Here is a 57476-nt window from a genome sequence, read left to right on the forward strand (position 1 = left end):
GCTGCGCCAGATCGCGGTCCGTCAGCAGCGGCAGATGATGGTCGTTCACATATCCCGCGCGGATATAGCTTCTTGTCATGCCCCGCACTCCTCCCACAGCCGCCGCATGTTGTCCATCGCGATGCGCGATGCCGCCCGGCATTCCTCCATGCCCTCGAACTCCACCGTAATGTAGCCGTCGTAGCCGGAAGCGCGGATGAGGCGGATCAGCTTGCGGATCGGCAGGTCGCCGTGGCCGACGATCGCGCCGCGCAGATACTTGCCGTGCGAGCTGCGGAACCAGACGCCGCCGCCGGGGTTCTCGTCCTCGGGACGGACGTAGAAGTCCTTGAAGTGCACGAAGGAGGCATAGGGCAGGTTGTTCATGACGCCGACGACCGGGTCCTCGTCGACGCACAGGAAGTTGCCGACATCGAGCGTCGTGCGGAAGTTCGGCCGGCCGACGGCTCGCAGGATGCGCTGCACCCGGTCGCTCGCCTGGGCGCTGAAGCCGTGGTTCTCGATCGTCGTCGTGATGCCGAGCGGAGCGGCATAGTCGGCGATGCGCCGGGAGCCCTCGACCATCTCCTCGAAGCGGTCGTCGAACCAGCCGATGCCCATCTGCTCCGCCGGAATCGTGAACGCGGTCACGTCATGCCGCATGTGGCGCACGCCGAGTCGGGCGCACAGGTCGACATGCCGCTGCACGCGCCGCACCTCCTCCTCGAACGCCTCCGGCGTCTCCTGCGCGAAGTTGGCCGGCAGGCAGTAGTTGGACAGCTCGATGCCGCGCGCCGCGGCCTTCTCCCGCACGGCGTCCGCCAGCTTTGGATCGTCCACGAGCGTGTACCCGTACGGCACCATTTCCATATGCTCGCCTCCGTTGTCCGCGATCCAGTCGATCGCGTCCAGCACGGTCATTTCTCCCGCCTTGATCGCGTTCAGCAGGCTGTACGTGCTCAGTCCCAGCTTCATCTCATTGGCCTCCTTCTTGGGCTCCGGTCAGTCGAAAAACGAGCGCGAGCGGATTCGGCTCCGAGCGCAGGCGCTCGGGCACCGTCAGCGTCCAGCCCGCGCCGCTGCGCTCCAGCGGCGCGGGAAGCGGATCGCCGGCAGGGCCGGCGAGAGCCTCGGCCGAGACGAAGCCGCTCGGCCCCAAGGCGTCGGCGGCCGGCCCAAAGCCGTCCCGCGCCGAGGCGTGCGCCCCGACCGGCGCTCGGTCCGTCGCGGACGAGCGGCCCGCAGCCGGGCCGCAGCCGATGCCGCCCGGCAGCTCCGGCAGCTCCAGTCGCTCCCCGACCGCCTCTCCCTCGGCATAAAGGCGGATCGCATAAACGAAGCCCTGCTTCGCGGTGAAGAACCAGCTGCCGTCCCCGTAAGGCGCGATCGGACGCGTGCCGTAGATCGCCTCGCCGTTCGAGCGAAGCCACGCGCCGAGCCCGTTCATGCGCTCGATCGCCGTGCGCGGCAGCCTGCCGTCGGGCTGCGGGGCGACGTTGAGCGCCAGGTTGCCGCCTTTGGCGACGATCTCGACGAGCAGATGCACGAGCTCGCGCACGCTTTTGTACTCGTCCTCGTAACGGAAGCTGAACGCCGTGCCCATCGTGATGCAGCTTTCCCAAGGAATGAACATCGGGCGCTCCGGCAGCGTCTGCTCCGGCGTCACGACGTTCTCGTACGGTCCGCCGATCGTGCGGTCCGCCGACAGCAGCCAAGGCTGCCGCAGCCGCGCCCGCTCGACGGCCTCGCCGAGCCGGATGTCCTGGCCGCTGCGCGGGCCGACCCAGCCGGCGTCCAGCCACAGCATGTCGATCCGGCCGTAATGCGTGAGCAGCTCGTCGAGCTGCTCATGCGTGTAGGAGACGAACTTTTCCCACAGCGAGGGATGCTCGGCCGGATCGTAGGACGGCCCGCGGCTCGTGCGCTCGCGCGGCATGTCGGGCGACCAGTAGTACGGCGTATGCCAGTCCGCCTTGGAGAAGTAGGCGCTGATCGCCAGCCCGCGGGCGCGGAAGGCGTCGAACAGCGCGCGGCAGACATCGGCGTAGGGATGCGTATGGAAGGGCGTGTCGCGGCCGGTGACGGAGTAGCCGGTCGTCTTGGTGTCCCACATGCAGAAGCCGTCGTGATGCTTGGTCGTGAAGTTCAAGTAGCGGAAGCCGTTGTCGGCGGCAAGCTCCGCCCACCGCTCCGGCTGGAAGCGGAGCGGGTTGAACGTGCGGTTCAGCCCCGCGACCTCGCGCTTGATGCGCGCCGGATCGTCGGTCCAATCGACGCTTTCGCGGGACCATTCGGCGTCGACGTCGTCCAGCGCCCACGACTCGACGATGCCGAGCTGGGAGTAGGGCCCCCAGTGCATCATCAGGCCGAGCTTCTGGTCGCGGAACCATTCCAGCCGCTCGCGCAGCAGCGGTTCGTCCGGCCAGACATAGTCCTCCTCGCGGCTGTAGTTGTGGACGCCCTCCTGGACGTCTCCGTCCTCCAGGGCCTCAAGCGGGAGGCCGGCTGGAAGCGGCTCCGAGGGCTCGGATGCCGCGCCCGAGCGGGCGCTCGGATCGATTCCGAGGGTCAGGCTCGCTTCGGAAGGTCGGTCGTTCATAGGAATTCCTCCTTCGGTTCATTCGGATCGGCAGGACGGAAAGAGCGTTCAAATCGGCTTGCGGCTCTGTTATGATGAAACGGCAACCCTAGTTTGGTTCAGTTAGGCTGTTAGGTCAATTCAGGGCGAAAAGGGAGAGGCCGGCGAAAAAGGCAACCTGCATCCGGGAGGGCGGACCGTACTCATGAGCTACCTGAAATCGCGTTTGTTTCTGAACTATGCTTTGTCCTATCTGCTCATCCTGCTCGTGCCGCTGCTGCTGTTCGCGGGAGCCATCTCGCAGAGCGCGACGGGCAACCTGCAGCGCGAGGTGGAGCGGGCCCACTACAATCAGCTCGTGCAGGCTCGCCATACTGTGGACTCGAGGATGCGCGAGCTCTCGATGATCGCCACCCGCATCGCCTACGATACCCGGCTGACCAACTACCGGACCCATGACCCCTATTACGGCAGCGAGGCGATCCAGGCGCTGGACCAGTACATGGCGACGAGCGCCATGATCGGCGAGCTGTTCTTGTATTTCCATGGCGACGACCGGATCTTCTCGTCGAAAGGCATGTCCGGAATGGACGTCTTCCACGAGCGCTACGCCTTTCACAACTGGCCGTCCCGCACGGTGGAGACGGATCTCGACGAGGCGAAGTTCCCGGCCATGCGGCCGGCGGATCTCGTTCAGCGCACCGCCGGCCTCCAGCAGTCGATGCTCGCCTATATGGTGCCGATCACGCCCGGCAGCCCTAATCCGCATGCCACCGTGCTGTACCTCATCGAGGAGTCTCAGCTCGGCGGCCTGATCGCCTCGATCCTCGGCAGCTACCAAGGCTCGACCTTCGTATTCGACGACAAGGGCCAGGTGCTGACGGCGACGCGGCGGGGAGAGTCGCTCGGCCCGGACGACATCCGCCGCCTGTTCCGCCAGCCCGAAGGGACGCACAGCCTCGAGCTGAACGGCACGAAGCACTCCGTCGTCTCGGTCAAGTCGGAGCAGAACGGCTGGACCTATGTGACGGCGGTGCCGAGCAGCCAGTTCTTCTCGAGCGTCGTCGAGCTGCGCAACATTCTCGTGCTGCTGCTCGGCGCGGTCGCGGCGGGCGGGGCGGGCCTCGCGCTGATCATGGCGCGGCGCCACTACGGCCCGATCTCCGATCTGGCCGCCTATGCCAGCTCCAGCGCCCGGCAGCCCGGCGCGGCCAAGGCGGCGGACGAGCTGGGCCGGATCCGCAGCGTGCTGCAGTATTCGACCCGCATGGCGGATCTGCAGGAGCCGTATGCGCGCAATCATTTTCTCCTCATGCTGCTCAAACACGGCGGCTCCGGCAGCGTCGCGCCCGAGCTGCTGCAAGCGCTTCAGCTCGGATTCGACCGGGAGCGCTATGCGGTGCTCGTCGCCGGCTGGGAGGAGGAGCAGCCGGAGGCGGGCTCCGTCTACGGAAGGCTGCGCAGCCTCTCCATCCCGGAAGCGGATGCGGCCGTCTACGGCGTGGAGCTGCCGGAGCCGCGGCGCATGGCGTTCATCGTCGGCATGAAGGGGCCGGACGGAGAGCGGTCCGATCCGCTCGGCATTGTGCTGGGGAAGCTGCGGCCGCTGCTCGAGGACGCAGGCGCGATCCGGCCGACGATCGGCGCGGGCCGGCTGTACGAGGGGCCGGGGCCGCTCAGCCAGTCGTACATCGAGGCGCTGTCCGCGTTCGAGTCGGCCCAGGCCGCCGGAGCGGGGACGGCGCAGCGATTTGATCTCATTCCCGAGCTGCGGGAGGAGGCGAGCTGGCTGCCGGCCGGCCCGCTGCTCAAGCTGGCGCAGGCGCTCAAGCAAGGCAGCTACGAGGTGGCCGCGGCGACGATTGCCGAATGCGTGGCCGCCATCCGCGCCAGCGTCGCCTCCGCTCCGCTGCTGCGGGCGATGGGCTACGAGGTGCAGGGCACGATGCTGCGCTCTGCGCCCGAGCTCGGCCCGCTGGCTCGCCAGCTGCCTCCGCCGTCGGCTTTCCGCTCGCCGGACGCGCTGGAGCAGGCGCTGCTCGGCCTCGCCGCGCAGATCTGCTCGCAGGCGGAATCCCGCTCGCTCACGGAGGAGCGCTCGCTGATGGACCGCGCCGTGCAGCACATCCATGAGCGCTATGCCGACCATTCGCTCAGCCTCGAGTCGGTCGCCGACGAGCACGGCATCTCGCCGTCGCACTTCAGCCGCTCCTTCAAGGAGAAGACGGGCCTCAACTTCACCGCCTACGTCTGGCAGCTGCGGATCGACGAGGTCAAGCGCCAGCTCGACGCTACGGCCGATCCGCTCAAGGACATCATCCAGCGGGTCGGGTACCTCGATACGCCGAACTTCATCCGCAAGTTCAAGAAGGAGACCGGCATGACGCCGGGCCAATACCGCAAGCGCGGCGAGCCGGGAGGCGGCGCCGGCGCGGAGTAGCCCGCTCGGGCGAGCGCGTCGGCGGGCTGGCGGAACAAGGGAAGAAGTTCCCTTGTCGGAGCGCCTTGCGAGTGGGCGGCCATGGAGCCCGGCAAAAACAAGCAAGCCCGGACGAACGAAGCAGGAGCAGCCGCTGCTTGGTCCCTCCGGGCTTGTTTGCGTCCCGAGTCGCTTTTCTAACGAAACAGAGCGGCGCTATTTTGCTGAAAATCGCCGTTCGGATTTTTTAACGAAACCCACAAACGTTATTCCGTTGATAAAGCGGGTTTTTCAGCGACTTATCGCCCCATAACGCGGGTCAGTTTCGTTAGCTTTTGCATTCGCCCGATTCGGAGCGAATAGCGTCTTGTCGCCGCGCCCGCGCCTAGCGGAACGCCGCGCCCGCGCCTCGCGCCTTACTTCGAGCCGTTCCAGCGGTCGTAAGCCGCCTGGTAGATCTCGACGATGCGGTCGCTGCCCATCTTCTTCAGCTGGGCGGCGTACTTGTCCCAGCCGGAGAGCGGCTCCTGGCCGGTGATGAACTTCGCTTCCATCTGCTCGACGTACGGGTTCATGTCGGACAGCATCGCCGTCACCTCGGACTGCTCCTCTGGCGTCAGGAACACGTTCGGGAACGGAATCTTGCCGATCGGCACGAGCTTCTTCTCGTTCTCCTCGGCGATGAAGGCGTCGAAGTCCGACTGCAGCCCCTTGTTGTTCTCCGGCAGGTTGACGCCCGGAGGCAGGATGCCGTAGTTCGGCGTCAGCGTGCCCTTGTAATCGTCGCGGCTGCCGCCGCCCGGCACTTCCAGCGGCTCCTTCGTGAGCGTCGCCTTGTCGCTGTATTTCCACAGCACGTTCTCCGGGCCCTGGCTGAACAGCAGCGAGCCCTCGTAGCCGTACTGGTAGTCGGCCCAGCGCATCGTCGCCTCGGGGTTCGGGTTGGTCTTGGAAATCGCGAACACGCCGTTGGCCGACTGGCCCGGATGCTTGCCGTACACCGGCGTGCCGGCGATCTCGCTCTGCAGCGGCTGCATCATCGGATGCTCGCGGCTCGGCTCGCCGCCCATCGTGAAGTACGGATAGTAGTCGTTGAATACGGCGACCTGGTTGTTCTTGCCCTTGGCCTTCTTCTGCTCGTCGGTCTGCGAGAACGTCTCGTGGTCGAGCAGCTCCTCGCTCCACAGCTTGTTCATGAACGTCAGGTAGCCTTTGTAGCCTTCCTCCTGCGGAGAGTAGTGGACCTTGCCGTCCTTGTCGGCGTAGATGACTTCGTTGTACATGCCCCAGAAGCCGAAGAAGAACATGCGCAGGTCGTCGAGCTTCGTGCTCGTCAGCGGGATCTCGTCCGCCTTGCCGTTGCCGTTCGCGTCCTCCGCCTTCACGCGCTTGAGGTAGGCGTAGAATTCGTCGGTCGTCTTCGGCAGCTCCGAGACGCCGAGCTTCTTCAGGAAGGAGCCGTTGTACCACATCGGGCTCCGGTACCAGACGGCCGTCAGATCGACGTTCGGCAGCGCGTAGATGTGGCCGTCCGGGGTCGTGATGTTTTTGCGGATCTGAGGGTTCTCATCGAGGATCTTTTTCAGATTGGGCGCGTAGCCGCCGTCGATCAGTCCTTCGAGCGGGATGAGCACGCCCTGCGAGCCGTACGTCACCTGCTCCGCCGGCTTGAGGTCGGCCGCGTAGAAGATGTCCGGGTAGCTGCCGCTCGCGAAGACGAGGTTCTTCTTCGTCTCGAAGCTGTCCTGCGGCGCGTTCTGGAACGTCAGCTTGATGTTCGTCAGCTTCTCCATTTCCTTCAGCACCGCCATGTCCTCCCACTTGGCGTGGCCGACGTCCGGCGCCATCAGCGACAGCGTGATCGGCTCCTGCACGATCGGCATGCCTTCCTTGGCGACGGCCGAATCGGCCGCGCCGGCGTTGCCGGCGGAGCCGCCTTGGCCGGCCGAGCCGTTGTCCGCGCCGGAGTTCGTGCCGGAGCAGGCGGCCAGGGAGCCCGCCAGCAGGCTCATGCCGATGGCGGTCGTCAGCAGCTTGCTGAGGTTGGTGCGAGGTTTGGTCCACATCGTCGTATTCCCCCTTGAATGTAGTATAACGCTTTCTTGCGGCTCAGCCTTTGACCGAGCCGATCATGACCCCTTGCACGAAATAGCGCTGCAGGAACGGATAGATGACGATGATCGGCAGCGTGGCGACGATGATGACCGCATACTTGACGAGCGCGGCGATCTCGGCCTTGTTGTTGAGCGCCGAGGCGGTAGAGGCGTCGATCATGCCTCCGCCCGTCTGGGCGGACATCTCCTGCAGCACGAGGATCTGGCGCAGGATGATCTGCAGCGGGTACTTCGTCTCATCGTTGAGGTAGATGAGCGCCGAGAAGTAGCTGTTCCACTGGCCGACGCCGTAGAACAGCGCCATGACGGCGACGATCGGCATCGACAGCGGCAGCACGACGGTGAGGAACAGGCGGGTCGTCGAGGCGCCGTCGATCTGGGCCGCCTCCTCGAGCTCCCTCGGGATGGTGGACATGAAGAACGTGCGGGTGACGATGATGTTGTAGATCGAGGCGGCGCCGGGCAGGATGATCGCCCAGATCGTGTCGATCATGCCCAGATCCTTCACGAGCAGGTAGGAGGGGACGAGGCCGCCTCCGAAAAACATCGTGACCATGAACATCGCCATGAAGAAGTTCCGGCCGACGAAGTCGCGGCGCGCCAGGGCGTAGGCCGCCGGCAGCGTCACCGCGAGGCTGACGAGCGTGCCCGTGACGGTATAGAGGATCGTGTTGGCATAGCCGCTCCAGATCCGGTTGTCCTGGAACACGCGCTCGTAGCCCTCGAAGGTGATGCCCTTCGGGAAAAGCCACATCTCGCCCGAGCCGACCGCCTGCGGACTGCTGATCGAGGCGCTCAGCATGTAGAGGACCGGATAGGCGACGATGACGAGCGCGATCAGCAGGTACAGGTAGTTGGCGACGAGGAAGACGCGGTCTCCGCGCGATTCCTTGATCGCTTGGCTGGTCATGGACGGCAGGCCTCCTTTCGGCGGAATCGGATTCGCGTCACCACAGGCTGTTCTCGCTCGTGCGGCGGACGATCTGGTTGATGGCGACGAGCAGGATGCAGTTGATGACGGAGTTGAACAGGCCGACGGCGGTCGAGAAGCTGTACTGGGCATCGACGAGGCCCGCCTTGTACACGAACGTCGCGATGATGTTCGACGCTTCCATGTTGAGCGGATTCTGCAGCAGCAGAATCTTCTCGAAGCCGACGCTGAGCAGGCTGCCGATGTTCAGGATGAGCAGGATCGTCATCGTCGGCACGAGCGTCGGGATGTTGATGTGCCGCAGCCGCTGGAAGCGGCTCGCGCCGTCGATAATCGCGGCCTCGTGCAGGCCGGGATCGACTCCCGACAGGGCGGCGAGGTAGATGATCGTGCCCCAGCCCGCTCCTTGCCAGACGCCGGAGAGGACGTACATCGTCTTGAACCAGCGCGGATCGGTCAGGAAGTCGGGCGGATCGAGCCCGATCCACTCGAGCATGTGGGTGATGATGCCGGTCGACGGCGACAGGAAGGTGATGATCATGCCGGCCATGACGACGACGGAGATGAAGTGCGGCGCGTAGGTGACGGTCTGCACGGTCTTTTTGAACCAGCCGTTCTTCACCTCGTTGAACGCGAGCGCCAGGATGATCGGAATCGGGAAGCCGACGGCCAGCTCGTACAGGCTGATGCTCAGCGTGTTCCAGATCAGGTCCCAGAAATAATAGGAGTTGAAGAAGCGGGTGAAGTGGTCGAATCCGACCCACGGACTGCCGGCGAAGCCAAGCGTCGGCACGTAGTTCTTGAACGCGATCTGGATGCCGTACATCGGCCCGTAGGCGAAGATCAGGAAATAGAAGAAAGCCGGGGCGATGAACGCGTACAGCTCCCAGTTGCGCAAAATCCGCCTCCAGCCCCGGCGCTTTTGCGGCTGGGCCTGCGTCTGCAGGCCGGCGGCGGCGTTCGTCGTTCCCATCGTTGAACCTCCCTTCGAGTCTAGTTTAAGTGAGGAAAGATGACGCCACATCCCTCGTCAGGCCCGATCGGAAAGAGTGGCAGCGGTCGATCCGACAGCGGCGCATCGGGGATGAAGCGTTTGCATCAGCATAGCGGGATGCGGCCGGAAGCGTAAATATGTCGTTTCGGGAGCGGCGCCAGCCGGTCTCCGATTGGCCGAATCTGCTCGGGAAAAAGCCGGGAATGCCGCGCCTGGAGCGGTTCCCGCCTGCAAGATGTCATTTCCGCCCTGCGCCTGTCCGAGGCGGCGAAGCAGAAATGACTATCGTCGAAGCGCCAAAACGGATAAGCGCTTACAGGCATGTCAGATATGAGTCATCTTTCCGAGGGCTTGTGGGAAAAAGGATGACGCTTGTTACGAATGACATATTTACGAGGCGCGACGGCCGCCCCTAGAATGAAAGCGGTAAACCGAACCGAAAGGCGGGAAGGGCATGCAGAAGTGGTTTGAGGAAGCGAAGCTCGGCATCTTCATTCATTATGGCATCTATGCCGTGGACGGCGTGGCGGAGTCGTGGTCGTTCTACAACGGGCGGCTGTCGTACGAGGACTATATGAAGCAGCTGGACGGCTTTACGGCGTCGAGGTTCGACGCGGAGCGCTGGGCGGAGCTGATCGAGCGCTCCGGCGCGAGGTATGCCGTGCTGACGACGAAGCATCATGACGGCGTCGCGCTGTGGGACACGCGGCAGAGCGAGCTGAACGTCGTCAAAAGGACGCCGGCGGGACGGGACCTCGTCCGCGAGTATGCGGACGCGATCCGCGCGCGGGGCATCCGCTGCGGCCTGTACTATTCGCTGATCGACTGGTCGCATCCGGATTACCCGAGCGTCTTCGAGGGCGGGCGCGCGCCGGACGACCTGTCCGCCGTCAACCGCTTCTCCGCCCCGGCGGACGGCGTGCAGCGGCCGGAAGCCTGGGAGCGGTTCCTCGCGTTCAACGACGCCCAGCTGCGGGAGCTGCTGACGGACTACGGGCCGGTCGACCTGCTCTGGTTCGACGGAGACTGGGAGCGCAGCGCGGAGCAGTGGGGGCTGCCGGCGTTCAAGCAGCGGCTGCTGGAGCTGCGGCCGGAGCTTATCGTCAACTCCCGGCTGCAGGGCTACGGCGACTACAAGACGCCGGAGCAGGGCTTGCCGATCACGAGGCCGGAGGGGCCATGGGAATTCTGCACGACGATCAACGCGTCGTGGGGGTATGTGCCGACGGACCATAAGTACAAGTCGGTCGGCCAGATCATCCGCATGTTCTGCGACTGCATCGCGATGGGCGGCAACATGCTGCTCGACATCGGGCCGCGCGAGGACGGCACGATCGACGAGCGGCAGGAGGCGGCGCTGCTCGGCCTCGGCGGCTGGATCCGCGACCACGAGGAGGCGGTGTTCGGCACCGGTGAGGGCGTCATGACGCGCTACTATCCGGGCGGCAGCACGCTGTCCGCGGACCGGCGGACGCTGTATTTGTTCGTGCGCGACGAGCCTAAGGAGAGCGTCTGCCTGAAAGGGCTGTGCAACCCGATCCGCCGGGCGAGCGTGCTGCACAGCGGCCAGGAGCTGGAGTGGGAAATCCACGGCGGCGTGCCGTGGTTCGACATTCCCGGCACGACATGGATCGGCCTGAAGCCGGAGCAGACGCATGAGCAGGTGACGGTCATCAAGCTGGAATTCGACGACGAGATCGATATATACGGCGGCTCGGGCGCCGTCGTCACCCATAATTGAACGGACAGGGAGAGTGGCGCGGATGAACCGGAGCGGAGTGCCGGAGCCGGCGATCGGGAAGTATGAGCCCAAGAGCTACCGCTGCGAGCGGGCGAGCGGCCCGCTGGAGCTGGACGGACGGCTCGACAAGCCGTTTTGGGCGGCGGCGGCGTGGACGGACGATTTCGTCGACATCGAGGGGGACCGGCGTCCCCGTCCGGCGAAGCGGACGCGGGCCAAGATGCTGTGGGACGACGAGTGCTTCTATGTCGGGGCGGAGCTTGAGGACGATGAGATCTGGGCGACGCTGACGGAGCGCGACTCGGTCATTTTCCAGGACAACGACTTCGAGATCTTCATCGATGCGAACGGCAGCACCCATGGCTACTACGAGTTCGAGATCAACGCGCTCGGCACGGTGTGGGACCTGCTGCTGCCGAGGCCGTACCGCGACGGCGGGCCGCCGGTGAACGGCTGGGACATCGCGGGGCTGCGCACTGCGGTGCATGTCGAGGGCGAGCTGAACCGTCCCGGAGCGGACAACCGGCGGTGGAGCGTCGAGGTCGCGATGCCGTGGGCGAGCCTGAAGGAGTGCGCGGCGGAAGGACGGCCGCCGGCTGCGGGCGACAGCTGGCGGGTCAACTTCTCGCGGGTGCAGTGGCAGGTCGACGTCGCGGACGGCCGCTACGTCAAGCGGCTCGACCCGGAGACGGGTCGGCCTTGTCCGGAGGACAACTGGGTGTGGTCGCCAATGGGCCTCGTCAACATGCACTATCCGGAGCTGTGGGGCTACGTGCAGTTCGCGGAGGCGGACACGCCGGCGTTCGAGCTGGCGGAGGACGAGCGGATCAAATGGCAGCTGCGGCGGCTGTACTACCGGCAGCGCAACTATTATGAAGCGCAGGGCCGATTCGCGGCCGACGCGGCCGAGCTCATGACCGGCGAGGGCTGGACGATCTCGCCGCAGGTCGAGACGACGAGCGGGCTGTTCCAGCTGTCGGCGCCGTCGGAGGACGGGCGGTCGCGGCTGTGCATTCGCGAGGACGGCCGTTTGTGGAAGGAGGAGTTGCGATGAGCGGCAGAGCAGGCGGTTCGCGCTCGCCTGAGGAATCGGGGGGAGCGGACGCCGGGCGGCAGCGGGAGAGGCGGCGGGAGCCGGCCCCCTGGTCGCCGGGAGAGCGGGAGAAGGAGGGCATCGCGCGCAGGCTGGAGGAGCGGAGGCGGCTGGCGGCGGCGCGGGAGCGGGAGCTGTTCGGCGCGCTCGCCGAGGCCCGGGACGAGGAAGAGGCGTGGGCGCTCCGGCTGCTGCTCGCCTCGATGCCGGTCGGCGATCTGGCCGACTATGACGGCGCGATGCTGCTGGAGCATGCCCGGCAGTCGCTGGCGATCCGCCGCGCGATGCCGTGGGGCGGGGAGGTGCCGGACGAGCTGTTCGCGCACTTCGTGCTGCCGTACCGGATCAACACCGAGGACATCGACGGCTCGCGCGGGCTGCTCCACGCCGAGCTCGCTCCGAGGGTGCAGGGGAGGAGCATGGAGGAGGCGATCCTCGAGACGAACTACTGGTGCCATGAAAAAGCGACGTACGCCGGCAGCGACCTGCGCACGGCGTCGCCGCTGACGACGATCCGCGCCGCCCGCGGCCGCTGCGGCGAGGAGTCGACGCTGGCGGTGGCGGCGCTGCGCAGCGTCGGCATCCCCGCCCGCCAGGTGTATACGCCGCGCTGGGCGCATTGCGACGACAACCACGCCTGGGTCGAGGCGTGGGCGGACGGCCGCTGGCGCTACTTCGGGGCCTGCGAGCCGGAGGCGCGGCTCGACCAGGGCTGGTTCACGCCGCCGGCGCGGCGGGCGATGCTCGTCGATACGCGGGTATTCGGCGGTTATGCCGGCTCGGAGGAAACGACGCTGGAGCGGGACGGCTATGCCGAGCTGAACCTGCTCGCGACCTATGCGCCGACGCGCGTCCTGGACGTGTCCGTGCGGGAGGAGGACGGCTCGGCCGCAGCCGGAGCGCAGGTGCGCTTCGAGCTGTACAACATGGCCGAGCTGCATCCGATCGCCGTGCTGACGGCGGATGCCGACGGACGGGCTTCGCTGCGCGCGGGGCTCGGCACGCTGCTCGTGCGGGCGGCCGGACGCGGCGGCCGCTGGGACGAGCGGCTCGTCCACGCGGACTCTCCGGACGCGCTGGAGCTGCGGCTCGCGCGGCGCGGACAGCCGCAGGCGCCGGCGGAGCTGGACTTCGTGCCGCCGCCCGAGCGGGACGGCGAGCCGCTGCCCGAGCTGCCGGAGGCGGCGCTGCGCCGCCATGAAGAGCGGCTTCGCGAGGGCTCGGCGTGCCGCGGCGAATTCGAGGCCGGCTTCCTCGGCGAGCCGGAGGCGGCGGAGCTGGCGCGCGCGAGCGGACTGCCGGCGGAGCGGCTGCTGCCGCTGCTGGCCGGCGCGCGCGGCAACGGCGCCGAGATCGCTGCGTTCCTCGGCGAGCAGGCGCGCGCCGGGCGCGGCGCTTGGGCGCTGCGCCTCGTCGAGACGCTGAGCGCCAAGGATCGGACCGACGCGCTGCGGCCGACGCTGGAGGATCATCTGCTCGGCGCGCTGGCGGCGCTCGGCGAGGCGCCGCCAGCGTCGTCGACGGATGCGGAGGACGAGCGGGAGCGGTTCGACTCCTATGTGCTTTGTCCGCGCGTGCTGCATGAGCGGCTGGCCCCTTATCGCGGCTTGCTGGCGGCGGCGTTCTCCCGCGAGGAGCGGGAGGCGCTGCGCCTCCGCCCGGCCGGGCTCGCGGCGCAGCTGGAGCGGCGGTTCGCTCTCGCCGATACGGTGCCGAACCTGCGCGGCAAGGGCACGCCGGCCGGCGCATGGAGGCTGGGCCGGGGCGATCGGGAGACGAGGGACATCCTGCTCGTCGCGCTGTACCGCAGCCTCGGCATTCCCGCCCGGCTGCAGCCGGGCTCGCATCGTCCCGCCTTCTGGCAGGACGGCTGGCGGGAAGCGCGCTTCGCGGACGAGCGCGAGCCGATGCCGGATGAGGCGGGGCGGACAGGCGACGGCGCCGGCAGCCGGCATGCGGAGCTTCGCCTCGCCGCCGTGCCGGGCGCGCCGGCAGCCGTCTACGGCGTCACGATGACGCTGGCGAGGCTGCAGGACGGCGTCTACCGGACGCTCGCCTATCCGCATGGCAGCACGGGCTACGAGGATCGACGGCTGCGGCTGGAGCCCGGCGAGTACCGGCTCACGACCGGAACGCGCCTCAAGGACGGCACGGCGCTGGCGCGCCTGAGCTACGCCGAGCTGCGCGCCGGGGAGCTGGCCGAGCTGGAGCTAACGCTCCGGTCGGCGGACGAGGCGGTGCCGGTGCTCGGCGAGCTGCGGACGGCCGGCGAGCTGTCGCCGCTGGACGGCGGCGCTCCGCTCGGCTGGACGCAGGCGCTCGGCGAAGGCGCGGCGCTCGTCGCCTGGCTGGAGCCGGAGCGCGAGCCGAGCCGCCATCTGCTGCGCGAGCTGGCCGAGCAGGCCGAGCCGCTGCAGGCGGCAGGCGCGGCGGTGCTTCTGCTGCTCGCGGAAGGAGCCGCAGACGGCGGTCCGCGCGCGGCGGCGACGGCTCGGCAGCCGGACGGCGGCGACAGCCTCGCCGCCAGCGCCGTGCCGGCGGGCGGGAGGCTCGCCCGCGAGCGCGGCGGCTCGTCGCTGCCGGCGCTGGCGCAGGCCGCTTCGGCGGCAGAGGCGGGCTGTCCGCATCTGTTCGTCGTCGACGCCGAGCGGCGCATCCGCTACGCCAGCTCCGGCTACCGGATCGGCGCGGCCAAGGAAGCGCTGGAGACGCTCGCGGCGCTGCGCCGATAGGAGCCTCTTCGCCAAAGCAGCCCCCGGCCCGAATGCGGGCGGGGGGCTGCTTTTTGTGCTAGGCCGAGCGGCAAGCGCCGACGAAGGCGGCGAACAGCGCGCGGCTCGACGGCTCGCTCTCGTAGCTGAATTCGGGATGCCACTGCACGGCGGCGACAAAGGCTTTGCCGGGCAGCTCGACCGCCTCGATCAGGCCGTCGTCCGCCTTGGCCGCCGCGGCGAGGGACGGAGCGAGCGCTTTGATCCCTTGATGATGATAGCTGTTGACATGCAGGCGGTCGGACCCGACCAGGAGGCGCAGCTGCGAGCCGGGCTCGACCTGCACCGGATGGGCCGGGTTGTCGTAAGGGGGGCGCTGCTTGTGGCCGATCGCCGAGTCGAAGCCGGCCGCGCTTGGAAGATCCTGATGCAGCGTGCCGCCCAGCAGGACGTTGAACAGCTGCAGGCCGCGGCAAATGCCGAAGGCGGGCTTGTCCAGCTCCAGCGCCAGCCGGAACAGCTGCGCTTCCATGCGGTCGCGTTCTCGGCACAGCTCGCCGCAGGCTTCCGCGATCTCCTCGCCGTAGAGCGCCGGATCGACGTCATGGCCGCCGGTGAACAGGAATCCGTCCAGGCTGCGGGCCAGCGCGGCCAGCGCCTGCTCCTCGCCCGTCAGAGGCAGCATGACGGGGATGCCTCCCGCCTGCTCCACGGCTTTCATATAGCCCGGCAGCATCCAATAGCTTTCTTTCTCCGAATCGTACAGCGGCAAGATGCCGATCAGCGGCATGCTCATGATGACCCCTCCATTCGGGCGGATGGCTTTCCGGCCCTCGTTGTTCCTCCATTGTATCCGATCGCCGCAGCAGGATGGAAGAAGCCCCGACATCCGGCTGTGCCGGAGTTCGGGGCTTCTTTCGGTTCAATATTTGTACCGCTTGGAGAGCAGCTGGCTGTCGACGCGGACGACGCCCGCGATCGGGTACAGCCTGTCCTGCAGGAAGACGTCCATTTCGTCCAGGTCGGCGAACAGCGCCCGCACATGCAGGGCGCTCGGTCCGGTCAGCCGGCACACCTCCGTCACCTGCGGCTCGGCGGCCAGCCGCTCCGCCGCTTCATGCAGTCGGGGCGGCTCCACCTCGACGAGGAAAAACGCGCTCGCGCCGAGGCCGATCTTGTCCGGGCGCAGCGTGAGCGTAAAGCGCTCGATGACGCCGGACTCGGACAGCGCGTTCACGCGGGCCTGGACGCCGACGCGCGAGATGCCGACTTCCTTGCTGATATCGGTATAGGACATGCGCGAGTTGGCGCGCAGCAGCTCCAAGATGCGGCGGTCGATCTCGTCGAGCCGCGTCGCCGGGATCGGGTAGCGAGGCCGCTCGGGCGGGGATGACATGGCGATCGTCTCCTTTGGGCAGGCGGTCATCATCGGCATGGAAGAGCCTGGCAGTATCCCCTAAATGATAGCTTGAATCCGGCATCGTTGCAATGCCCGATGCAGGCGCTACAGCGACGTCAGCCGGGCGAGCGCCTCGACGAGCGTCGGCCAGCGGCCGGAGGCGGCGATGGCGGCGCGCTGCGCCTCGAAATGCGCCCGCTCCGCGCTGCCGGGCGGGCAGCCCGCATGGGCAGCCAGATGGGCCGGCTGCTGGCCGTGGCGCAGCAGGTAGCCGGCCGCCTCCAGCATGGAGCGCATCGTGCCGAGCAGCGGCAGGTAGATGCCGGCGCTTTCGGCGTCGAGCCGGTAGACCTCGTCGAGCACGAGATGCGCCTGGTAGAAGCTCATCGGCGCCGGAAGATACAGGAGCAGCAGGACGAGCAGGCTGATGTCCCGGTATTTCTGCTGGAAGCGGAAGAAGTTCTCCTGCGCCTCCCGGCCGACGGAGGGCGCTACGGGATGCTCCTGGTGGTAGACGGCGGGCTCGCGGATATGCGCGAAGCGGTAGCCTTGGCGGAACAGACGGTAGCCCAGCTCCAGATCGTCCCAGCCGTAGCCCTCGTACTCCTCGAACAGCCCGCAGCGCTCGAACGCCGCTCGCCGCACGGACAGATTGCCGGTATGGCTGATCAGCCAGGGCAGATGGAAGCCCGTCAGACGGTCGCCGAAGCGCTGCAGGATCTCGGCCTCGAACACGGCCTCCATCGGCTTGGCGAACGACAGCTCCACGTACGCCTCGGCGTGGATGTCCTCCCGCCCGAGCAGCAGCTGCGGTCCGCCGCCGCCCATGAACGCCTCCCAGGCGGCATGATGGCGGGGGCGGGGAAAAATCAGGCTATACGCCTGCTGCACCTGCTCGGCCGAGAATCCGGGATGCAGATGCGTATAGGCGCCTTTCATTGTCAGCACGCCGGAGGCGAGCAGCTGTCCGTCCTGCTCGTGCAGGCGCAGATGGGACTCGACGAAGCCTGGTCCGACGAGCACCTCGGCGTCGAGAAAGATCAGCACCTCCCCCTCGGCGATGCGGATGCCCGCGTTGCGCGCGGCGGGCCGGCCGAGGCCGGCTTCCGAGCGGAGCAGGCGCAGCCGGTAAGGAAAGCTCCATGCGGCGGGGATGCCCGGCGTCGCATCCGACGAGGCGTCGTCCACGAGAATGACCTCGTAGCAGTCTGGCGGCACGGTCTGGCGCTCCAGCGCGAACAGCGTCAGCAGCACGAGCGGATGCTTGTCGCGGCAGGGCAGGATGATGCTCGCCCGCATGCCCATCGGCTCCGCCTCCTTTCCTGCTTCTAGTCCTACCAGTCTATGGGGCCGGCCGGGGACGGGGCTGGCCGCCTGCCCGGCGGCATGCGCCTGATTTGCCGCGAGCGGAGGCGTTTGCCGCATCGGGAGACTTTGCCCGGCATAGGATGGACTAGACGAGCCGGACCGGCCGAAGGAGGAGCCAACATGATTCAACGAACGGCAAGCAAGGACTTTCTCGGGTTTTTGAACGGCATGATCGCGGGCGCGGACACGCTGCTTGACGTCGGCTGCGGACCGGGCGTCCTGCTGGGCGCGATGGACGCGCGCAAAATCGTCGCGCTCGACGTGCATCGGCCCTACCTGGCGCATGTGGCCGCCCATTCGCCGCTCGTCATCCCGATCCATGCCGACGCGCTCGAGATCGGCCGCCTGTTCGTGCCCCGTTCGTTCACGGCGGTGACGATGGTCGACGTGCTGGAGCATCTGGACAAGAAGGACGGCTACGAGCTGATCCGGCAGGCGGAGTCGATCGCCCGCGAGCGGGTCATCCTGTTCACGCCGCGCGGCTTCTTCCCGCAGGCGAGCATCGACCACTACGGCCTGAACGGCGAGCAGCACCAGACCCATCGCAGCGGCTGGGAGCCGGAGGAGCTCGAGGCTCTCGGCTACGACATCCTGCTTATGGAAGGCTTCCACGACCGCTCCAACATCGCCTTCGTCGAAGCGTTCGGAGCGGAGCATCCTCCGATCGACGCGATGATGGCGATCAAGAGCCTTATTTAGCGGGCTCGCCGCCCGCCATTCGCTCGATTCGCCCGCGTCCGCGCTCCCTGCTTCGGCAGAGGGCGCGGACGTTTTCCTTTTCCGAGGGGACAGGCGGCTGCAAGTCACGAGTATTCAGATGCCGGCAAACGCATACCTATGAGCAGAACGAAGGGGAGGGGGGCGGGGAGATGGAGGATGGAAACAAGGGGCGCTTGCCGATCGGCGCCCGCAGGCCGCATAAAGGGTCCGACTGCAAGGTTTCGAAAAAGACGGGCGCCACTTGCATCGTGCCGTTCCGACCGGAACAGGCAGACCGGATGGAGGAGATCCTGGAAGGAATCGATGCCGCGCTGGCGTCTCCGGCGTCATCGCCGCCGGCCGGACGGCTGACGGCAGAGCTCAGGCAGCTGCATCAGCTGGCGGTCGATCTGGCGATGCCGAGACGGGAAAAGGCGCGTCTGCTCGCTGCCGTGGAGCTGGCGATCGGAACGGCGGAGCGCGCGGGGAGCTGGACGGATCCCGTCATTGCGGCCGTGCAGCAGCTGCTCGGGGAGCTGCTCGCGATCGTGCTGCTAAGCTGCGTGTCGAACGCGGTCAAGGACGGCTGGGTCGCGCGGCTGAGGCTCGCCGCCCTCGAAGCGTCGTCGATTCCGACCGGCGGGGGCGGCGGACCGCCGGGACCTCCCGGACCACCAGGGCCTCCAGGGCCGCCAGGATCGACGGGCTTGCCAGGGCCGGCAGGGGCGGCCGGCGCTCAGGGGCCGGCGGGCTCGGTCGGCCCGGCGGGACCGGCAGGGGTGCCGGGACCGGCGGGTGCGCCGGGGGCGGCCGGCGCGACGGGGACGACGGGAGCGGCCGGAGCGATAGGAGCGACCGGGCCGACGGGCGCAACAGGCGCGACGGGAGAGGCGGGACTGTCGGTGACCGGAGCGACCGGAGCGACCGGCGATACCGGAGCGACCGGGCCGACGGGCGTCACCGGAGTAACCGGACCGACGGGAGCGACCGGGCCGACGGGAGCGACAGGAGCTGCGGGAGCGCTAGGGGCGACCGGCGACACCGGAGCGACGGGGGCGACGGGCGACACTGGAGCGACCGGGGCGACGGGCGACACTGGAGCGACGGGGGCGACGGGTGTCACCGGAGTAACCGGACCGACGGGAGCGACCGGGCCGACGGGAGCGACAGGAGCTGGGGGAGCGCTAGGGGCGCGGCGACACTGGAGCGACGGGGGCGACCGGAGCGCTAGGGACGACCGGCGTGACCGGCACGACCGGCGACACCGGAGCGACCGGCGTGACCGGCGTGACCGGCGTGACCGGAGCGACCGGGGCGCTGGGCACGACCGGAGCGACCGGGGTGACCGGGACGACCGGCGTGACCGGAGCGGCCGGAGCCGGGGCGATCCTTCCTTTCGCATCCGGCCTGCCTGCGGTGCTGACCACGATCGCGGGAGGACTCGTTGGGACGACTTCGCTTGTCGGCTTCGGCAGCTCCGCCACGGGCGTGAGCGTCGTCGGCAATACGATCGACTTGACGGGCGCGGCGGGAACGCTGCTCAACTTTGCCTTTTCCGTTCCGCGCGACGGCACGATTACGGCGCTGTCAGCGTATTTCAGCACGACAGCCGCCCTCAGCCTCGTCGGCTCGACGATCAGCATTACGGCGACGCTGTACAGCTCCTCGACGCCGGACAACACCTTCACTCCGATTGCAGGGACCGAGGTGACGCTCGCCCCTGCGCTGACCGGCGTGATCTCGCTGGGGACGATCTCGAACGGCATCGTCACCGGCCTGGCCATTCCGGTCACGACGCAGCAGAGGCTGCTGCTCGTCTTCAGCGCGACGGCGACCGGCCTTAACCTGGTCAATACGGTGGCGGGATATGCGAGCGCCGGACTGTCCATCTCGTAAAGCGCGGTCGGAATGCAAAGAGAGAGGGAGGCAATTTCAGCCTCCCTCTTTTTGACGCGCTCCGGCTGTGCTATGATAGACCAGGTTTTTTCGGCAGGCGCAAGGCGAATCGCGGCATGGAAACAGCCGCCGCCCGCGACTACAGCTGCCGGACGCGGTTCGAGACCATCCCGCGTAACCAAAACTAGGGAGGAATCATGTTCAACTTCTATTGGGGCGTCTTTTTCGTCCTGGTCAACTTCGTGCTGTTCCTGGCCTGCTTCCGGCTGTTCGGCAAAATGGGCCTGTACGCCTGGATCGGCTTCGCGACCGTGATCGCCAACATCCAGGTGACCGAGACGATCCAGATGTTCGGCATCGTCATGACGCTCGGCAACACGATCTACGCCTCGCTCTACATGACGACGGACCTCATCAACGAGCGCTACGGCGGCGCGGAGGCGCGCAAGGCGGTCTGGTTCGGCTTCTTCACGCTGCTCGCCACGACCGTGCTCATGCAGATGGTGCTGGCGTTCGATCCGGCCGAGGGCGACTTTGCCCACGAGCCGCTGAGCATCATCTTCGGCCTGATGCCTCGGCTGGCGCTCGCTTCGCTCAGCGCGTATCTGATCAGCCAGTTCCTGGACGTACGGGTGTTCTCGGCGCTGAAGCGCCGCTTCGGCGGCCGCAGCCAGTTCTGGATCCGCATCAACGGCAGCACGATCCTGAGCCAGTTCGTCGACTCGCTCGTGTTCTGCACGATCGCATTCGCCTTTCATCCGGAATATCCGTGGGACATCTGGATCCAGATCTTCTTGACCACCTACGTGCTCAAGTTTGTCATCTCCATCGCCTCCACGCCGGTGCTGTACATCGCCCGCTCGTTCCGCTTCAAGGACGAATGAGCGCCTAGCGCCATGCGGGCGGCAGGAGTTCTTGAGCCGTCCGGCGAAAGGAAAGGGAACTTTCTTTTCGAAGGGCGGTTTTTTCATGGACAAAAGACCCGATCCGGCCGTCGTGCCGGCTCATGAAGTTCCCTATCTCTCCCGCGTGCCGGAAGGCGACCTGATCGCGATCCTGGCCGAGCAGAAGGAACGCGCGCTGGAGCGGCTCGGCGCGCTCAGCGAGGAGCAGGCGAGCCATCGCTACGCCCCCGAGAAATGGAGCGTGCGCCAGGTGATCGGCCATCTGGCCGATACCGAGCGCATCTTGAGCTACCGGCTGCTGGCGATCGCCCGCGGCGACCGGACGCCGCTGCCGGGCTTTGCCGAGGATGAATACGTCGCGGCGGCTCCATTCGAATCATGGACCGCCAAGGAGGCGCTCGCCGACTATGCGGCCGTGCGCGAGGCGACGCTGTCGCTGCTGCGCGGGCTGGCTCCGGGCGACTGGGAGCGCTCCGGCACGGCCAACGGGCTGCCGCACAGCGCGCTGCTGCTCGCCTGCGTCATCGCCGGGCATGAGCGGCATCATCTCCATATTCTGACGGAGCGCTACGGCATCGCCTAGCTCACGCGCCCTAGGGACGCCCAGCATGAAATAAAGGACGAAAGCGGCATCGACGCCGCTTCCGTCCTTTTTGTTCTGGAGGAGACCCTCTTCGAGCGCGCCGTCACTTCGGCTCCGGCCGGCTCGGCGCAGCGGGAGGGAAGCGCCGCTTCAGCGCGTACACCAGCAGCAGGCTGAGGATGACGAGCAGGAACCAGCTGCTCAGCTTGCCCCAGTGGACGAGGCTCCAGCCGAGCCGCTGATCGGGATACGCCCATGCGCCGAGGAACGTCGAGACGTTTTCGGCGAGCCAGATGAACAAGGCGATGAGGGCGAAGCTGGCCAGCACCGGCATCTTCAGCCTTTGCCCGCCGGCCGTGTAGGATACGCTCGCGCGCCAGAACGCCGCGAAGATCGCTGCCGTCAGCCACCACCGCAGATCCGGCAGCCAGTGATGCGTGAAGAAGTTCGCATAGGCGAGCAGCGCCAGCCCCGTCGACAGCCGCAGGTCGGGCCAGCCGCGGAAGCTCAGCTCCAGCCTGCGCCACGCCTGACACATGTAGCTGGCGACGCTGGCATACATGAAGCCGCTGTACAGCGGCACGCCGCCGATCTTGCTCCACCCCTCGCCGGGGTAGCTCCAGGAGCCCATCCGCACCTTGAACAGCTCCAGCATCAGGCCGATGAGATGGAACAGCAGCACGACCTGCAGCTCGCGCGCCGTCTCCAGCCGCAGCAGCAGCATGGCCGCCTGGATCGCCAGGCAGAGCAGGAGCAGCAGGTCGTAGCGGGCGATGCCCGGCACGTCGACGAGCTTCGTGAAGCCGAGCGAGGCGAAGATGAGCACGGGAAACGCGCAGCTGAGCGCTTGCTTCCGCCCGAAATCGAGCAGCATCGCCGCCTTCAGCCGCAGCGGCCGCCTCGGGCCGGACAGCGTTTCTTCCATTGTCGCACGCTCCTTCATGGATATCCGATATCCAAGTGAACGAGCGAGCGCGAAGAAAAGCTGAGGACAGGGCCGATCAGCGCCCGGCCGTCAGCAGGGCGGCGAAGCGCTCCAGCTGGACGCGGTCGGTCTCGTCGAAGCGGTCCGTGACCGGGCTGTCGATGTCGAGCACGCCGAGCAGCCGGCCGTCCTGCGCCAGCAGCGGCACGACGATTTCCGAGCGTGAGGCGGCGTCGCAGGCGATATGGCCGGGGAACGCGTGCACGTCCGGCACGACGACTGTCTCCTTGCGCTCGGCGGCCGTCCCGCAGACGCCGCGGCCGACGGGGATGCGGACGCAGGCCGGCAGCCCCTGGAACGGACCGAGCACCAGGCCCTGCTCGTCGAGCAGGTAGAAGCCGACCCAGTTGATCTCGGTCAGGAACTGGCCGAGCAGCGCGGAGGCGTTGGCCAGATTGGCGATGAGGCTCGGCTCGTCTTCGATGAGCGCCTGCAGCTGGCGGAGGACTGTCTCGTACTGCTGCTCGCGCGTGCCTTCGTAGGCCGTCGTATGGAACATGGGGGAATCCCTTCCTTTTCGCATCAAATGGATGGCCCGATCGGCTCGGCCGCGAAACAGGCGCGGCAGCCGGATCGAGCCCGGCTGCCGCGTGCAGGAGCGGGCCGTTCGTCCCTCCACGATACCATATCCGCTCCGCTCGGGCGAATAGAGCCGGCCGGAGGCTGCGGGCGTGGCGGCGCGCCGCTCAGGCTCCCTGCACGCTGCGGACGGAGCGGTACTTGATGAAGCTGCCGATCCGCCATACCGCGATGTAGCAGAACGCCAGCGTCATCGTCAGCAGGAGGAAGCGGTCCGGCTCGATTCCCTGGAGGAACGAGGAGAGGGCGATCCTCAGGACGATGACGGCGAGAATGACATACTTGAAGTTCGGGTTGGGCTTGGAGTAGATTTCCCCGTCCGCTCCTCGCTCATAGGCGGTGTGCGCGAGCATGATCCAGCCGATCGCGACGCCGATCGCCGCGGCGCAGAGCTCCTCCCACAGGGGAGGAAACGGCGGGTTTCCGCCGCCGGCGGACAGGGAGCCGAGGCTGGCGGCGAAGCCGAGCGCGAGGAAGGCGAGCGGCAGGAACATCAGCCAGCCGCCGGCCCGGATGCGGCGCGGTCTCGAGCCGGAGCGGGCTCGGCGCCAGTAGACGAAGAGCAGGATAAGAGCGATGAAGCCGTACGTGCCGAGAGCTTGCATGGATGCAGCATCCTTTCGGGATGAGAATGGCCGTGCTGCCCTTAAGTGTACGGGGCGGACCATTTATTTACAACGAAACGATGCGCCTTGCGATCGAGGTCCCGAAGCCCCCCGTCCCCGCCAGTTTCGTTTAGGCCAATTTAGGCATTGACGGCCCCTGAGCGGCTGCAGTAGAGTTACGGAATGGAAGGAAGTGTTCGTGTGAAAGGGGAACAGAAAGAGGACCGGAAAATCGGCGGCTGGAGCGTCTACCGCGAGATGCTGGGCCGCTACGTGCTGCCGCAGAAGCGGCTGCTCGGCTGGCTGGCCGCGCTGCTGCTGCTGTCGATCGGACTGCAGCTGGTCAATCCGCAGATCATCCGCTATTTCATCGACACCGCTCAGGGAGACGGAGAACTGACGGCGCTTTATTGGGCCGCCGGCTTTTTCATCCTGTTCTCCCTCGTGCAGCAGGGCGTGTCGGTGGCCGCGGCCTACTTCAGCGAGAATCTCGGCTGGTCGACGACGAACCGGCTGCGCGCGGAGCTTGCCGAGCATTGCCTGGCGCTCGACATGGGCTTCCACAAGACGCAGACGTCGGGCTCGCTGATCGAGCGGGTGGACGGCGACGTGAACGCGCTGGCGAACTTCTTCTCGAGCTTCATCATCCACCTCGCCGGCAATCTCGTGCTGATGGTCGGCATCCTGGCGCTGCTGTTCCGCGAGAACGTCTGGATCGGGCTCGTCATGACCGCCTTCGTCATCGGCGCGGTGTACGTCATCCAGTGGATCCGCCGCTTCGCCGTGCCGGTCTGGAAGCGCTGGCGCGAGATGAACGCGGAGTTCTACGGCTTCATCGGCGAGCATCTGGAAGGCACCGAGGACACGCGCGCCAACGGCGCGGCCGGCTACGTCATGAACCGCTTCTACGAGCTGACGCGCCGCATGCTGCCCGTGCGGGTGCGGGCGTTCTTCGGCTTCTGCATGATGTGGAGCACGACGATCCTCGTCTTCGCGCTCGGCAACGCCGCCGCGTTCCTCGTCTGCGCCTGGCTGTGGGAGGGCGGGCAGGGAGCGCTCACGATCGGCTCCATCTACCTCGTCTTCTACTATACCGAGCAGCTCGCCAAGCCGATCGAGAAGATCCGCACCCAGCTGGAGGATCTGCAAAAGGCCGACGCCAGCCTGCTGCGCGTGCGCGAGCTGCTGGCGACGCAGCCCAAGATCCAGGACGGTCCTGGCGCGGAGCTGCCTGCCGGACCGCTGTCCGTCGAATTCCACGACATGGAATTCGCCTATGAGGAGGGCGGACGCAATACGCTGCACCGCCTGCAGCTGAAGCTCGAACCCGGCCAGACGCTCGGCCTGCTCGGCCGCACCGGCAGCGGCAAGACGACGCTCGCGCGGCTGCTGCTGCGCTTCTATGATCCGCAGGCCGGCGGCATCCGGCTCGGCGGCGTCGACCTGCGCGAGCTCAAGCTGCACGAGCTGCGGCGCAAGGTCGCGCTCGTCACGCAGAACATCGAGATCCTCGAGGGCAGCGTGCGCGACAACCTGACGCTATTCGACGACTCGATCCCCGACGCCCGCATTGCCGAGGTGCTGCGCGAGCTCGGGCTCGGCGCCTGGCACGACTCGCTGCCGGACGGCCTCGACACCGTGCTCGCCTCCGGCGGCGGCAGCCTGTCGGCCGGCGAGGCGCAGCTGCTCGCGTTCGCCCGCGTGTTCCTGACCGATCCGGGGCTCGTCATCCTCGACGAGGCGAGCTCGCGGCTCGACCCGCTGACCGAGACGCGCATCGAGCAGGCGATCACGCGCCTGCTGCAGGAGAAGACCTGCATCATCATCGCGCACCGGCTCGCGACCGTGCAGCGCGCCGACCACATCCTCATCCTGGAGCACGGGCGGGTGCTGGAGAGCGGCGGCCGCGAGCAGCTGGCATCCGACCCCGACTCGCGGTTCAGCCGGATGCTCGCGGTCGGCATGGAGGAGGTGCTCGCATGAAGACCAGACAATTTTTCATCTCCATCATTCGTTATCGGCCGGGCCTGTATGCGCTCAACCTGATCGCCTGGTCGCTCATCCATATGGCGCCGCTCGTGCCGGGCCTGCTGACCAAGGCGTTCTTCGACGATCTGGAGGGCAGCTACGACTTCCCTTACGGCATCGCCGCGATCGCCGCGCTGCTCGTCGCCGCCGCGCTCGGGCGCATCGCGCTCATCTACGTCGGCTTCCTGACCGACGTCAACGTCCGCTACCGGGTCAGCATGCTGCTGCGCCGCAACATGCTCGCCCATGTGCTCAAGGAGCCGGGGGCGAGGGCGATCCCCGTATCCCCGGGCGAAGCGATCAGCAACTTCCGCGACGACGTCGACCATACCGAGGAAGCGTTCAGCTGGTCGGTCGACATGCTCGGCCTCGTCGGCTTCGTCGTCGTCGCGAGCTGGATCCTGCTGTCCATCGACGCGCAGATGACGGTGCTCGTCTTCGTGCCGCTCATCCTCGTCGTCACGGCCGCCCAGATCGGCACGGCGCGCATCCAGAAGTATCGCGCCGCCAGCCGCGAGGCGACGGCCAAGGTGACCGGAGCGATCAGCGAGATGTTCTCCAACGTGCAGGCGATCCAGGTCGCCGGCGCCGAGAAGCGCGTCGTCGGACGGTTCGTGCAGCTGAGCGAGAAGCGCCGCGAGACGATGGTCAAGGACAAGCTGATGACCGAGGCGCTGTCCTCCGTCTTCGCCAACTCCGTCAACCTGGGCACCGGCCTCATCCTGCTGCTCGCGGGCTACAAGATGCGCGCCGGCGGGTTTACGGTCGGCGACCTGGCGCTGTTCGTCTACTACTTGACGTTCGTGACGCAGCTTATCGGCAACGTCGGCAACTTCATGACCTACTACAAGCAGATGGCCGTCAGCTTCGGCCGCATCAAGTCGATGCTGCAGGGCGCGCCGGCGCAGCTGCTCACGAAGCCCGCGTACATCGGACTCGGACGCCGCAAGCCGCGGCGCGGCGGACAGTCGGAGGAGGCGCGATCCACGCAGGCCGCTCCAGCGGGTGCGGCGAGTCCGGCGGATGCCGGACAGCCGGCCGAATCGCCGGTCGACGACGGCTTCCCGCCGCCGGTCGCAGCCCCGCCGCTGCAGATGCTGGAGGCGCGCGGCCTGACGTATCGGTTCCCGGAGACGGGACGCGGCATCGAAGGCATCGACCTGACGCTGCGGGCCGGCTCGTTCACCGTCGTGACCGGCATGATCGGCAGCGGCAAGACGACGCTCGTGCGGACGCTGCTCGGGCTGCTGCCGGCCGAGGCGGGCGAGATCCGCTGGAACGGCGAGCTCGTCGAGCGGCCGGCCGATTTCTTTGTGCCGCCGCAGAGCGCGTATACGGCGCAGATTCCGCGCCTGTACAGCGACCGGCTGCGCAACAACATCCTGCTCGGCCAGCCCGAGCGGCCCGGCAGCGTGGAGGGAGCGCTCCATGCCGCCGTCATGGAGGAGGACATCGGCGGGCTGGAGCAGGGGCTCGACACGATGGTCGGCCCGCGCGGCGTCAAGCTGTCCGGCGGACAGGCGCAGCGCACGGCCGCGGCCCGCATGCTCGTGCGCGACGCGCAGCTGTATGTGTTCGACGACCTGTCGAGCGCGCTCGACGTCGAGACGGAGCGCCGGCTCTGGGAGCGGCTGTTCCGGCAGCGCGGAGACGCGGCCTGCCTCGTCGTCTCCCACCGCAAGGCGGCTCTCGCCCATGCCGACCATATCATCGTGCTGCACGGCGGCCGCATCGAGGCCGAGGGCAGCGCCGAGGAGCTGCTGCGCACGAGCGAGAGCTTCCGCCAGCTATGGCATGGCGAGGAGACCGGCTGAGGCGCGGGCAAGCCTGCCGCGCGGCAAGGCCCGTTTGTCCGCCGGTCATGCGGCATCCGCGAGACGCGATTGAGGAAACTCAGTCGCGTCTTTTTTTTGTTGCGCTTGACAATAACCCACTTAGTCGATAGGATTTAAATATCAACTGACTGACGAGTCAATCGGGGGGGCGGGAGCAGGATGTCGACCAGCGTGGAGACGGAGCGGCGCCGGCAGCTGATGGCTTGCGCGCTGCAGCGGTTCGCCCGGCATGGCTACCATGCGGCCAAGATTTCCGACATCGTCGCCGATGCGGGCGTCGCGCAGGGCACGTTTTACTGGCATTTCAAAAGCAAGGAAGCGGTCGCGCTGGAGATCGTCGCCGAAGGGCGACGCCAGCTGACCGAGGTGATCGCGCAAGGCTACCGCCGCAGCGGCGGCACGGTGCCGGACATGGTGCGGGCGTCGGAGCAGCTGTTCGCGGATCTGTACCGGTTCGCGGAAGGCAACCGCGAGTGGATGGAGCTGCTGCTCGGCGGGCTGCAGGGCAGCGAGATGGTGTCCGCGGCGATCGCGGAGACGAGGCTGTCGCTGGAGCAGGCGTTCGTCGCCAACATCGAGCGGGCGGTGGAGCTCGGCATGCTGCCGGGAGACATCGACGCGGCGCTGCGGGCGGCGATGCTGATGAGCCTCGTCGAGGGACTGATCGGGCGCTGGCTGCTGTCGCCGCGCCTGCCCGGCAGCGGCGTCGCCGGCCGAACGGCCGAGCAGCTCGCCGCCGAGACCGCGAGATTCGAGTTTTACGGCTTGCCGGGGGGCGCCTAGCCGTCTGGCAGGCGCGCTCGCGCTGCGGCTGGCCGAGCGGAGCGCGCGGGCCGTCCGGCGGGCGGGCGCATGATTCCGGCGCTGTCGGAAAGCTTATAGAGAAAAGGGTATCCAATCTTACCTGACTATGGGAGTGTGTGAATGATGAACAAATGGACCAAGAAGCTCGGGCTGATCGCCCTCATCTCGACGACCGCCTTGCTGGCGGCATGCGGAGGCGCGAACGGCAATGCTCCGGCGGCCTCGCCGGCTCCGTCCGCGAGCCCAGGCGCGGAGCAGCCGGCCGCAGAGGGCGGCCAGCTCGCCGACATCAAGAAAGCCGGCGTGCTCAAGGTCGGCCTGATGGGCACGTACGCGCCGTATAATTTCCTGAACGACAACAAGGAGATCGACGGCTTCGACGCCGACATCGCCAAGGAGATCGCGAAGCGCCTCGGCGTGCAGGCGGAGTTCGCGCCGCAGGAGTTCTCGGGCCTCATCCCGAGCCTGCAGGCCAAAAAGATCGACGTCATCATCAGCCAGGTGACGATTACCGACGAGCGCAAGAAGGCGATCGACTTCTCGCAGCCGTACATCACGAATCAGGTGAAGGTCATCGTGCAGGAGAAGAACGATGCGATTACGAAGCTGGCGGACTTCAAGGGCCATAAGATCGGCGTCGGCCTCGGCACGAACGACGAGACGTACCTGCGCACGACCGTGCTGCCGGAAGTCGGCGACTTCGAGATCAAGACGTACGACGACGTCATCACGACGCTGCAGGATCTGAACGCCGGCCGCATCGACGCGACGATCAACAACCTGTACGCGCTGAAGCCGGTCGTCGAGAAGAACGGCTTCCAGATCAAGGCGGTCGGCGAGCCGATCAAGTCCGACCGCGCCGGCGTCGCGCTGCGCAAGGACAACCCCGACCTGCTCGCGGCGATCGACGAGGCGCTGACGGGCATCAAGGAAGACGGGACGTACAAGACGATCTTCGTCAAATGGTTCGGCGAGGAGCCGCCGGCGGAATGACGGACGGCGGCAGCCGGCTCGCGAGGGGAGACTGAAGCCATATGGATCTGGTGTTCGACAACGCCGGCTTCCTGCTCCGGGGCGCGTATTATACGCTGCTCATCACGCTGCTGTCGATGTTCTTCGGCCTCTTGATCGGCCTCGCCGTCGCCCTCATGCGGCTGCGGGGGCCGTGGCCGCTGCGGGCGCTCGCCCGCGGCTACGTCTCGGTCATCCGGGGGACGCCGGCGCTCGTGCAGATCGTCATCGTCTACTACGGCCTGGTCGATTACGGCATCACGCTCGGGCCGATCACGGCGGCCGTCATCGCGCTCAGCATCAACGTCGGCGCGTTCCTGTCGGAGACGTTCCGCGGAGCGATCCAGGCGGTGCCCAAAGGCCAGCTCGAGGCGGCCTACGCGTCCGGCATGACGACGTGGCAGGCGATGCGGCGCATCATCCTTCCGCAGGCGGCGCGCATCGCGCTGCCGCCGATGGGCAACACTTTTGTCGGCATGCTGAAGGAGACGTCGCTCGTCTCGGTCATCACGGTGACCGAGCTGCTGCGCTCGGCGCAACTGCTGATCGCCCAGTATTACGTGAACATGCCGTTCTACATCGGCATCGCCGTCATGTACTGGGTCATGAGCACGGCGTTCACGACGCTGCTGCATGCGATGGAGCGCCGGCTGGCGCGGGCGTACTGAAGAGACAGCGGAGGAAGGGATCGACATGATCGAGGCGCGGGAGCTGGTGAAGCAGTTCGGGTCGCAGCGCGTGCTGGACGGAGTCGGACTGAAGGTGGAAGAAGGAGAGATCGTCGTGCTGCTCGGCCCGAGCGGCTCCGGCAAGAGCACGCTGCTGCGCTGCCTGAACGGGCTGGAGACGATGAGCTCCGGCTCCGTGGAGGTGGCGGGCGTCGCCGTCGATGCCGGCATGAAGCCGCGCGAGCGGGAGGCGCGGTTCCGCAGCATCCGGCAGCGGACCGGCATGGTGTTCCAGCAGTTCAACCTGTATCCGCACAAGACGGCGCTCGGCAACGTCACGGAGGCGCTGCGCGTCGTGCGCGGCATGGCGGCTGCGGAGGCCGACCGGATCGGCGAGCGGCTGCTCGCGCGGGTCGGCCTGTCGGACAAGCGCGACGCCTATCCGTCGCGGCTGTCGGGCGGCCAGCAGCAGCGCGTGGCGATCGCGCGGGCGCTGGCGACGGAGCCGTCCGTCCTGCTGTTCGACGAGCCGACGTCGGCGCTCGATCCGGAGCTTGTCGGCGAGGTGCTCGCCGTCATGCGGGAGCTGGCGCGCGAGGGCATGACGATGGTCGTCGTCACGCATGAGATGAAGTTCGCGCGCGAGGCGGCGAGCCGCGTCGTCTTCCTGGACGGCGGCCGCATCGTGGAGGAGGCCGCCCCGGCAGCCTTCTTCGCGGCGCCGCGCAGCGAGCGGGCGCAGCGGTTCATCCGGCAGCTGCAAGGAGAGCGCTGAAGGCGCGAGGCACGACCTAATTTAGCGAAAGAAGGCGGATCGACGTGATCGTAACGACAACCTGGCAGGGAAAACGCGCGTTTACCTCCGAGGGGGATTCCGGCTATGCGATCGGCATGGACGCCACGCCCGCCTACGGCGGCGAGGGCAAGGGAGCGACGCCGATGGAGCTGCTGCTGGCCGGCCTGGCCGGCTGCATCGGCATCGACGTGACGATGATCCTCGACCACTTCCTGGATCAGATCGACCGGCTCGACATCGTGGCCGACGGGACGCGCAAGACGGAGACGCCGAGCGGCTTCACGCATATCGCGCTCACGTTCCACGTCGACGGCCGGATCCCGGACTACCGGATCTGGAAGGCGATCGAGCTCGGCAGCAAGAAGTATTGCGCCGTCTCCGACTCGCTCAAGGCCGAGATCGACTATCGGCTCGTGCTGAACGGAGAGCCGCAGACGCGGCCATGAACGAACGATAAAGGGGCAGCCTCCACCGCATCCAGCGGAGGGGCTGCCCCTTTTTCGATTGGCGCATCCGCTCAATGCAGATACGTATAGATGTACGTCTTGCCGCACATATGGCGCTCATCGGCGTCATAGACGCGGATGCGCAGCAGCTCGCTCACCGTCAGCGAGTGCAGGTAGGCGTTCAGCTCCGATTGGCGGCGGAACACCAGCTCCTGCGGTTCCTTCTCGCCGCCGGCATAGCGCAGAGTCCAGGTCGACATGCTCGTTCCCTCCACGTTCGCTTCGTTCGCCTTCCGGCGAAGGGCTCGTTTTCATTGTTTCCTTTTTGGCAGGGGCTAATCAGGAGGCGGGGGCGGGCTGCCGCGGACCGAGCCGCCGCAGCTCGCGCTGGACGAGCTTGTGCAGCAGCAGCTTCTCCTCCGGCGGCAGCTCCTCGCAGAGCCGGGCGGCGGCCAGCGGCAGCATCCACGCCTCCAGCTCCGCGGCCTCCAGACCGCTGAGCCGCAAGTAGGAGCGGCGGTATTGGCGCAGCAGCAGCGAGCGGACCGCTTCGAAAAGGAAGCCCGAGAGACGGGACAGCTCCGCCGGCAGCGCCGCCGTCCGCAGCAGCAGCACGGTGCGGGCCGCGTCGGCGGCCGGATGGCCGTAGACGGCCGTCATCCAGTCGATGACCCACAGCTTGCCGCCTTTGCCCAGCAGCACGTTGCCGGGATGAAAATCGCCGTGCAGCAGCTGGCGGCCGGCCGGGAGCCTATGGAGAGCCGCTATGGCGGCCGCCTTTTCCGGCTCGGCGAGCAATGGCGCGGCCTGGATGCGCCGGCTCAGCCAGTCGATCTGGCTGGGCAGGCCGGAGTCCGGGCCGGCGCCCTTGGTGTGGATGTCGACATGCAGCCGGGCCAGCGCGGCTCCGCTGGAGGCGATGCGCCAAGGCTGGCGGAACAGGACGGCGAGCATCGACCGGCCCTCGATCCGCTGGAAGGCGATCGCCGGCCGGCCTTGCCACTCCGACAGGAAAAGGGCCCTCGGCACGGGCAGTCCGGCCGAGGCGGCGAAGCGGGCTGCCGTCATCTCTTGCTCGGCGGCGAGACGGGGGATGTTTTCCTTGAACCATTTCAGAATCTGGTCGGGGCCATAGCTGCATATCTGAGCGGTACGGCCTTGGGCCGCGACTGGACCTGGAGCATGTTCCATGATGTCGGCTCACTCCGTTCTAGGGTTGTGCCTCATGCATTCCTTTCCTCATTCTGCAAGCGGTGCCAAAAATCCTGCCGGGGCCGCGCATCGCATGCGGCTGGCGTGGACTGGCGCGCTGTGGTACGCTGGGTTCAGATGAAGCGGAGGAGGTGAGATCATGCTGGACATGCATGAGCTGCTGTCTTGGATCTGGTCGATCGGCTTGGCCTGCTCGGCCGCGTATTATTACATGGCGTGGCTGCATTCCGGATCGCGCAGCGCTTCCCTGCTGCCTGCGGCGGCCGTGCTCGGCGCTCCTAGCGTGATCCGGCCCGCTGCCGCCAGCCGTCCGATCAGCCACAGGCTGATCCGGCTGAGGAAGCGCAAGGAATCGCCCGATGACGACGCCTCCGCCTGCCTGTCCCTTGTCGCTGTCGCTTAGACAACACAAGGGAGGATCACTATGTTTGCCATGATTCCGAAGCCGAGGCTCGGAGCATTCGCCAAGGGCGCGCTTGCGGCGATCGCCCTGCTGCTGCTCGCCGGCTGCGGCGCGCACGGCTCCATTGATGCCGATACGCCAGGGATGTTCAACCACTACGTCGTTTTTCCGCTGAGCTGGCTGCTGCGCGTTCTGGCAGGGGGGCTGCACGATAATTACGGCATCGCGCTCATCCTCGTGACGCTGCTCGTGCGGCTCGCGCTCATGCCGCTCATGCTGCGGCAGTACCGCGGCCAGCAGGTGATGAAGGGCAAGATGAAGCGCATGCAGCCGGAGCTCGAGGCGCTCAAGGCGCGCCATGCGGGCGGGGACAAGACGCCGGAGTCGATGCAGAAGCAGCAGAAGGAAATGATGGAGCTGTACAGCAAGCACGGCTACAACCCGCTCGCGATCGGCTGCCTGCCGCTGCTCATCCAGCTGCCGATCCTGACGGGGCTCTACTATGCGATCCGCATGAGTCCAGAGCTGTCGAGCCACAGCTTCCTCTGGTTCCAGCTCGGCCAGCCGGACCTCGTCCTGCCGCTGCTCGCGGCGGCCGTCTACTTCGTGCAGGCGAAGCTGTCGCAGCGGGGCATGGAGCAGACCGACATGCAGAAGCAGATGGCCTGGATGGTCTACCTGTCGCCGGTCATGATGGGGCTGTTCTCGTTCACCGCTCCCGCGGCGCTGCCGCTCTACTGGACGGCGGGCGGCCTGATCCTCATCGTGCAGACGCTGCTGGGGCAGCGGCTGTACCGGCATCTGGCCGAGGGCGAGGAGCCTGCGGCTCCCGCCGGACGCGCGCGCGGCGCCGCCGCCAAAGGCGTCCGCTGACGCCCCTCGGCAGCAGCTGCGACATGAAAAAGAGCCTTTCCGACCGCCGCTGGCGACATGAAAAAAGCCTTTCCGACCGCCAACGGCGGCTGGAAAGGCTTTTTGGCGCGGCCTGGGCCGAAAGCTACACGTTGACCTCGATCGGCTCGTCCTTTCCCTTGAGCTTCACCCGCATGTACTCCACGTTCTGCGAGCTGCCGAGATTGACGTTCTTGGAGTCGAACTCGATCTCGTCCTGCACTTCAAGGCGACCTCCGTCCTCGACGGTTTGGCCGATCGTCTTGCGCAGCGAGCGGTCGGGATCGTTCAGCAGCAGGTTGCTCTTGAGGACGGGCTCGACCCATTCGACGTCCTGCGCCGAGCCGCTGACATTTTCGAGCGTGACGCGGTAGGTGAGCTTTTTCCAGTTGGCCTTTCCGGGCATGATATCGAGACCTTCGCTGGCGACGCGGGACTTCCAGCCGTCGGTCACGGGAGAGGTGAAATTGCAGCCGCCGAGCAGCAGCGTGGAAAGCAGGGCGAGCAGCGCGAGCAGCTTCATCGAACGGACGGCCGGACGGCGATCCAGCGAGGTGTTCATCGGGCGACAGCTCCTTGTACGCGAAAGTCGGGCAGCCGCGGAAGGCGGCCCTTTCCTCCATTGTAGAGAACGGCGGCTGCCGGGGCAAAGGACATTCCGTGACAATTGCGGCTGCGCCTGTCCGATTGACTGGCGGTGCCGGGAGAAAGCGGCTCTCCTGGCATAGCCTTCCCGGGCGAGGCAGGTTTCATGAGCGGCACGGGGAAACCCGGCGCGCCGGCCCGACGAGGGAGTCGGGAGTGCCTTGGATAGCGGAAATCCAGCGCATCGGCCCGACGAGGGAGTCGAAAGTGCCCTGGATAGCGGAAAACCGGCGCATCGGCCCGACGAGGGAGTCGGGAGTGCCTTGGATAGCGGAAACCTGGCGCATCGGCTCGACGAGGGAGTGGAGAGTGCCTGAACTCTTCGAGCCTGCGCCCGACCTTACAGAGCCCGCACGTACACTCTCCCGCCATGCGTCTCCGCGGCGACCGGCGCCTCGAAAAACTCCGTCAGCGTCTGCGAGTCGAGCACGTCGGCCACCGGCCCGCTGCGGAAAATCTGCCCCCGGCGCAGCAGCAGCGCATGGCCGAGCTCCGGCACGATCTCCTCGGTATGATGCGTGACGTAGATCAGTGTTGGCGCATCGGGCCGGCGGGCCAGCTCTGAGATGCTTTCGAGCAGCCGCTCGCGCGAGAACAGGTCGAGCCCGTTGCACGGCTCGTCGAGGATGAGCACCCGCGGCGAAGCCATGAGGGCGCGCGCGACGAGCAGCTTCTGCTTTTCGCCCTGCGAGCAGGTGCCGTACTCCCGGTCCCATAGATGGGAGCATCCGAGCGCCTCCATATGCTCCCGGGCTCGCGTCTCGTCCCCCTCGGATACATCGTCGTACAGCCCGATCGTCGCATGGATGCCGCTCAGGACGACGTATTGGGCGCGGTCGGTCTTGTACAGCTTGTCCTGCAAAGAATTGCTCACCCATCCGATCGACTTGCGCAGCTCGCGCAGATCGACCTCGCCGTACTTGCGCCCGAGCACGGACACCTCGCCCGACGTCGGCCAGATGTAGCCGCAGACGATGTTCAGCAGCGTCGTCTTGCCGGAGCCGTTCAGGCCGAGCAGCGCCCAGTGCTCGCCGGGCCGCACGCGCCAGCTGACATCGTCGAGCAGCGTCCGATTCTCTCTTTTCCACGTCACATGCTTCAGCTCGATCATGATGATCCCTCCCGATTCAATTGACCTGTATATCGTTCTATTCTAAAGGATTTTCCTGCAGCGGACCTATACAAAATCTTTAAAATTCGCTGACGAGGCCTTTACATCGCCTTGATATGCTCGCTAGCAGGACAGCCAAGCTGACGAGGGGGACAAACAAGATGAACAGGAAGAAGCGGAACTGGATGCGCGCGGCAGGACTCGGACTGAGCCTGACGACCGCGGCGGCCGGACTGGTGCCGGCAGCGGGCCTGGGAACGGCCGCTGCGGCGACGGAGGAGCAGGCGGCGGTCGCGGCCGTTTCGGCGACGACGTCAGAGACGATGTCTCAGCAGGTGTACGCCGATGCCTTCGCCATGACCAAGATCGGCGAGTACCGCGTCGGCATGGCGAGCGAGGACGGCGGCGTGGCCGAGATCGTGAAGTACAACCGCGACAACGGACGGTTCTACGTCGTGAACGGCTCCGCCACTCCGCCGAGCCTCGACATTGTCGAGCTGAAGGCGGGCACGATGCAGCTTCAGCGCAAGCTCGACGTCAAGCAGCTGGCTGAGGCCGAGGCCGGCTTCGCCTTCGGCGACCTGACGAGCGTCGACATCAATGTGGCGGCGAAGCGCGTGTTCGTCGCCGTGCAGGCGGCAGGCGCGAACGACGCGGGCCGGGTGCTGGAGCTCGATTACGAGGGCAATCTGGTGAAGGCGTATCCGGCAGGCAAGCAGCCGGACATGGTGAAGTCGACGCCGGATGGCCGGTACGTGCTGACCGCCGATGAGGGCGAGCCGCGCGGCGGCGCCGGCACGCCCGATCCGGAGGGCAGCGTCACGATCGTCGATCGCAGCACGGGCACGTCGCGGCAGATCGGCTTCGGCGACGCGAGCGTCATCGACGACCGCGTCCATATCCGCGGGGCTGTCGACGGCAGCGGCCAGATCGTCGGCAAAGGACCGAAGTCCAAAGCGGCGACCGATCTGGAGCCGGAGTACATCGCGCTGTCGAAGGACGGAAAGACCGCGTATGTCTCGCTGCAGGAAAACAACGCCGTCGCCGAGCTCGACATCGAAGCGGGACGCTTTACGGCGGTGCGCGGCCTTGGTCTTAAGGATCTGAGGCTGCCCGCGAACGCGCTCGACCTCGACGGCAAGGACAAGCAGTACAAGCCGGTGACGGCCGACGCCTACGGCGTCTACATGCCGGACGGCATCGCTTCGTACGAGGCGGGCGGCCGCATGTATCTGGTCACGGCCAACGAAGGCGACGCCACGGAATGGCCGGGCATGACGAACGCCTCCAAGGTGAAGTCGCTCAAGGACAAGCTGGCGCCGGGCTCGGCCGCGGCGGCGTTTTTCGGAGCGACCAAGGCGTATGACGACGTCGAGGCGATGAGCGACTGGGGCACGGACGCCATCTATCTGTACGGCGGCCGGTCGTTCTCGATCTGGGACGCGGCGGAGCTGAAGCAGGTGTACGACAGCGGCAACGCGTTCGAGGCGATTACCGCCTCGCGGCTGCCGGACTATTTCAACGCCTCCAACACGAATAAGAAGTTCGATTCCCGAAGCACGAAAAAAGGACCGGAGCCCGAGGACGTGCGGATCGGCCATGTCGGCGAGCGCACGCTTGCCTTTACCGGCCTCGAGCGCATCGGCGGCGTCATGGCGTATGACGTGACTTCTCCGGCGGAAGCCCGGTTCGTCAGCTACGTCAATACGCGGGACTTCAGCGAAAGCGGGGGCGAAAACGCGATGAACACCGATTCCGCGCCAGAGGGGCTCGAGTTCATTGCCGCGGCGGACAGCCCGACGGGACAGCCGCTGCTGCTCGTCGCCCATGAAGTGAGCGGCACGGTCGCCCTTCTGCAGCTGGAGACGACGCGCGTAGAGCTGGCCAGGCAGGAGCTGGCCTTGACGGCTGGCGAGGCGGCGGTGCAGCTGGAGGCGAAAGCGGTGCCCGGAGCGGGAGCCCCGACGGTTACTGCGCTGACCTATTCGTCCAGCCGGCCGGATATCGCCTCGGTCGATGCGGCCGGCAAGGTGAAGCCGCTCCAGGCTGGCAGCGCGGTCATCCGCGTCGTCAGCGCCGACGGCTACGGCGTCGCCGAGCTGAGCGTGACGGTGAAGGCGGCGGCAGAGCCGAGCGTCTCGCCGACTCCGACGCCAAGCGCAACGCCTACGCCAACGCCGACGCCGGGCGGTGGCGGGGGCGGCGTCGTGCCGACGTCGAGCCCGAGCGTCTCGCCAAGCCCGACGCCATCTCCTGCGGCTGTGCAGGTGAGCGTGAGCGGCGGCGTCGCGAGCGGCGTGCTGGAGCAGGCGGCAGGCACGGACGGCTTCGCCGAATTCGGCGCGGCCGGTCTGGAGCAGGCGCTGGAGCGGCTGAGCGCGGCTGGAGCGGCCCGGCGCGAGCTGGAGCTGCGCGCGGCAGCCGGCTCGGCGGACGCGGCCGGACTGCGGCTGACGGCTGATGCGGCCGCAAGGCTGGCGGCGGCAGGCTTAGAGCGCGTGACGCTGAGCGCGGCGGGACTGGCTTCCGCCGAGTGGAGCGGCGAGGCGTTCGCCGCGGCGGTGCGTGCCGCCGGAGGCGGCGCATGGTCGCTGGAGGCGAAGGGCGGCAGCGGCGCGGTGAGCGTGACGGTCATCGCCGCCGGCAAGGAGCTGCGCGGAGCGGACGCCGCAGCGGTGCGGCTGAGCCTGCCTTACGCGCCGTCGACCGTGGAAGCGAAGCGGCCGGAAGCGATCGTGGCGCTCGATGCGGCGGGCCGGCCGATTATCCGCAGCTCGTATCGGGATGGCCGGCTGATCCTGGCCGGCAGCGGCTCGGGCTCGTACCGGATCGCATTTGAAGCTGCGGCCTATGGCGATACCGCCGGCAAGTACATGGAAGCCCCGGCCGCGTTCCTGACGGCCCGCGGCATCGTGCAAGGCACGGCAGCCGGCGTCTTCTCGCCGCAGCGGACGCTGACCCGCGCCGATCTCGCGGTCATGCTGAGCCGCCTGGCGGGAGCGGACAGCGGCGCCGGAGCGGCAGCCGGCGGCAGCGGATTCGCGGACGTGCCGCGCGGCGCCTATTATGCGCCGGCAGTCGCTTGGGCGGCGGCCGAAGGCATCGCGGGCGGCACCGGCGGCGGACGCTTCGAGCCGCTCGCGCCGGTGACGCGCGAGCAGCTGGCCGTGATGCTCTCGCGCTTCGCGGGCAGCGCCGGCTGGGAGCTGCCGTCCGTCGGAGCGAGCGCCTTCGCGGATGCGGCCTCCATCTCGCCGTTTGCACGCGAGGCGGTGGACGTCTTGGCCGGGGCCGGCATCGTGAGCGGGCGTCCGGGCGCGGACGGCCAGGCGCGCTTCGCGCCGCAAGCGTCCGCCACGCGCGGCGAAGCGGCGGCGATGCTCGCGATGTTCGTGCAGGCTTCCTTCCTCTAGAGGTTACTGGGTTTATCCGGCTGTACGGCATGAGCCGGCTGCAGCCGGAAAAAATCGGGCTGCAGCTGTCGTAGAGAGCTTGAAGCTGGCTGGAACCGGAAAAAATCGGGTTGCAGCTGTCGCGGAGCGCTCGAAGCCGGCTGGAACCGGAAGAAATCGGGTTGCAGCTGTCGTAGAGAGCTTGAAGCCGGCTGGAGCCGGAAGAAATCGGGTTGCAGCTGTCGTAGAGAGCTCGGAGCCGGCTGGAGCCGGAAGAAATCGGGTTGCAGCTGTCGTAGAGAGCTTGAAGCCGGCTGTAGCCGGAAATAATCGGGTTGCAGAAACGATGGCTTGAAAACGGATCGGCCAATATGTCGGAAAGCGAATCCGGGCATGTGAAAAGGATGTTCTTTGTCGAATCAATCGACAGGGAACATCCTTTCTCATATAAAGAAAGTCTTTCTTCCTTCGCAGGTTGCCGAGATTAGGGTGCGGATACGAACAGGTGAGGCCGTAACCCGATTACGGGTTGCGGCCTTGGCATTGCGTAAGGACTTCGAAGAGACCCAGAGTCCGTCTCGCATCCATTCGGGTAGACGAGGCGATGTTGCTGCGGCGGAGAGGACGCTCGTCAGTGCCAAATTTACTACTGGTGGAGGCCTTGCGGCAGAAATGGAGCCCGTCAGTGGCAAATTTACCACTGGTGGAGGCATTGCGGCGGAAATGGAGCCCGCCAGTGCCCAATTTACCACTAGCAGAGGCGCTGCGGCGCAGCATGCGTCTGTGCGATCGGATAACCAGCAAGGGCAGCATGCGTCTGTGCGATCGGATAATCACCAGGGCAGCATGCGGCTGCATGCAGACCGCCTGTACGGCCTGCATGCAGCTGCGCGAGCGGACCGCCCAGCCTTATCCCGCCTACCCCCGCATGCGCGAGAGGAACTGGTTCATGAGCAGCGGCAGCGAGATGAGGATCGGCGGATCGTCGGGGCGCGGCTCATACAGCAAGGCATGCTGAAAGGGCGCGGGCGAGGAAGGGCCGACCTCGATCGGCGAGCGGGCGCGGGTGCGCAGCGTCGTCTGCGGCAGCAGCATGTCCATCGCTCCCATCGCCCAGGAAAGCGTCGTCCCCATCAAATAGTAGGTGCCGGGCCGGACGCCGGTGAACCGAAAGGCGCCGGGCCGCGGCAGCAGCGTCCCGTGGATCGGCATGCCCTCCGGAATCGGCTTGGCGAACAGGCCGATCAGGACGAAGCCGTCAAAAGGCAGGACGGGCTCGACGAATCCGCTCACCTCCGACCAGACCGGGGAGGACGACGCCTGGATCGTCGGATCGTCCCAGCTGTCCAGCGCCTGCAGCCGGCGGGCCTGATCGCCGACAGCGGAGCGGGACTGGCGGAACTCGGACGGCGTCAGCCCGACCCGCTGGGTGAAGCGAGTCGTGAACGTGCCGAGGCTCTGCTGCCCGATCTCGAGGCTGATGTCGCGGATCGTGTACTCGGTTTTGAGCAGCAGGTCCTTGGCCCGGCTGAGCCGCAGCGAGGAGACGTAGTAGAGCGGCGTCAGCCCGGTGCGCTCCTTGAACAGGCGGGCGAAATGAGAAGGGCTGTACGAGATATGCTTGGCCAAACGCTCCAGGGGCATAGGGTCGAACAAATTGCCTTGGATATAGTCGATGACTTGATCCAGCTCATCTTGCGGCACGAGGCTCCTCCTTTGTCCGAAGCCGCGCATGGCGGACCTGCAGCCTCGGTCGAGAACATTTGTTCCTATTCTAGTCGATCTGGATGCGATTGGCAAGACTGGGTTTCGGATCCGGCTCCTCTCAGCGCCTCGCGCTGAGCTGGCTTTTCCACAGCACGAAGCGGTGCCGGTCGCGCTCCGCTCCGAGTCCGCGCAGCGCCTCGGCTGCCGGCGTCTCGTCCACCGGGCGGCCGTTCCACTGCTCGACGGCGATCTTGGCCAGCCCCTGGCGGGCGGCGATCGACGCGAGCGCCTGCTGCAGCGATGCGGCCGCAGGCGCTTCGTCCCGCGCCTCTCCCTTCGGGCCGAGGCTGCGGATGCGGCGGCCGTTGCTTTCCACCCAGAAGCGCCACTCTCCGTCCTCCAGGACGAGGAAGTTGCCGGGCTTGCGGGCGAAGCCGCCGTCGCCGTCCCCGGGCCAGTCGGCCAGCAGGCCGAACGGATTGGCCGGATCGGCCGCGCTCAGCACGGTCAGGCCGTCCTCCTCGCCGGGCAGCGGCTGGCGCAGCGACTCGGCGATCTCCCGCGTCGTGAACTGCATCGCCGGGACGCCTTCGATGAGCTGTCCGCGCACGAGCACGCCCCATTCCTCGAGCCGCTTGAGCGCCGGCAGCAGCTCGTCCCAGGCGCATGGCGACATCGCGGCCGCCAGGTCGCGCGACACGATGCCGTAGACGTCGAGCAGCCGGTCGATCCAGCGCAGCGCCGGCGATCCGTCCTGCGGGAGAGAGCCTGCGGCGGGCGCGGCGCCGTCCCCATGATGCGCATTGGAGGCGGACGGCCCTGAACGAAGAGCCGGCAAGCCGCTCTCCGTGCTCGCGCTTGGCTCGGCCGCGCTCCGCTTCGCCAGTCCCGTGCTTGCCGCGGCTTGCGGCCTATGCGAACCGCTGTCCTGCGGCGGACGCAGCGAGCCGGTCCAGAACCAGCGGCCGAGCCCGGAGCCGCCCCAGGCGCCCCGGCCGGAACGGGAGCCGCGCGAGCGGGAGGCCGAAGACGGGCCGCGCAGCGGGGCGAACTGGTCGTTCGATACTTGGCCTTGCCAGACGAGCTCGAGCAGCTCGGCCTGCACCTCGGACGGCTGGCGGCCGAGCTCGCGGGCGAGCGGGGCGAGGAACATCGCGCCGCCGCGCTTCAGGCGCTCCAGCAGCTGCGGATGGGCGGGCCGCGCATCCTCCTGCGGCAGCCAGGAGGCGATCAGATCGCGCGATTCCGGGAGGAAGAAGGCGATCTTGCCTTCCTTTTCCCCGTCGCCCTGGCGTCCGAGCCACAGCACCTCGCCGGAGGCGCAGAGCAGGTCGAGCTCCTCGGGCCGGTAGGAGGCGAGCCGCGACGGCAGCAGGAACGACTCCCAGTACGACAGCGGGAAAAAGAAGCCCTGCAGCTGCTCCAGCACCCGCAGCAGGCCGTGCTCTCCTTGCAGCTGCGTGCCTTGGAGCGCATGCTGCCGGCCGGCGAGGAGACGGCACCAGCGGACGGCGTCCGCCGCCTCGCTGCGGCCGCGCGCCGCCTGCACGGACAGCCGGACGACGCGCGCGGCGGTCAGCGCCGACGTGTAGAGGAGCTCGTCCTCCTCGGCGAAAGGCGCGAGCTGGATGCGGTCCGCCTCCAGCAGCCGCGGAATCAGGCTCCGCGCGCCGTCCGCGCCGAGCGCCGGATAGCGGGCGGCCAGCTCCTCCGGCGTGAAGGCGAGCCGGCCGGCGATCCAGCGCTCGACGACGAAGGACGCGGCGTCGTCCTCCTGCGGGAAGCGGCCGTACAGCTCGGCCTCGTCCGCGCAGATGAAGCGGCCCGCTAGCCCGCCGCCCGGCTCGTAGCCGGCGACGCGCCGCTGCTGCCGCAGCTGGCGCAGCCAGCCGGCTGCCGAGGGATCGGCATCGGCTGCGCCCAGCAGCTCCGCCTCGGTCAGATCGCCCCGCTGCTTGAGCAGCCGGTAGAGCTCGTCCGCGCTGCCCGGGGCGCCTGCGGCAGGCGTCTCGAGACGCCGGCGCTCCGCTTCGAGCACCTGCGGATCGACGGCTCCGCGCAGCGCTTCCTGGCCGAACAGCTCGCCGGCGAGCTCGCGGCTCATCTGCAGCAGCTGCGCCTGGACGGCGCGGTCGAGGCCGTCGCCCTCGTAGATGCGCATGTTGACGTAGTCGGCGGCGAACTGCGAGGCGAGCGGGGACGGCAGGTCGCGGTAATGGACGGCCATCGCGATCCGGCCTTCCTGCATCTGGCCGAGCAGCTCCTTCAGGCGCGGCTCGTCGAGATAGTCCCGCAGGCATTCGCGCATCGCCTCGCCGAGATAGGGGAAGCGGTCCGCATAAGGAAGCGCGGCCCGCAGCAGCTCCTCCCCGCGCAAGCGGAGCTGCCACATCGGCGTGCGGCCGAAGCTGCGCTTCAGCAGCAGCGACGTCTCGGCGATGCGCCGAAACGCTACGGCGAGCAACGGCGAGCCGGGCAGCGCCTCGACGAGCAGCTCCCGCAGGTTGTCCGGCGTCACGGAACGGACTGCCTGCAGCCAGGACGGATCCCACTCCGGCAGCACGAACTCGATGCCGTTGTCCTTGGCGTTGCCGTACAGGCGATGGGGCAGGCTCGTCTCGAACTTCCGCTCGATCGCCAGCTGCAAGGTGCGGTTCACTCGGCGGCCCCAGGCGTTGTGGATGACGATATGGGTCTGGCCGGCGATGTCCTTGTACACCTCCACCGCCAGCCGCGCGGCGGTCGGGACGACGCCGGTCGCCCGCTGCGCGCGCACGAGGGAGACGAGGCTGCGCGCAGCCCGGTCGTCGAGGCGGTACGGCTCCTGCAGGTCGCGGATGACCGCTTCCTCCGCCGCGCTGAAAGGGGCGTCCGATTCGTCGGCGTTCGTCGGAGCGAGCGGAGCCCCGTCGCCGGATGCCGACGGCTTGGGGCGGGCAGGCTCGGACTCCGGGCCGTCGGGCAATGCCGGGGCCGCTCCAACGCGAGCCGCGTCGAATGACATTTCCGAGGGAGCTTCATGGGAAGCCGCATCGGCCGCAAGGATGGTCGGCGCCGCATCGTGAGCATCGGCCGGGGCGGGCGCTCCAACGCGAGCCGCGTCGAATGACGATGCCGAGGGAGCTTCACTGGAAGCCGCATCTGCGGCCTCCAGCCGCTCCATCAGCTCCGTCCAGAGCTGTGCGACGCGTTCGCCGAGCCGGTAGGAGCGGGAGCCGGCCTCGTTGCGCCAGAACGGAATCTCGCTGAAGCGGTTGCCCGTTTCTTTGACATAGACGCGGTCCTTGCTGATGCTCGAGATCATCCAGGAGCTCGTGCCGAGCTGGAACACGTCGCCGACGCGGCTCTCCTGCACGAACTCCTCGTCCAGCTCTCCGACATGGGAGCGGCTGTCGGCGTGGTGCACGGGATAGGCTCCGCTCTGCGGGATTGTGCCGGCTCCCGTCACGGCGGCCATGCGGCTGTTCGGGCGCGGGCCGACGGCGTTCGCCTCGCGGTCCCATTCCAGCAGCGGGCGGGCGAACGGGTACAGTCCGGCCAGCACCGCGAGCATGTCGAGCAGCCGCTGGCGCGGAAAAGCCCGGTAGCTGTCGCTGCCGAGGATGAGCCGGTACATCTCCTCGACCGGAACCGTGTCGAGGGAGGCGATCGCCACCGCCTGCTGCGACAGCACGTCGAGCGCGTGACGCGGCACCTCGATCGGGTCGATGTCCCGCTCGGCGATCATGCGCGCGAGCACCGCGATCTCCGGCAGGACGCCGCGCTGGCGGGCCAGGATGATGCCGCGGCTCGCCTCGCCGACGCCGTGGCCGGCGCGCCCGATGCGCTGGATGCCTGCCGCCGCGGACAGCGGCGAGTCGAGCTGCACGACGAGGTCGACGTGGCCGACGTCGATGCCGAGCTCGAGCGAGGAGGTGGCGACGATGCAGCGGAGACGGCCTTCCTTGAGCAGGCGCTCCACCTCGAGCCGCCGCCCCCGGTCCATGCTGCCGTGATGGGCGCGGCACATTTCCTGGCCGGTGTAGTCGTTGAGGCGCAGGCACAGCCGCTCCGCCATGCGGCGGCTGTTGACGAACACGAGCACGGAGCGGCAGCCCTCCATCAGCTGCAGCAGCCGGTCCATGATCGGGAACCAGACGGAGTCGCGGCTGCCGCCGAGCCGGACGCGCCCCGGCATCGTGACGAGGACGTCCATCGTCTTGGCCATCGCGCTTTCGATGATGGCGACCGGACGGGGAACATAGCCGAGCGGATGGGCAGGCAGCGGCTCGGCTTGGGCGGATGCCTCCTCGGCAAGGGGGCCGATCGGCGCTGGAGCCGCGTCGTGGAGAACCGCCTGCGCATTCACCGCATTAGGGAGGCCTGCCTGCGCATTCGCCGCGTCGTGGAGAACCGTCTGCGCAGTCCCTGCGTCGGGAAGGCCCGCCCGTGCATTCGCCGTGTCGGGGATCCCCGCCAACGCATTCCCTCCATTGGGCGGATCCGCCTGCGCAGTCCCCGCGTCGATGAGATCCGCCGACTCTTCCGCCGCGAAGGCTTTCGGCGGCGCCCAGCCGCCGAGGAAGCGCGCGACGCGCTCCATCGGCTTTTGCGTCGCGGACAGTCCGATGCGTTGCAGCGGGCTTCCCCGCCAGGCTTCGAGCCGCTCGAGCGTCAGCGACAGGTGCGAGCCCCGCTTGTCCGCAGCCAGATCGTGGATCTCGTCGACGATGATCTGCTCGGCCGTCTGCAGCATGAGGCGTCCTTTGTCGGAGCCGAGCAGGATGAACAGCGATTCCGGCGTCGTCACGAGCACGTCGGGCGGACGGCGCAGCATCGCGGCGCGCTTCGAGGAGGGCGTGTCGCCGGTCCGGACGGCGCAAGTAATACCCGGCACTCCTTGGTGTGACCATTGTTCCATCCGCTCCGCGATCTGCGCGACGAACTCCGTCACATGGTCGTAGATGTCGTTGTTGAGCGCCTTCAGCGGCGTGACGTAGAGGACGCGCACGCCCGGCCGCCAGACGGAGGCGGCCTTGCCGGATCCGGCGGCTGGCGCAGAGTCGGATGCCGGTGCAAGGTCGGGAGCGGAGGCAGATTCGGATGCCGAAGCGGATCGGGGCGTAGGATCGACTCCGGGATCGGCTTCCGCAGCTGGCGCAGGCTTGGCTGCGGCGACGCGACCCGCTCCGGCTCCATCCGGCGAAAAGGCGGCTTCCTTGGCCCGCAGCAAACGGTCCAGGCAGGGGAGCAGCGCCGCAAGCGTCTTGCCGGAGCCCGTCGGCGCCGCGAGCAGCGTATGAGCGCCGCCGAGGATGGACGACCAGGCGCTGCGCTGCGCATCGGTCGGCGTCCCGAACGAGTCGGCGAACCAGCGGGCCAGCACGGGGTGAAACGGCTCGAGAGCCGGATCGAGGCTGTCCGCGCTCCGGGCCTTCCCCGGCGGGCGGTCTCCGGCGCCCCCGATGGCTTCCGCGCCCGCTTCGACGCCGTCGGCCGGGACCGTGCTTCCTTCATGGCGCCCGGACCGGCTCTTCGGACGAACGCCGGCTTCGGCTTGACGCCGGTCCCTGCTCGGACCGCCTTTTTCTCCTGGAGCTTTCATGCTTGCCAAGCCTCCCTCGCGCGCCGGATGGCGGCATTTTCCATTAGCATACACCATTGGCCGGGCCGTTGCCTGCTCCGCCGAGAAGAGCGGCTATCGCCATCCGGAGAGATTCCGTCCGTCCGCAACTCTATCAATCTCCCACTCGTCTAGAAGAGCAGGTAGAAAATTCCGGAAATCCGCTATCCCGCCGATCCGCCGAAGGAGGACCTCCATCCATGTCCGTAGTCCCGACCCGCCGTCTGACCGCCGCCGCGCTCGCCTCCGCCCTGCTGGCCGGAGCCGCACTGTCCGGTCCGGCCGGAGCAAGCGCTTCGCCGCTCGCTGCTCCAGTCGCTGCCGCCGCTGCCAAGCCGCTGCCGCCATTCGCTGGAGCGGCCGTCGCTGCGCCTTCGGCGAAGCTGTTCACGTTGGCGTCCGGCGTCCTGCCCGGCGCATCGTCCGCGACCGCCGCTCCGGCTCCGCTGGCGGCCAAGCTGTACGCTTCCGTGCCGCTGGCCGCGCCTGCGGCCGCCGTGCCGTACGCCTCCGCCGCCGCTTCGGCGACGATCCTGCTCGACGGCTTCCCGCTCGCTTTTCCCGCGGCGCCGCAGCTCGTGAAAGGCACGACGATGGTGCCGTTCCGCGCCATCGCCGAAGCCCTGAACGTGCCGGTCGTCTGGGACGCCAAGGCCAGGACCGTCACCGCCGTCAAGCCGCTGGCGGACGGCAGCCGGCGCTCCGTGCTGCTGCGCGTCGGCAGCAAGCAGGCGCAGCTGGACGGCCAGGCGGCCGCGCTCGCCCAGGCCCCGGTGCAGAGCGGCGGCAGCGTGCTCGTGCCGCTGAGCTTTTTCAGCAGCGCCTTCGGCGCTCAGGTGAGCTGGGACGGCGCGGCCAAGACCGTCCGCATCCTGTCGCCGGCCGAGCGCGTCTACGTCAAGGGCTATTATGCGATCAGCTCGTTCTCGCAGGTGAAGGTCCTCGACCGCTTCGACTCGGTCGCCTTCGGCTGGGGGCGGATCGGCGAGGACGGCAAGCTGACGCTCAGCGGCAAGGACTTCTACTGGCCGAGCGCGAGCGGCGCCACGACGCCCGAGAGCATCGTCGCGGACGCCTCCGCGGCGGGGGTCAATACGCAGTTCATGGTGTTCGGCGCCGACGGGCGAGGGGAGCTGACCAAGCTGCTGGGCGACCCGGCGCTGCGGACGGAGGCGATTCGGAGCATCGTGTCGACGGCTTCGATCGGCGGCTTCCGCAGCATCGCGCTCGACTTCGAGGGGCTCGGCCTGACCGGCGACAAGGCGGCGGCCAAGCAGTCGTTCACCCGCTTCGTCACCGACCTTCGGACCGCTTCGCAGGAGGCGGGGCTCGGCCTGTCGCTGGCGCTCCACCCGCTCAACGGGGCCTTCGGCGGGTATGACTACAAGGCGCTGGCCCGGCAGACGGACGAGATCGTCATCATGGCCTATGCGTACGAAGGGGAAAAAGGTCCGGAGCCGCTCGTCCGCGTGGACGAGGCGATCCGGCTGGCGCTGAAGGAGACCGACCGCAGCAAGCTGCTGCTCGGCATCTCGATGGGCAGCGAGACGGCCGCCTCGCTGCGCGGGCCGGCCGGGCTCGCCAAGCGCTACGGCCTCAAGGGCATCGCGCTCTGGCGCCTCGGCGCCGGACTCGTCGACGCCGGCTCGCTCCGGGCGCTCGAAGGCACCGTGCAGCTGCGCAAGCCGGTGGAAGGGTAGGCGCGCGGCAAGTCTGCTCGAGCGGCCCGTCCTTGCCCGGCTGCCCCGGGCGGCGCAAAAAAAAAGGCTTTCCCTCGGCGGGAAAGCCTTTTTCGCGCTTCTCAGCTCTTGTCCTCGACCAGCGCGAGATGGTGGCCTGCCGGCGTTTGGACGATGGCGAACCATCCGGTATCCGGGATGTCCGTTTTGGGCATCAGCACCCGGCCGCCGCCCCTTACGGCTTGCTCCAGCGTGGAGTCGAACCGGTCGGCCTTGAGGGAGAAGTTGGGCACGACGGACTTCCGGTACCCCTCCCGGACGGCGGCTTCCTCCAGCTTGCTCGCATCCATGAATCCGATCGAAAGGCCTTTGGCATCGGTGAGCGAGGTGTAGGTGTCGGACTCGAAAGCGACGTCCATAGGGAGCAGATCGGCGAGAAAGGCAAGGTCCTTCCTGCGGCTGTCGCCGTCGGCAAAGGAGAAATCAAGAATGGCTAGATGGGACATGGTCGTACCTCCTTGAAGGGAATGGGGATGAACCTAAAGAAACCGGGTATCCGGGACGGGGCGGACTCAGCGCCGAGACCGGGCGACCGGCACCAGGACCTCGGCCCGACGATGCCCTCCCGGTACCGGACCGCCGGGCGAGGGCAGGTAGCGTTCCAGCTCGGGACCGCCGGCATGCTCCCAGTCGGAAGAGGGAAACCAGCGTCCGAACGCGTCCTCCCAGACGCCGCGCACCGCCCTGCGCAGCTGCGGCGGAGATTCGGCCTCCACGGCGAAGACGGCATGCAGCCCCGGAGGAAACGCGCGTGAGACCAGCCCCGGCGGCGGCGCGTCCGGTCCTTGCGCCTCTATGCCATGCAGGCGCGTGAATGCGGACGAGCCGGCCTGAAGATCGGCGTAGACGACAAGCTCGGCCTGCCCGTCCGCCTGCTGCAGCAGAGCGGACAACGCCTCGGAAGCGCGCCGGCCGGCTGCCTTCTCCGTTTCCTCGAAGCTCTGCAGGCGCACGGCCTCTCCGATCCAGAGGAAGCCGGGCCGCTGCTCGATGCGCGGCTCGGGGCAAAGCCGGCTGCCGCTCCGTTCCGCCAAGCGATGCAGGTCAAGCGCCGGAAAGGGAGGCGCTTCGCGCCCTTGCCTGCGGAACTCCCGGGGAGCGAGGCCGTACCGGCGCTGGAACGCGCGGCAGAACGTCTCATGGGAGTTGAAGCCGGCGGCGAAGGCGATGTCCACGATTTTTGAGCCGCTCCGGACGAGAGCCTCCGCAGCCTGGCTCAGCCTGCGCTTGCGGACATAGTCCATGACGGTCTCCCCGGAAGCCTCCTGGAAGACGCGGTGAAAATGGTAGTCGGAAAATCCGGAATAGCGGGCCAGCCCGGACAAGGTCAGCGGCTCGTCCAGGCAGCGCTCGATATGATCCACGGTCCGCTGCAGGCGACTCCAGTAGGCTTCGGACATCGGCGGCACCTCCTTGCTTGAGCAGGATACGGCCTGCTAGACCAGCATAACGGCTTCCCGCATCCCTTTCTTGACGATTCTTGCGGGATTCCGAGTCATCGCCTTGCCCTCATCGTTCCAATCCCGGCGATGCATGATTCGAGCCGTGCTCCTGCGGATCCGTTCCCTTCCGCGCATTCGCGGGGCGGAGCAGGAGGATGGTAGAATGGACAGAGAACCAAAAGGAGGCCTCCCGTCCATGCAAGAAGCCGCATCATCGCCGCTTGACGGCTCATCCCGCCGCTCGAGCCGCTCATCGGAAGGCAGCGCGCCGCGGGCCGGCTGGCGCGACTTCATCCGGCTCATCGCCGAGACGAAGCCGCCGCGCGGGCTGTCCGCGGCCGCGCTGGCGCTCAGCCTGCTGGCTACGATCGCCGGGCTGGTCGTGCCGCTCGCCACCAAGCAGTTCATCGACGGCTTCAGCCTGAGCGAGCTGAAGGCCGGCCATATCGCGCTGCTGGCCGTCTTTTTCCTGCTGCAGGCCGCCGGCGGGGCGTACTCCAGCTACCTGCTCGCGCGCATCGGCCAGCATGTCGTCGCCCGCCTGCGGGAGCGGCTCTGGCGCAAGCTGATGGCGCTGCCCGTGCCGTACTACGACCGCCACCAGACCGGCGAGACGGTCAGCCGCATGACCAGCGACACGCTCGTCGTGCGCGGCCTCATCACCGACCATCTCGTCGGCTTCGTCACCGGGCTCATCTCGGCGGCGGGCGCGCTCGTCCTGCTGCTGCTGCTCGACTGGCGGATGACGCTCATCCTGCTCGTCGCGATCCCGCTGCTCGCCGGCATCATGGTGCCGCTCGGCATCCGCATGCACCGCATCGCCAAGGCGACGCAGGACGAGACGGCGGGCTTTTCCGGCCATCTCAACAACGTCGTCTCCGAGGTGCGGCTCGTCAAGGCGTCCGGCGCGGAGCAGCGGGAGCTGCGCGAAGGGCTCGCGGGCATCCGCCGCCTGCAGGCGCTCGGCGTGCGCGAAGGCGCGACCGGCGCGCTCGTCGGGCCTTCGATCTCGCTGACGATCATGACGATGCTCGTCGTCATCATCGGCTACGGCGGCGTGCGCGTCTCCTCGGGCGCGATTACGGCGGGCGACCTCGTCGCCTTCATCCTGTACCTGATGCAGATCATCCTGCCGCTCAGCCAGGTCGCCGTCTTCTTCACCCAGTTCAACAAGGCGATGGGAGCGACCGAGCGCATCAACGGGATGCTCGCCGAGCCGGAGGAGCGGTTCGGGCAAGGAGCGGAGCTCGGCCGGGCCGACCGGCCGATCGTCGCGGCTGGGCTCGGATTCGCCTATGCCGGGGGAGAGCCGATCCTGAAGGACATCGGCTTCACGCTGCAGCCGGGGCAAGTGACGGCGATCGTCGGGCCGAGCGGAGGCGGGAAAACGACGCTGTTCTCGCTGCTCGAGCGGTATTACGAGCCGACCGAAGGAACGCTGCGGCTCGGGGAGCAGCCGATCGGCTCGTACTCGCTGGCGAGCTGGCGCGCGCGCATCGGCTATGTCGCGCAGGAAAGCCCGCTGATGGCCGGCACGATCCGCGACAACATGACCTACGGCATCGAGCGCGACCCTTCGCTGGAGGAGCTGCGCGAGGCGGCGAGGCTCGCCTATGCGGACGAGTTCATCGACGCGCTGCCGGACGGCTACGATACGCAGGTGGGCGAGCGCGGCATCAAGCTGTCCGGCGGCCAGCGCCAGCGCATCGGCATCGCCCGGGCGCTGCTGCGCGCGCCGGACCTGCTGCTGCTCGACGAGGCGACGAGCGCGCTCGACAGCCAGTCCGAGATCGTCGTGCAGCAGGCGCTCGGCAACCTGATGGAGGGCCGGACGACGGTCGTCATCGCGCATCGCCTGTCGACGGTCGTGGACGCCGATCAGATTCTTTTCGTGGAGAAGGGCCGCATCACCGGGAGAGGCACGCATGAGGAGCTGCTCGCCTCGCATGCGCTGTACCGCGAGTTCGCCGAGCGGCAGCTTCGTACGGCAGCCGATGCGGGCGGCGGGCGGCAAGAGCAGGCTTAGGCGCGCGGGAACGGCCGCCGCCGGAGAGGGCGGATCGGCCCCGCAGCCGAAAGGGCTGAAGCCCGGTTGACCCTTTTTCAACAAGATTCTATACTTAGGGCATCGCCATCAGGCCAGGGAGGAAGGCCTGGGCACGGCCTATCGCCAGGAACCAGCTGAGGCGGCACGACCCGCCGAAGAAGACAGAGAGACCCGGACCCCCGGGAAGGATAGAGAGGACTCATCCTCCGAGCGTCGGAGGAGAGGGGAGGAGATTGGATATGCCGATGATTTTCAGCGAGGAGGACCTGCAGCGGATCGGCGAGCCGCATCTGCACGGGCCTGAAGCCGCCGGCTTGGCGGAGGCGGCCGGGGAAGCGCTCCGCGGCGGCGTGTCCGGCATGGCCGTGGAGGCTCCGTCCGCATGGCCGCGATCCGAATCGTCGCCCGCTGCCGGCGCGCTGGGCGAGCGCGAGCTTCATGAAGCGCCTGCCGAAGCGGGGCCGATCCTATGCGCCTCGACCCGCCGCATCGTGCTCATCAGCCCGTATCCGAATCTGCTGCATGAGCTGATCCGCGACCTGTCGGCCGCCTGCTACGACGTGCTCGTGTTCCACCGCGTGGACGATCTCGTCCTGCACAGCCTGCAGGCGGACCTGTACCTGCTCGACGCGGGGGCGGCCAACGTGCTCGGCTCGGACCCGGGCTTCCGCACGTTCATCGCCGACCCGGCCAAGCGCCGGCGGACGCTGGCGATCAAGCCGCAGCGGGGCCAGGCGGCCTACGGCGGCAAGGCCGCCCGCCAGGCGGCGGAGTCGTGGCAGCTCGCCGCCGCCGCTCCGCATGAGATGCTCGAGCGAGTCGGCCAGCACCTGCTGCGGGAGCTGTCCGCGGAAGCGGCGGACGAGGGCATGCCCGGCTTCAAGGACCTGGTCATCGACACGAAGCGCATGGCCGTCTTCCGCTCCGGCTCCCGGGTCGACCTGACCAAGACGGAATACGAGCTGCTGCTCCACTTCATCCAGGCCGAGGGCGCGGTGCTCACCCGCGACCATCTCATGGAGGAGATCTGGGGAGCGGCGTTCTTCGGCAACAGCAACGTCGTCGACGTGCATGTCAAAAGCTTGCGGCGCAAGCTCGGCGACAGCGCCGTCCGCCCGAGCTACATCGAGACCGTGCGCGGCGTCGGCTACCGGCTGGCGGACTAGCGTCCGGCCGCTCGCGCCAGGCATAAGGACGGCAAGCAAAAAGCGCCTCTATCTAAGGCGCTTTTTTTGCATGTCCGATTCGGGCCTGCCGGGCTGGACGGCGGCGAGAGCATCGTTGAGCGGCACATGGACGACTGCCGTCACCAGGAACGAGCCGATCAGATAGAACAGGGAGCCCGTAAGCGCGAGCGCCGTGCCCGGTTCGCCCCAGCGGAGCAGCGATTGGACGGCGAGGATGACGCTCAGCAAGGTTGTTCCCATGAACACGCCCAGGAAGAGCGGATTCAGCACATGGATGTTGATCGACTGCATGGACGCCATGCCTTGGTGGGACGGGAGCTTGGACAGAGCGGTCATGACGAAGGCCGAAAAGGCGAAGAATAGGCCGGCGATCAGCCCGGAGCCGAGCGCGGACAGGAAAACGAATGCGTTCATCAAGCGGATCAAAGCGGGTCCTCCTCGTTCGTCGAATGTCGTCATCGTTCCAGCCACCAATTCGGCGAAGGCGGATGCGATTCCTTCCGGCCCGAGGGATGGGACCGGTTTGCCGGCTCGCCGCCACGGGTAAGAAGGAGAACTACTGCCCTAGCGGGCAGGACGGAGGCGTTGGAAGATGGGAATTGCAACGGGATTGATCGGCTACGGGCTTTCCGGCGCGGTATTCCATGCGCCGCTGATCGCGGCGGAGGAGGGCCTGACGCTGACCGGCGTCGTCACCTCGCAGAAGGAGAAGGTGCTGGAGGACTACCCGGAGGCGCAGGTCCATGACGATGTCGAGTCGCTGCTCGCGAGCGGCGTCGAGCTGGTCGTCGTGGCCAGTCCGAATACGTTCCACTACGAGCATGCCCGCAGCGCGATCCTTGCCGGCAAGCATGTCGTCGTCGAGAAGCCTTTCACCAACACGTCGAAGGAAGCGGAGGAGCTGATCGCGCTTGCGCGCGAGAAAGGCGTGCTGCTGAGCGTGTTCCACAACCGCCGCTGGGACAATGACTTCCTCACCGTCCAGCAGGTGCTCGCCTCCGGCGGCATCGGGCGCGTCTCCGTCTACGAGGCGCATTACGACCGCCACGCGCCCGAGGTCGAGGTCGAGACGGCGTGGCGCGACCAGCGGCTGCCGGGCTCCGGCATCCTGTACGATCTCGGCTCGCATCTGATCGATCAGACGGTGCAGCTGCTCGGCATGCCGGAGAGCATCTGGGCCGATCTGCGGCTGGACCGGGAGGGAGCGGTGACGGTCGACTATTTCCACCTCGTGCTCGGCTATCCGCAGTCGCGGGCGATCCTGCGCGCCGGCACGCTCGTGCGCCAGGCCGGTCCGCGCTACATGGTGCACGGGGAGCAGGGCAGCTACATCAAGTACGGGCTCGATCCTCAGGAGGACCAGCTCAAAAGCGGCCGGCGTCCCGGTGACGAAGGCTGGGGCGCCGACAAGCCGGAGTGCTACGGCGAGCTCACGACGGCCGTCGGCGAGCTGACCGTGCGCACGAAGGTCGACACGCTGCACGGCCGCTACGAGGACTTCTACCGCGGCATCGCCGAGGCGATCCAAGGCGGCGCTCCGGCGCCGGTGCAGCCGGAGGACGCGCTCGGCGTCATCCGGCTGATCGAGGCGGCGCGCCGCAGCGCCAAGGAGAAGCGCGTCATCGAGCTGGCCGAGGACGCGGTCATGGCTTGACGGCGCGCGTGCCGCGGAGGCGAAGGTTCCGTGCGGCGCGGCTGAGCGAGCGCCCAGCGTGAGCGGAGCCTTTCGGCAAGAGGATTCGGCAAAAAGGCTGCCCCGAGGTCCGGCAACGGACCTCGGGGCAGCCTTTTTTTCAAGCCGATCTTACCTGGCCCCGGCGCCGCGGCGCGCGCGCTCGCGGGCGGCGAGCAGCCGGGCCCGCTGCGCGTCCGGCTGCCGCTGCGCCTGGCCGGCGCGCAGCAGCAGCGCGAGCGCGCCGGCCGCCGCGGCGGAGGCGGCCATGACGCCGAGGAGCAGCGGCACGGAGCTGCGCAGCAGCAGCGAGGCGACAGGCGGCCCGGCCGCCACGCCGACGAAGCGCATGCTGCTGTAGAGCGAGGTGATCGTGCCGCGCTCCGCTTTGGCGATGCCTTCGGTCAGGAAGGCGTCGAGGCAGGGCAGGGCGGCGCCGATGCCGAGGCCGGCGGCGCTCAGGCAGGCGACGCGCGCTGCCGTCGCCTGCAGCGGCAGGCAGGCGGCGATGCCCGCCGCAGCCAGGAAGCAGCCGCCGGCGATGGTCCATTTCATCGCCGGCTTGTGCTTGCCGATCGCCTTGCCGGCGGCGAACGAGGCCGTGCACAGCACGGCCAGGGGGATGGCCAGCACGAGCCCTTTGCGGATGCCGTGCAGGCCGTGTTCTTTTTCCAGCGTCTCCGACAGGTAGAACAGCAGGCCGAACAGGATGAACATGGCAAGGCCGCCGATCAGGAAGAGGGCGGTCAGCCAGCGCGCGCCCGAGCGGTACAGCCGCCATGCCTGGGCGAGGAATTCGCCGGCGGGCGGAGGCGGCTTCGACGAACGGGCGGGCACGCGCACGAGCGTGAGGAGAAGCAGCAGGGAGACGGCGCACAGCGCCGGAATCGACCAGAACGGCGCCTGCCAGGCGAGGATCGCCAGCGCGGAGCCGAGAATCGGGCTCAGCACCTTGCCGAACGTATTGGCCGTCTCGATCAGGCCGAGGCCGGCGCTCACCTGCGCCTCGCTGCGGAACATGTCGCCCACGAGCGGCAGCACGATCGGCATCGCGCCGGCCGCGCCCATGCCCTGCAGCAGCCGGCCGGCCAGGATCCAGCCGTAGGCGCCGTCGCCCGCGCCGGTCCAGGCGCCTTCCCAGCCGCCCGCCCAGCCGCAGATCGCGCCTCCCGCCCCCGCGAGGATGAGGCTCGGGACGATGACCTTGCGCCGGCCGACGCGGTCGGACAGATAGCCGGCGATCGGGATGAGCAGGATCGCCATGACGGAATAGACGGTGATGAGCAGGCTGGATTGCAGAGGCGTGATGCCGAGCGCGGCCTGGATGCCAGGCAGCACCGGGATGAGCATGGAGTTGCCGAGCGTCATGATGAGCGGCACGGAGGCGAGGGCCAGCAGCGCGGCCTTCTGCCCCCGCGCTCGGGATGACAGACGTTTCAAGCGAGCCACCGGCACCTTTCTCGTCCAAAAATGCTTGCCCGCGAGTCGCGAGGAGGCAAGGAACGCCTTGCTTACTATGCGGCTCGCGGTCCCGTTTCATACGGCTTGGCCGTCTGCCGAAGCTTGGGGGAATTGGCGCTCGTACAAGCTCCGGTAGCGGCCGGCGGGAGAGGCCATCAGCTCGTCATGCGCGCCGCTCTCGACGATGCGTCCCGCCTCCAGCACGACGATGCGGCTCGCGCTGCGGACCGTCGACAGCCGGTGCGCGATGACGAGGCAGGTGCGGTCCTTCAGCAGAGCGCCGAGCGCCTCCTGGATGAGCGCTTCGGATTCGGTGTCGAGCGAGGCGGTCGCCTCGTCGAGCACGACGAGCCGCGGGTCCGCGAGCAGCGTCCGGGCGATCGCGAGCCGCTGCTTCTGGCCGCCGGAGAGGCGCACGCCGCGCTCGCCGATCTCGGTGTCGTAGCCCAGCGGCAGCGCCTCGATGAAGCCATGGGCGAAGGCGGCCTCGGCGGCGGCGACCATCTCGCGCTCCCCGGCGTCCGGCCGGCCGTACAGCAGGTTGTCGCGCACGGTTCCGCTGCGCAGCATCGTCTCCTGCGTGACGATGCCGATCTGGCGGCGCAGCGAGGCCTGCGCCACGTCCCGCACGTCCTGGCCGTCGACAGCGATGCGGCCGTCCCATACGTCGTAGTAGCGCAGCAGCAGATGGGCGATCGTGGACTTGCCCGCGCCGGACGAGCCGACGAGCGCGGTCGTCCGTCCCGGCTCGAGGCGCAGGCTGAAGCCGTCCAGCAGCGGCGCGTCCGTCCCCGGCTCTCCATAGCCGAAGCGGATCCGCTCGAAGCGGACCTCGCCTTCGCCGAGCCGAAGCTCGCGGGCGCCGGGACGGTCGCAGACGTCCGGCTCGGCGCTCATCGTCTCGACGATCCGGTCGTACGCGGCCGCGGACTGCTGGACCGTGCTCATGAGGCGGCTGAAGCGGCGGACCGGATTTTGCAGCAGCCTCAGGTAGGCCAGGAAGGCGACGACCTCGCCGGCCGTCATGTCGCCGCGCATCGCCTGCCACGAGCCGAAGGCGAGCACGAACGCCATGCCGGCGTACTGGAGCAGGTCGATCGCCGGTCCGAACAGGGCCGAGAAGCGGGTGGCGGCCAGATTGGCCTCCTGATTGGCCCGGCCGAGCTCGGCGAAGCGCTCGTTCTCGCGCTCCTCGGCGGCGAACGCCTTGACGAGGCGGACCTGCGAGAGGCTGTCCTGGAGCTGTCCGCTCATGTCGGCGACCGTGTCCTGCACGCGGCGGTAGCTGCGGCGCAGCCGGCCGCCGTACACGCGCGCCGCCAGCAGCATGAGGGGGAACAAGGCGAGCAGCGCCGCGGTCAGCCGCATGTTCTGATGAAGCATGAACGCCGCGATGGCGGCGAACGTGACGGCGTCGGTCAGGATGCCCATCGTGCCGGCGCTGACCATCTGCTGCAGCTGGTTCACGTCGCTCGTCAGCCGCGACATGAGCTCCCCGGTCCGCCGCCGGTCGAAGAAGGCCATGTCGAGGCTCTGGAGATGGCGGAACAGCGACGTGCGGATGTCCAGCACGGTCCGCTGACCGGCCTTGGCGAACGCGTAGCTGCTGACATAGCCGAAAGCGCCGAGCAGCGCCGCCGTCGCCATGATGCCGCCGGCGAGCGGCAGCAGCATGGCGTAGTCCCGCTCGGGAATGATATGGTCGATGGCATGCTGCGTCAGCCGCGGGATGACGAACTGCAGCGCGGCGATGCAGCCGGTGGCCGCCCAGGCGCCCAGCAGCAGCGGCCACTGGCCC

The 57476-nt window shown here is 67.8% G+C and carries 46 protein-coding genes (2 of these 46 running past the window's edge); 22 read left to right on the plus strand and 24 right to left on the minus strand.

What is annotated here, in order from left to right:
* The 3 genes in view from H582_RS0113075 to H582_RS0113085 are tightly spaced (at most 1 nt apart) and all read right to left on the minus strand, a layout consistent with a single transcriptional unit that may run on beyond the window.
* Positions 1 to 79, minus strand: partial view of a glycoside hydrolase family 18 protein gene (locus tag H582_RS0113075; protein WP_028598875.1) — the start only. Its footprint begins 956 nt before the window's first position; 79 of the gene's 1035 nt are visible here — the first part of the coding sequence; it begins with the start codon at positions 77 to 79; its stop codon lies beyond the left edge, outside the window.
* Positions 76 to 954, minus strand: coding sequence for a sugar phosphate isomerase/epimerase family protein (locus H582_RS0113080; protein ID WP_028598876.1), 879 nt, complete (start codon positions 952 to 954; stop codon positions 76 to 78). The genes H582_RS0113075 and H582_RS0113080 overlap by 4 nt, the downstream gene beginning before the upstream one ends.
* 1 nt (position 955) lies before the next feature.
* A complete protein-coding gene (locus H582_RS0113085) occupies positions 956 to 2578 on the minus strand; it encodes an alpha-L-fucosidase (protein WP_084137225.1) in 1623 nt (540 codons plus the stop codon).
* Between the two features lie 184 nt (positions 2579 to 2762).
* Here H582_RS0113085 and H582_RS27440 point away from each other — a divergent pair, with 184 nt between their 5' ends.
* On the plus strand, positions 2763 to 4997 hold the full coding sequence (locus tag H582_RS27440; RefSeq protein WP_052333220.1) for an AraC family transcriptional regulator: 2235 nt from the start codon (positions 2763 to 2765) through the stop codon (positions 4995 to 4997).
* Between the two features lie 395 nt (positions 4998 to 5392).
* Here H582_RS27440 and H582_RS0113095 read toward each other — a convergent pair whose 3' ends face one another.
* The 3 genes from H582_RS0113095 to H582_RS0113105 are packed head-to-tail and all read right to left on the minus strand — an operon-like array spanning position 5393 to position 8994.
* Positions 5393 to 7042, minus strand: coding sequence for an extracellular solute-binding protein (locus H582_RS0113095; RefSeq protein ID WP_043111306.1), 1650 nt, complete (start codon positions 7040 to 7042; stop codon positions 5393 to 5395).
* Between the two features lie 43 nt (positions 7043 to 7085).
* Entirely contained in the window at positions 7086 to 8000 is a 915-nt protein-coding gene (locus tag H582_RS0113100) for a carbohydrate ABC transporter permease (RefSeq protein ID WP_028598879.1), read from the minus strand.
* 37 nt (positions 8001 to 8037) lie between these two features.
* Positions 8038 to 8994, minus strand: coding sequence for an ABC transporter permease (locus H582_RS0113105; protein WP_028598880.1), 957 nt, complete (start codon positions 8992 to 8994; stop codon positions 8038 to 8040).
* A 475-nt stretch (positions 8995 to 9469) separates the two neighbouring features.
* Between H582_RS0113105 and H582_RS0113110 the strand changes: the two genes are divergently transcribed.
* The 3 genes from H582_RS0113110 to H582_RS27445 are packed head-to-tail and all read left to right on the plus strand — an operon-like array spanning position 9470 to position 14581.
* Positions 9470 to 10756, plus strand: a complete 1287-nt coding sequence (locus H582_RS0113110; protein ID WP_028598881.1) for an alpha-L-fucosidase — start codon at positions 9470 to 9472, stop codon at positions 10754 to 10756.
* Positions 10757 to 10778: 22 nt separating this feature from the next.
* Positions 10779 to 11810, plus strand: a complete 1032-nt coding sequence (locus H582_RS0113115) for a carbohydrate-binding family 9-like protein (protein WP_028598882.1) — start codon at positions 10779 to 10781, stop codon at positions 11808 to 11810.
* Complete coding sequence (locus tag H582_RS27445) at positions 11807 to 14581, plus strand: transglutaminase-like domain-containing protein (protein WP_084137227.1); 2775 nt, start codon at positions 11807 to 11809, stop codon at positions 14579 to 14581. Before H582_RS0113115 ends, H582_RS27445 begins: the two co-directional genes overlap by 4 nt.
* 58 nt (positions 14582 to 14639) lie before the next feature.
* Here the strand turns inward: H582_RS27445 and H582_RS0113125 are convergent, their stop codons facing one another.
* The 3 genes from H582_RS0113125 to H582_RS30995 all read right to left on the minus strand — a co-directional run bounded on the left by H582_RS0113125 (position 14640) and on the right by H582_RS30995 (position 17264).
* Positions 14640 to 15356 carry a gamma-glutamyl-gamma-aminobutyrate hydrolase family protein gene (locus tag H582_RS0113125; protein ID WP_028598883.1) on the minus strand — a complete coding sequence of 239 codons (717 nt, stop codon included), beginning with the start codon at positions 15354 to 15356 and terminating at the stop codon, positions 14640 to 14642.
* Positions 15357 to 15482: 126 nt separating this feature from the next.
* Complete coding sequence (locus H582_RS0113130) at positions 15483 to 15956, minus strand: Lrp/AsnC family transcriptional regulator (protein ID WP_043111307.1); 474 nt, start codon at positions 15954 to 15956, stop codon at positions 15483 to 15485.
* A gap of 108 nt (positions 15957 to 16064) precedes the next feature.
* On the minus strand, positions 16065 to 17264 hold the full coding sequence (locus H582_RS30995) for a glycosyltransferase family 2 protein (protein WP_052333221.1): 1200 nt from the start codon (positions 17262 to 17264) through the stop codon (positions 16065 to 16067).
* Positions 17265 to 17447: 183 nt separating this feature from the next.
* Here H582_RS30995 and H582_RS31920 point away from each other — a divergent pair, with 183 nt between their 5' ends.
* A complete protein-coding gene (locus H582_RS31920; RefSeq protein WP_028598885.1) occupies positions 17448 to 18026 on the plus strand; it encodes a class I SAM-dependent methyltransferase in 579 nt (192 codons plus the stop codon).
* A 736-nt stretch (positions 18027 to 18762) separates the two neighbouring features.
* Here H582_RS31920 and H582_RS33405 read toward each other — a convergent pair.
* Positions 18763 to 19149: a hypothetical protein gene (locus tag H582_RS33405; RefSeq protein WP_156876711.1), complete on the minus strand. Its 387-nt coding sequence runs from the start codon at positions 19147 to 19149 to the stop codon at positions 18763 to 18765.
* A gap of 119 nt (positions 19150 to 19268) precedes the next feature.
* Between H582_RS33405 and H582_RS33410 the strand changes: the two genes are divergently transcribed.
* The 3 genes from H582_RS33410 (at position 19269) to H582_RS0113155 (ending at position 21410) form a co-directional block, all read left to right on the plus strand.
* The gene (locus tag H582_RS33410) at positions 19269 to 19922 is read left to right on the plus strand and encodes an exosporium glycoprotein BclB-related protein (RefSeq protein WP_052333222.1); all 654 of its coding nucleotides are present in this window, start codon (positions 19269 to 19271) and stop codon (positions 19920 to 19922) included.
* A 197-nt stretch (positions 19923 to 20119) separates the two neighbouring features.
* Complete coding sequence (locus tag H582_RS0113150) at positions 20120 to 20806, plus strand: queuosine precursor transporter (RefSeq protein WP_028598886.1); 687 nt, start codon at positions 20120 to 20122, stop codon at positions 20804 to 20806.
* A gap of 85 nt (positions 20807 to 20891) precedes the next feature.
* Positions 20892 to 21410, plus strand: a complete 519-nt coding sequence (locus H582_RS0113155; protein WP_043111308.1) for a DinB family protein — start codon at positions 20892 to 20894, stop codon at positions 21408 to 21410.
* 103 nt (positions 21411 to 21513) lie between these two features.
* Here H582_RS0113155 and H582_RS27460 read toward each other — a convergent pair whose 3' ends face one another.
* The 3 genes from H582_RS27460 to H582_RS0113170 all read right to left on the minus strand — a co-directional run bounded on the left by H582_RS27460 (position 21514) and on the right by H582_RS0113170 (position 23579).
* The gene (locus H582_RS27460; RefSeq protein ID WP_084137230.1) at positions 21514 to 22335 is read right to left on the minus strand and encodes a DUF817 domain-containing protein; all 822 of its coding nucleotides are present in this window, start codon (positions 22333 to 22335) and stop codon (positions 21514 to 21516) included.
* A 76-nt stretch (positions 22336 to 22411) separates the two neighbouring features.
* On the minus strand, positions 22412 to 22894 hold the full coding sequence (locus tag H582_RS0113165) for a GAF domain-containing protein (protein WP_028598888.1): 483 nt from the start codon (positions 22892 to 22894) through the stop codon (positions 22412 to 22414).
* Between the two features lie 187 nt (positions 22895 to 23081).
* A complete protein-coding gene (locus tag H582_RS0113170) occupies positions 23082 to 23579 on the minus strand; it encodes a CcdC protein domain-containing protein (protein ID WP_028598889.1) in 498 nt (165 codons plus the stop codon).
* Between the two features lie 258 nt (positions 23580 to 23837).
* Between H582_RS0113170 and H582_RS0113175 the strand changes: the two genes are divergently transcribed.
* The 7 genes from H582_RS0113175 to H582_RS0113210 all read left to right on the plus strand — a co-directional run bounded on the left by H582_RS0113175 (position 23838) and on the right by H582_RS0113210 (position 31167).
* Positions 23838 to 25562, plus strand: coding sequence for an ABC transporter ATP-binding protein (locus H582_RS0113175; protein ID WP_174817698.1), 1725 nt, complete (start codon positions 23838 to 23840; stop codon positions 25560 to 25562).
* Complete coding sequence (locus tag H582_RS0113180) at positions 25559 to 27421, plus strand: ABC transporter ATP-binding protein (protein WP_028598891.1); 1863 nt, start codon at positions 25559 to 25561, stop codon at positions 27419 to 27421. Before H582_RS0113175 ends, H582_RS0113180 begins: the two co-directional genes overlap by 4 nt.
* Before the next feature lie 180 nt (positions 27422 to 27601).
* Positions 27602 to 28225 (plus strand): TetR/AcrR family transcriptional regulator, encoded by a 624-nt coding sequence (locus H582_RS0113190; protein WP_043111310.1) that lies wholly within the window; start codon positions 27602 to 27604, stop codon positions 28223 to 28225.
* A 141-nt stretch (positions 28226 to 28366) separates the two neighbouring features.
* Complete coding sequence (locus H582_RS0113195) at positions 28367 to 29239, plus strand: transporter substrate-binding domain-containing protein (RefSeq protein WP_028598893.1); 873 nt, start codon at positions 28367 to 28369, stop codon at positions 29237 to 29239.
* A 41-nt stretch (positions 29240 to 29280) separates the two neighbouring features.
* Complete coding sequence (locus tag H582_RS0113200; RefSeq protein ID WP_028598894.1) at positions 29281 to 29925, plus strand: amino acid ABC transporter permease; 645 nt, start codon at positions 29281 to 29283, stop codon at positions 29923 to 29925.
* 25 nt (positions 29926 to 29950) lie between these two features.
* Entirely contained in the window at positions 29951 to 30700 is a 750-nt protein-coding gene (locus H582_RS0113205) for an amino acid ABC transporter ATP-binding protein (RefSeq protein ID WP_028598895.1), read from the plus strand.
* 44 nt (positions 30701 to 30744) lie between these two features.
* Positions 30745 to 31167 carry an OsmC family protein gene (locus H582_RS0113210; protein WP_028598896.1) on the plus strand — a complete coding sequence of 141 codons (423 nt, stop codon included), beginning with the start codon at positions 30745 to 30747 and terminating at the stop codon, positions 31165 to 31167.
* A 71-nt stretch (positions 31168 to 31238) separates the two neighbouring features.
* Here the strand turns inward: H582_RS0113210 and H582_RS0113215 are convergent, their stop codons facing one another.
* Both H582_RS0113215 and H582_RS0113220 read right to left on the minus strand, forming a co-directional pair.
* Positions 31239 to 31427, minus strand: a complete 189-nt coding sequence (locus H582_RS0113215) for a hypothetical protein (protein ID WP_028598897.1) — start codon at positions 31425 to 31427, stop codon at positions 31239 to 31241.
* Between the two features lie 79 nt (positions 31428 to 31506).
* Positions 31507 to 32358, minus strand: a complete 852-nt coding sequence (locus H582_RS0113220) for a phosphotransferase enzyme family protein (RefSeq protein ID WP_028598898.1) — start codon at positions 32356 to 32358, stop codon at positions 31507 to 31509.
* A gap of 160 nt (positions 32359 to 32518) precedes the next feature.
* On the opposite strand from H582_RS0113220, the gene H582_RS0113225 reads away from it, so the two are divergent.
* Together H582_RS0113225 and yidC are read left to right on the plus strand one after the other, a co-directional pair.
* The gene (locus H582_RS0113225) at positions 32519 to 32782 is read left to right on the plus strand and encodes a hypothetical protein (RefSeq protein ID WP_028598899.1); all 264 of its coding nucleotides are present in this window, start codon (positions 32519 to 32521) and stop codon (positions 32780 to 32782) included.
* A 21-nt stretch (positions 32783 to 32803) separates the two neighbouring features.
* Positions 32804 to 33655: a membrane protein insertase YidC gene (yidC, locus tag H582_RS27465; RefSeq protein ID WP_052333224.1), complete on the plus strand. Its 852-nt coding sequence runs from the start codon at positions 32804 to 32806 to the stop codon at positions 33653 to 33655.
* A gap of 124 nt (positions 33656 to 33779) precedes the next feature.
* On the opposite strand, the gene H582_RS0113235 is transcribed toward yidC, so the two are convergent.
* Positions 33780 to 34235 (minus strand): hypothetical protein, encoded by a 456-nt coding sequence (locus tag H582_RS0113235; RefSeq protein ID WP_028598900.1) that lies wholly within the window; start codon positions 34233 to 34235, stop codon positions 33780 to 33782.
* Positions 34236 to 34658: 423 nt separating this feature from the next.
* The gene (locus tag H582_RS0113240) at positions 34659 to 35429 is read right to left on the minus strand and encodes an ABC transporter ATP-binding protein (protein WP_043111311.1); all 771 of its coding nucleotides are present in this window, start codon (positions 35427 to 35429) and stop codon (positions 34659 to 34661) included.
* A gap of 161 nt (positions 35430 to 35590) precedes the next feature.
* On the opposite strand from H582_RS0113240, the gene H582_RS27470 reads away from it, so the two are divergent.
* Positions 35591 to 38842: a choice-of-anchor I family protein gene (locus H582_RS27470; protein ID WP_052333225.1), complete on the plus strand. Its 3252-nt coding sequence runs from the start codon at positions 35591 to 35593 to the stop codon at positions 38840 to 38842.
* An 897-nt stretch (positions 38843 to 39739) separates the two neighbouring features.
* Here H582_RS27470 and H582_RS0113250 read toward each other — a convergent pair.
* Both H582_RS0113250 and H582_RS30115 read right to left on the minus strand, forming a co-directional pair.
* Complete coding sequence (locus H582_RS0113250) at positions 39740 to 40465, minus strand: helix-turn-helix transcriptional regulator (protein WP_228551922.1); 726 nt, start codon at positions 40463 to 40465, stop codon at positions 39740 to 39742.
* A 181-nt stretch (positions 40466 to 40646) separates the two neighbouring features.
* Positions 40647 to 46112 carry a DEAD/DEAH box helicase gene (locus H582_RS30115; RefSeq protein WP_052333227.1) on the minus strand — a complete coding sequence of 1822 codons (5466 nt, stop codon included), beginning with the start codon at positions 46110 to 46112 and terminating at the stop codon, positions 40647 to 40649.
* A 218-nt stretch (positions 46113 to 46330) separates the two neighbouring features.
* Between H582_RS30115 and H582_RS0113260 the strand changes: the two genes are divergently transcribed.
* Complete coding sequence (locus H582_RS0113260) at positions 46331 to 47830, plus strand: stalk domain-containing protein (protein ID WP_084137235.1); 1500 nt, start codon at positions 46331 to 46333, stop codon at positions 47828 to 47830.
* Between the two features lie 101 nt (positions 47831 to 47931).
* Here H582_RS0113260 and H582_RS27485 read toward each other — a convergent pair whose 3' ends face one another.
* Together H582_RS27485 and H582_RS30120 are read right to left on the minus strand one after the other, a co-directional pair.
* Positions 47932 to 48315: a VOC family protein gene (locus H582_RS27485; RefSeq protein ID WP_043111312.1), complete on the minus strand. Its 384-nt coding sequence runs from the start codon at positions 48313 to 48315 to the stop codon at positions 47932 to 47934.
* A gap of 66 nt (positions 48316 to 48381) precedes the next feature.
* Positions 48382 to 49269: an AraC family transcriptional regulator gene (locus tag H582_RS30120; RefSeq protein WP_052333228.1), complete on the minus strand. Its 888-nt coding sequence runs from the start codon at positions 49267 to 49269 to the stop codon at positions 48382 to 48384.
* Between the two features lie 238 nt (positions 49270 to 49507).
* Between H582_RS30120 and H582_RS27495 the strand changes: the two genes are divergently transcribed.
* Together H582_RS27495 and H582_RS27500 are read left to right on the plus strand one after the other, a co-directional pair.
* Positions 49508 to 51337, plus strand: coding sequence for an ABC transporter ATP-binding protein (locus H582_RS27495; RefSeq protein ID WP_084137237.1), 1830 nt, complete (start codon positions 49508 to 49510; stop codon positions 51335 to 51337).
* Positions 51338 to 51597: 260 nt separating this feature from the next.
* The gene (locus H582_RS27500) at positions 51598 to 52524 is read left to right on the plus strand and encodes a winged helix-turn-helix domain-containing protein (RefSeq protein WP_052333229.1); all 927 of its coding nucleotides are present in this window, start codon (positions 51598 to 51600) and stop codon (positions 52522 to 52524) included.
* A gap of 48 nt (positions 52525 to 52572) precedes the next feature.
* On the opposite strand, the gene H582_RS27505 is transcribed toward H582_RS27500, so the two are convergent.
* On the minus strand, positions 52573 to 52971 hold the full coding sequence (locus tag H582_RS27505) for an anthrone oxygenase family protein (RefSeq protein ID WP_240479019.1): 399 nt from the start codon (positions 52969 to 52971) through the stop codon (positions 52573 to 52575).
* Between the two features lie 166 nt (positions 52972 to 53137).
* Here H582_RS27505 and H582_RS0113295 point away from each other — a divergent pair, with 166 nt between their 5' ends.
* Positions 53138 to 54199, plus strand: a complete 1062-nt coding sequence (locus H582_RS0113295) for an oxidoreductase (RefSeq protein WP_028598904.1) — start codon at positions 53138 to 53140, stop codon at positions 54197 to 54199.
* 150 nt (positions 54200 to 54349) lie between these two features.
* Here the strand turns inward: H582_RS0113295 and H582_RS27510 are convergent, their stop codons facing one another.
* Together H582_RS27510 and H582_RS0113305 are read right to left on the minus strand one after the other, a co-directional pair.
* Complete coding sequence (locus tag H582_RS27510; protein ID WP_240479020.1) at positions 54350 to 55657, minus strand: MFS transporter; 1308 nt, start codon at positions 55655 to 55657, stop codon at positions 54350 to 54352.
* A gap of 96 nt (positions 55658 to 55753) precedes the next feature.
* Positions 55754 to 57476: the 3' portion of an ABC transporter ATP-binding protein gene (locus H582_RS0113305; protein WP_052333230.1), read on the minus strand. 101 nt of this gene lie beyond the right edge of the window; 1723 of the gene's 1824 nt are visible here — the last part of the coding sequence; its start codon lies beyond the right edge, outside the window; the stop codon is at positions 55754 to 55756.

The sequence above is a fragment of the Paenibacillus pasadenensis DSM 19293 genome (genome assembly GCF_000422485.1).
Lineage (GTDB): Bacteria > Bacillota > Bacilli > Paenibacillales > Paenibacillaceae > Paenibacillus_O > Paenibacillus_O pasadenensis.

Coding starts and splice junctions, on each gene's coding strand:
- H582_RS0113175 (WP_174817698.1), top strand. CDS start 23,838: ATGCTGGGCCGCTACGTGCTGCCGCAGAAGCGGCTGCTCGGCTGGCTG.
- H582_RS27470 (WP_052333225.1), top strand. CDS start 35,591: ATGAACAGGAAGAAGCGGAACTGGATGCGCGCGGCAGGACTCGGACTG.
- H582_RS0113150 (WP_028598886.1), top strand. CDS start 20,120: ATGTTCAACTTCTATTGGGGCGTCTTTTTCGTCCTGGTCAACTTCGTG.
- H582_RS0113235 (WP_028598900.1), bottom strand. CDS start 34,235: ATGAACACCTCGCTGGATCGCCGTCCGGCCGTCCGTTCGATGAAGCTG.
- H582_RS0113205 (WP_028598895.1), top strand. CDS start 29,951: ATGATCGAGGCGCGGGAGCTGGTGAAGCAGTTCGGGTCGCAGCGCGTG.
- H582_RS27495 (WP_084137237.1), top strand. CDS start 49,508: ATGCAAGAAGCCGCATCATCGCCGCTTGACGGCTCATCCCGCCGCTCG.
- H582_RS0113295 (WP_028598904.1), top strand. CDS start 53,138: ATGGGAATTGCAACGGGATTGATCGGCTACGGGCTTTCCGGCGCGGTA.
- H582_RS0113240 (WP_043111311.1), bottom strand. CDS start 35,429: ATGATCGAGCTGAAGCATGTGACGTGGAAAAGAGAGAATCGGACGCTG.
- H582_RS27445 (WP_084137227.1), top strand. CDS start 11,807: ATGAGCGGCAGAGCAGGCGGTTCGCGCTCGCCTGAGGAATCGGGGGGA.
- H582_RS0113260 (WP_084137235.1), top strand. CDS start 46,331: ATGTCCGTAGTCCCGACCCGCCGTCTGACCGCCGCCGCGCTCGCCTCC.
- H582_RS0113190 (WP_043111310.1), top strand. CDS start 27,602: ATGTCGACCAGCGTGGAGACGGAGCGGCGCCGGCAGCTGATGGCTTGC.
- H582_RS30115 (WP_052333227.1), bottom strand. CDS start 46,112: ATGAAAGCTCCAGGAGAAAAAGGCGGTCCGAGCAGGGACCGGCGTCAA.
- H582_RS0113100 (WP_028598879.1), bottom strand. CDS start 8,000: ATGACCAGCCAAGCGATCAAGGAATCGCGCGGAGACCGCGTCTTCCTC.
- H582_RS0113170 (WP_028598889.1), bottom strand. CDS start 23,579: ATGCAAGCTCTCGGCACGTACGGCTTCATCGCTCTTATCCTGCTCTTC.
- H582_RS0113080 (WP_028598876.1), bottom strand. CDS start 954: ATGAAGCTGGGACTGAGCACGTACAGCCTGCTGAACGCGATCAAGGCG.
- H582_RS30995 (WP_052333221.1), bottom strand. CDS start 17,264: ATGGGCATGCGGGCGAGCATCATCCTGCCCTGCCGCGACAAGCATCCG.
- H582_RS0113125 (WP_028598883.1), bottom strand. CDS start 15,356: ATGAGCATGCCGCTGATCGGCATCTTGCCGCTGTACGATTCGGAGAAA.
- H582_RS0113165 (WP_028598888.1), bottom strand. CDS start 22,894: ATGTTCCATACGACGGCCTACGAAGGCACGCGCGAGCAGCAGTACGAG.
- H582_RS0113225 (WP_028598899.1), top strand. CDS start 32,519: ATGCTGGACATGCATGAGCTGCTGTCTTGGATCTGGTCGATCGGCTTG.
- H582_RS27485 (WP_043111312.1), bottom strand. CDS start 48,315: ATGTCCCATCTAGCCATTCTTGATTTCTCCTTTGCCGACGGCGACAGC.
- H582_RS0113115 (WP_028598882.1), top strand. CDS start 10,779: ATGAACCGGAGCGGAGTGCCGGAGCCGGCGATCGGGAAGTATGAGCCC.
- H582_RS0113200 (WP_028598894.1), top strand. CDS start 29,281: ATGGATCTGGTGTTCGACAACGCCGGCTTCCTGCTCCGGGGCGCGTAT.
- H582_RS0113195 (WP_028598893.1), top strand. CDS start 28,367: ATGATGAACAAATGGACCAAGAAGCTCGGGCTGATCGCCCTCATCTCG.
- H582_RS0113105 (WP_028598880.1), bottom strand. CDS start 8,994: ATGGGAACGACGAACGCCGCCGCCGGCCTGCAGACGCAGGCCCAGCCG.
- H582_RS0113130 (WP_043111307.1), bottom strand. CDS start 15,956: ATGTCATCCCCGCCCGAGCGGCCTCGCTACCCGATCCCGGCGACGCGG.
- H582_RS0113220 (WP_028598898.1), bottom strand. CDS start 32,358: ATGGAACATGCTCCAGGTCCAGTCGCGGCCCAAGGCCGTACCGCTCAG.
- H582_RS27440 (WP_052333220.1), top strand. CDS start 2,763: ATGAGCTACCTGAAATCGCGTTTGTTTCTGAACTATGCTTTGTCCTAT.
- H582_RS0113215 (WP_028598897.1), bottom strand. CDS start 31,427: ATGTCGACCTGGACTCTGCGCTATGCCGGCGGCGAGAAGGAACCGCAG.
- H582_RS0113110 (WP_028598881.1), top strand. CDS start 9,470: ATGCAGAAGTGGTTTGAGGAAGCGAAGCTCGGCATCTTCATTCATTAT.
- H582_RS0113085 (WP_084137225.1), bottom strand. CDS start 2,578: ATGAACGACCGACCTTCCGAAGCGAGCCTGACCCTCGGAATCGATCCG.
- H582_RS0113095 (WP_043111306.1), bottom strand. CDS start 7,042: ATGTGGACCAAACCTCGCACCAACCTCAGCAAGCTGCTGACGACCGCC.
- H582_RS27460 (WP_084137230.1), bottom strand. CDS start 22,335: ATGGAAGAAACGCTGTCCGGCCCGAGGCGGCCGCTGCGGCTGAAGGCG.
- H582_RS27500 (WP_052333229.1), top strand. CDS start 51,598: ATGCCGATGATTTTCAGCGAGGAGGACCTGCAGCGGATCGGCGAGCCG.
- H582_RS0113250 (WP_228551922.1), bottom strand. CDS start 40,465: ATGCCCCTGGAGCGTTTGGCCAAGCATATCTCGTACAGCCCTTCTCAT.
- yidC (WP_052333224.1), top strand. CDS start 32,804: ATGTTTGCCATGATTCCGAAGCCGAGGCTCGGAGCATTCGCCAAGGGC.
- H582_RS0113155 (WP_043111308.1), top strand. CDS start 20,892: ATGGACAAAAGACCCGATCCGGCCGTCGTGCCGGCTCATGAAGTTCCC.
- H582_RS30120 (WP_052333228.1), bottom strand. CDS start 49,269: ATGTCCGAAGCCTACTGGAGTCGCCTGCAGCGGACCGTGGATCATATC.
- H582_RS31920 (WP_028598885.1), top strand. CDS start 17,448: ATGATTCAACGAACGGCAAGCAAGGACTTTCTCGGGTTTTTGAACGGC.
- H582_RS0113180 (WP_028598891.1), top strand. CDS start 25,559: ATGAAGACCAGACAATTTTTCATCTCCATCATTCGTTATCGGCCGGGC.